A 57,671-nucleotide genomic window follows, 5' to 3' on the forward strand; every position below is an offset into this window, starting at 1 on the left:
GTGCGCGATCGCGCACTCCTCGCGCCGCTACGGGTCAGGACGTCATTCGGCGACGGGGAGGCCGACGTCGAGGAGGCGCGCGACGGCCGTCTCGCGCGCCGTCGAGAGGGCGTCGGCGACGGGCCGGTCGCCCTCCGCGGCGTCAGCGAGGACGGGCTGCATCGCCGTGAACATGGCCTCCATCCCGGGGGCGTACTGGAAGTCCGTGGTCAGGTCGCCGGTCGCCTCGACCAGTACCTTCATGACGTCCTGCCCCCCGAACTGGCGGAGGGACCGCTCGGAGGTCTTCGGCACCTCGTGGGACACGGTGATCAGTCCCTGTGTGGCGAGGTCGTCCACCTGCTGGTTGAGCCACCCGTTGAAGGCCATCGCCTCGGCCGGGTGCTCGCACCCGCTCATGACCGCCACGCCGGAGCCTCCGTCGGGGGCGGTGACCCCGCCGGCGCCGAAGTCAGGGATCGGCGCGATGCGCCAGTCGCCCTCGTGCTCGGAACCGTCGACGGCGTCGAGCATGAAGCCCGCGTTCCAGCCGGCACCGATGTATCCGACCAGGGTGCCTTCGTTCAGCGCGGCGGCGAAGTCGTCGCTCCAGCGGGAGGCCCGCAGGACCAGGTCGTCGTCCAGCAGCTGCTGGTAGAACGCGGCCACCGACCGCGACCCGGGGCCGTCCGTCTCGACGCGCCACTGGTCGTCGTCGGTGTTGAACCACTTGTCGCCCGCGGCAGCCGAGAGTGCGGCGACGATGCTGGCGTTGTCGGCCGAGAACGCGTCCATGAACTTCCCGTCGGCCGCGACGACCCGCGCCGCGTCGACGAACTCCTCCGGCGTGGTCGGCACCTCGATCCCGAGACGTTCGAACTCGGCGGCGTCGTAGAAGAACACCATGGGTCCGGCGTCCTGGGGCACACCGAGCTGGGCGCCACCGACGTTCATCGCGGCCCACGAGCCCGGTGAGAAGTACTGCTCGAACGGCGCCGCCTCTTTGGTCACGTCGCTGACCAGTCCCCGGACGTAGAACTCGGGCAGCTCGGAGTAGCCGACCTGGGCCAGGCACGGGCCGACGCCGGCCTTGATGTCGGCCTCGAGACGAACACCCATCTCGTCGGCACTGCCGAGGAATGCCGAAGCCTCGACCTGGATGTCCGGGTGCTCGGCGTTCCAGCGGTCGGTGATCTCCTTGACCGACACGGCACCGTCGGGCTCCGGCAGGCGGTGCAGGTACGTGATCGTGACCGGGTCGCCGCCGGTGGGTGCCTTCGTCCCGTCCGGCGCACCGCCCGTGTCCTGCGCGGCGCCGCCGCCACACGCCGAGACCAGCAGCACTGCCATGGTCGTGAGCGCGGCGATTGCGATGGTTCTGCGGTTCTGCCTCATCGTCGAGGTCCTTTCGGGTTTGTCTTGCGGATTCGGCTAGTAGCTCGAGGAGCGATCGGTGCGGAGCACGACCGAGGCGACGGCCCAGGCGGGCAGGTAGAGATCGATGTCGAGGACGCCGTCCTCGGACACGGTCAGGACGCGCCGGTCGAGCCGGTCCGCGACATCGCGGAGCTCGGCGGTCTGCTCGCGGGAGAGGTTGAGCGGCTCCCCCATCTGGTGCCACGCCTCAGCGGCGTTCCCGTGCTCCCAGTCGAGGATCTCGACCGTGACCTCGGCGCCCGGGGCAAGTCCCTCGATGGTGTGCTGGACCCGGAGCCGGGGACCCACATTGGCGAGTGCTCGGGTCGCGGCGTAGGTGTTTCGCGCGCGCAGCCCGGTTGCGCCCATGCCGGCGGGATAGTTGTAGAAGATCGCCGAGACGTCACCCGAGCTCGACGAACGGGTGATGGCACCGTGGGGCAGGTCAGCCAGCAGGCGGTCGCCCAGCCGGTTGAGCATCGCCATGGCGTGGAAGGTCGGCTTGTGGATGCCTTGCTCGTTCACGAGGCCGAAGCCCCCGTGGAACGGGCCGATACCGCCCCCGCCCTCCTCGAACACGTCGGTGAACGTCCAGTAGGAGATCGAGTCGGCGAGCGAGGCCCCCGCCAGGAACGCCCGCACGATGTAGGACGCCGCGAAGAGCGAGTCGTGGATCGCGTCGCGGCTGGACGGCGAGGTCGACCACTCCGTGATGTGCAGCTCGGCGTCCGGGTACGGGCTGTTGGCGATGATCTTGCGCATCAGCTGCAGGTCGTGGGCCGTCGCGTCCTTGTGCCGCGTGATGGCACTGACCTCGCCCGTCGCGCCGGCGGCGTAGTCCGTCGGGTAGAGATGCGTGGACAGGAAGTCGACGGGCAGTCCTCGCTGGACGCAGTACTCGATGAACTCGTGGATCCAGACCGGCTGCCAGTCGAGCTCGTCCGGATCGGGCGCCTCCGCGGTCACGAACTCCACCGACGGGTCGTGGTACTCACCCGCGTAGCGCGCGTCCGGGACGAACACGCTCGTCGACGGACCGCCGACCCTGAGCTGCGGGTCGATGGCCTTGATGGCCGCCGCCGTCGCCCCGTACAGCTCGAAGTACTGGGTGCGGGTCCCGGTCCAGAACTGCGGGACGAGGTTCGGCTCGTTCCAGACCTCGAACGGCCACTGCCGTACCTCTGCGATCCCGTAGCGGTCGATCCAGTGCTCCACCGTGGTCGTGACCAGCTCGACCCAGCGACCCATGTCCGTGGGCGGGCTGCAGTGCGCCTTCCACCAGAACAGCGTCTCCGTCTGGGTCGCGAGCTGGCGCGGCATGAACCCCAGCTCGACGAACGGACGTGCGCCGGCATCGAGGATCGCGTCGAACACCTTGTCGACGTATGCGTAGGTGTAGACCGGCTCGGCCAGCTGCTTCGGCGGACCGAATCCACCGCCGACCTCCGTCCGCAGCACGAACATGTCGTCGTGGAACAGGCCGTGAAAGCGCACGTGGCGCGCCCCCAGGACATCGACCGCCTCACGAAGGTGGGCCTGCCAGTCCGCGCGCAGGGCCTCGTTCGCGCGACCCGCGCCGACGGACTCGTTCCAGACGTGTCGCAACGCGACATCAGCCGAGGCCTGCCCATCGATCCGTAGGGTTGACGACGACGCACCTGTACGCACGGGGAACTCCTTTGGTCCGCCAAGATCACCAGTCGGCCACCTTGCCGAAATAGTTTCGTAAACGCATGTTGTGGGTTGAGGTTATAGGGCGGCAGCCGTGAGGAGCAAGGGTCAGTTTTCGACTGACTGCTGCGCGTACGGTGCGATATGGTTCACGAAACTATTTCGAACAATGGAGAAGGCGTATGGAAGAGCTCTCAGCCGGCAGGCGGACGACGCTGGCGGATGTCGCGGCGGCGGCCGGGGTCTCGAAGGCCACGGTCTCCAAGGTGCTCAACGGCCGTCGTGACGTCGGAGGCGCGACCCGGGAACGTGTGCTCGACGCCGTCGCGGCGCTCGACTACCGGCCGACGACCGCGCACATACCGACAGCTCCCCGACGTGCCGTCGCCGTGGTGTTCGACATTCCCGCCTCGCCGTACATCCTCGGTGTCCTTCAAGGGGTGCTCACGGAGGCGTCAGACGTGGGGCTGGAGCTGCTCACCCGGCTCGCCCCTGATCGCGGGGTGCGGACGCAGAGGACGGTGGCCCGCGAGTGGGTCGCCGAGCAACGCAACGCCGATGTCACGGGGATCGTCGGACTCACCCTGGCACGACCCGGTGCCCTGATCGAGGCCGCGGCCGATGCCGGCATCCCGTTCGTCATGGTGGACCCCGTCGACACCAACCATCGGGGGATGATCAGCGTCAGCTCGTCCAACTGGACCGGTGCGCGAACGGCAGCGGACCACCTCATCGCGCTCGGCCACCGACGCATCGGCTGGATCGGCGGACCCGAGCTCTCCGAAGCCGCACGTGACCGCTTCTACGGTTTCACCGCGGCGCTGGACGCCGCAGGACTCGAGGTCGACCCCGAGCTGGTCCGCACCGACGAGTTCGACGTCGCCAACGGTGCCAGGCATGCGCACGACCTGCTGTCGCTGGCCGACCCTCCGACAGCGATCATGGCGGCCGACGACGAGCTCGCCGTCGGCGTGCTGGCGGCCGCACACGCACTCGGGATCCGGGTTCCCGAAGGCCTGAGCGTCACCGGGTTCGACGACACACCCCAGGCGTCCTGGACGACACCACCGCTGACCACGGTTCATCAGGACCTCGACGGCATGGGACGGATGGCGGTCCAGGCCATCACCGCGATGTCCGCCGGCAAGCCGGCCACATCACCGCACGTCGAGCTGGCCACCTCGTTGACCGTCCGCAGCAGCACGAGCACGGCACCAGCCGTGCGGTCCGGATCAGCTTGAGCGTCAACGGTCTTGGTTCAAGGTTGAGCGCCCCGAGATCGTTGCCGCGCTCGACGTGATCGGCGTGGCCGTACAAACCCTGGCCCACCCCTGCTGAAGGTGCAGAACTAAGCCTCGTCGAGGAGCCCGGCGTCCCGGACGGCCATCGCTGCCGACACCCGGTTGTCGACGGCGAGCTTGGCGAACACCCGGGTGAGGTTGGCCTTCACCGTCGCGAGGCTGAGGTGCATGCGCGTCCCGATCTCGGCGTTCGACAGCCCGCGGGCCATCAGCACGGCGGCCTCGCGCTCCCGACCGGTCAGCCCCGCGGCGGCCCGGGCCACCTCGGGGTCGACCCGGCGGCGCCCGGCGGCGGCGGCGATCACCGTCGTCGCGACGGCGGGCGACAGCGCGGGGTCGCCGCGGTGCACCGCCTTGACCGCGGCGATCATCTCGGTCGGATCGGCGTCCTTGAGCAGGAACCCGGCCGCGCCGTCGGCCAGGGCGGCCAGGACGTCGTCGTCGGTGTGGAAGGTCGTGAGCACGACCACACGGGGGCCGGGCGCCCCGCGGTCCCGCAACCGGGCGAGCACCGCCAGCCCGTCGAGCACCGGCATCCGGATGTCGAGCAGCACCACGTCCGGGTCCAGCCGCTGGATCTGCGCCATTCCCTCGGCGCCGTCGCCGGCCTCGCCGACGATCGTCAGGCCGGGGTCGCCACCCAGGACGAGGCGCAGGCCCCTGCGCACCATGGGGTCGTCGTCGACCAGGAGCACCGAGACCGGGCCGGGCGTGTCGGGTGCGGTCATGGGGCTTCCCGGGTAGGCAGGGTCGCGTCCAGGACGAACGTGCCGTCGACGACCTCGTGGCGGACCATACCGGCGACGCCCGCTGCCCGCTCGGCCACGCCGACCAGGCCGTAGCCCGGCCGCACGCCGTCGGTACCGACGCCTACGCCTACGCCCACGCCGAGAACGGGGTTGCTGACCCGGATCCGCACCTCGTGGCCTGCGTGCGCGACCCGCACCGTGACCGGCGCGCCGGGTGCGTGCTTGCGGGCGTTGGTCAGAGCCTCCTGCACTATCCGGTACGCCTGCCGGCTCACGTACTGCGGTACCGACCCGGCATCCGTGACCCGGTGGTCGATCGACTGGCCCGAGTCCTCGGCCTCCGCGATGAGGACGGGCAGCTCGAGCAGGGTGGGCTGCGGCGCCCCGGGCGGATCGCCCGGCGCCTGGCGCAACGTGCCCAGCACCGTCCGGAGGTCAGCCAGGGACTGCCGCGCACCCGACTGGATCAGTGCGGCCGTCTCCCGTGCGGTGTCGGAGTCGAGGTCCGTGCGGTAGGCCAGCGCACCGGCGTTGAGCGCGACGAGCGACAGGCGATGAGCCAGGACGTCGTGCATCTCCCGCGCGATACGCTCCCGCTCGGCCATGCGAGCCTGCTCGAGCCGGGCCTCGTCGGCCTCGCGCCGCGCAAGGACCGCCGCCGACAACTGCCGCCTCTCCGCCGCGCGACTCGTGACCAGCCAGCCGGTCACCGTTGCCAGGGCGGTCCCGGCCACGGCCAGGGTGAGCTCGAAGGTCGAAGCGGCAGCCCACGGCTCGTCGCCGGCCAGGACGAGCAGCCCGGCGAGCTTCGCGGCGACGATGCCGACGCCGGTGACGATCGCCAGGCGCCGGGGTGCTCGGCGCGCGAGCGACGCCTGGCAGTAGGCCACGGCGCCCAGGGCCGCCGGAGAGACCAGCAGCGTCGCGCCGGACACGACCACCGCGACGAGGGGGTGCCGACGGCGGAGCACCACAGCCACCACCCCCACCGTCCCGCTGCCGACGACGAGCGCCACCAACGGCCAGGAGACCTCAGGCAGGCGGACCAGGACCGGGGCCAGGTAGTAGAGCCACAGCCCCACCACCACGAGCCAGCCGACGACGGCGCGGGACGACGCGGCGTGATCCGGAGCAGAGGAGCTCACGGGCACGGCGCGCTGGGGAGAGGTCACCTGGCGAGTCTAGGAATCGCCGCGCGCGAGCCCAAGCGACCTTCGGCTCGACCTCGCCGGCCCATCGGCCGGCCATGCCTGGCCCGCCGGTCGATGTGGGCGGCCGGCAGCCGGTGGTGCAGTAACGCCATGATCAGATTCGACGGCGTGACCAAGACCTACCACGGGAACGTGGTGCTCGACGCGGTGGACCTCCAGGCCCCGGCGGGGGCGGTCACCGGCTTCCTCGGTCCGAACGGCGCCGGCAAGTCCACGGCCCTGCGGATCCTCGTGGGCCTGGCGCAGGCGGACAGCGGGCAGGCCACGATCGGGGGCCGCCCCTACCGATCCCTGGCGCGACCGGCGGCGAGCGTCGGCGTCCTGCTCGACGCGGAGGCCTTCCACCCGGGCCGCACCGGGCGCGAGACCCTGGCGCTCACCTGCCTCACGCTCGGCCTGCCCCTGCGCCGGGCCGACGAGGTGCTGGACCTGGTGGGCCTGAACCGGCGCGAGGGACGACAGCGGCTGCGCGGCTACTCCCTCGGGATGCGCCAACGGCTCGGCCTGGCCCACGCGCTGCTCGGTGAGCCGGACGTGCTCGTCCTCGACGAGCCCGCCAACGGGCTCGACCCGCAGGGTCAGCGCTGGCTCGCCGAGCTGCTCCGGGACCAGGCCGGGCGCGGCCGCACCGTGCTGTTGTCGAGCCACCAGCTCACGGAGGTCGAGCAGGTGGCGGACCACCTCGTGATCATCGGCGCCGGACGGATCATGAGCACCGGTGCGACGGCGGACCTGCGCGCGGCGCACGGCACGGTCGCCGACCACTACTTCGCGCTCACCGGCGGCGCGGACCGAGCCGCTTCCGCCCACGGCGGACGGACGGCAGCATGATCGCCCGGCTCTGCCTCGTGGAGCTGCGCAAGCTCGTCGACACCGTGACGGGTGTCGTGCTGATCGGTGTCGGAGCGCTCCTCGCCGGGGTGTTCGGCGGCGGTGCCCTGATCGTCCGCGAGGGCGTCTCGTTCTCCGAGGTGGCCCAGCTGGCGGGGGTGCCGGGCGGGACCCTCGTCACCGTGATGGCGATCCTCCTGGTCACCTCGGAACGCAGCCACCGTACGACGCTGGTCACGTACGTCGTGACCCCGCGCCGCGAGCGGGTGGCGCTCGCCAAGGCGGTCGCGGCGGCGGCGCTCGCCCTCCTGCTCGTCGTGTTCGCCGTCGTGGCCGCGGCCGTGATCGTGCCGGTCGGCGCCCTGGTGACGGGTGTCGAGGCAAGCTGGACGGTCGACGGGGCCGCACTGGCCAGCTGGGCGGCCGGCACGGTCATCGGCGCACTGTCCGGGTGGGCGCTCGGCCTGGCGATCGGCAACGCGCCGGCGGCGATCGTGCTCGTGCTGGTGTGGCCGATGGCGTCCGGCCTGCTGGCGAACGTCCCCGCGCTGGTGCCGGTCCTGCCGTGGCTCGACAGCGCGGCGGTGTCCGGCTTCGGCGACGGTATCGACCCCGGCGACCTGGGTCGGTTCCTCACCGGGCTGGCGGCCTGGGTGGCTGTCCCCGCCGCCGTCGGCCTGCTCCGAAGCCTTCGTGCGGATGTCCGCTGAGACCGGGACCCGTCGCCGTAACACCAGGTCAGAGAGTCTTTCGGACCTGTAATAACTCCGTCGGTCGCCGGCCGGGCCGCCTAGCGTCGGGGGCGCTCACCCGACTCGAAGACCTGAACTGGAGCGCCCATGTCCACGAACACCCTCGACGCAGCGAGGCTGCGTACGGAGCTGGCCGGCAGCCTCGTCCTGCCCGGCGACCCCGGCTGGGACGAGGCCCGCCAGGCCTGGCAGCTGGCCGTCGACCAGCGGCCCGACGCCGTCGTCGTCGCGACCACCACGGACGACGTGATCGCGACCGTGAACGCCGCCCGCGCCGCCGGCCTGCGGGTCGCGGCGCAGTCGACCGGCCACAACGCTGCGCCCCTCGGATCGCTCGCCGGGACGGTGCTGCTGCGCACCTCCGGCATGACCGGCATCTCCGTCGACCCCACCGCCGCCACAGTCCGGGTCGGCGCCGGCTTGCTCTGGGGCGACGTGACCGCCGCCGTAGCGCCCCATGGGCTGACCGGCCTGGCGGGCACCGCCGCCGACGTCGGCGTCGTCGGCTACACCCTCGGCGGGGGCCTGTCCTGGCTCGGGCGTGCCCACGGGCTGGCCGCCAACCACGTCATCTCGGCCGACGTCGTGACCGCGGACGGCGTGCTGCGCCACGTCAGCGCTGACAGCGAGCCCGAGCTGTTCTGGGCCATCCGGGGTGGCGGGGGCAGCTTCGCCGTCGTGGCGGCGCTGGAGATCAGCCTCGTGCCGGTGCCTGAGCTGCACGGCGGCACCCTGTTCTTCCCCCTGGAGCGCGCGGCCCAGGTGCTGGAGGCCTGGCGGGAGTGGACCGCCCTCGTACCGCGCGAGATCACCTCGGTCGGCCGGTTGCTGCGTTTCCCGCCGGTGCCCGAGATCCCCGAGCCGGTGCGCGGGCAGTCGTTCGCCGTGGTCGAGGTGGTCTCGCTCCTGGGCGGGACCGCGACCGACGAACTGCTCGCGCCCCTGCGTGATCTCGGGCCGGTGCTGGACACCGTGCACCCGACCACCCCAGTCGAGCTGGCCACCATCCATATGGACCCGCCCGGCCCGGCCCCCGCCGTCGGTGACGGGTTCCTCCTGACGGACCTGACGGCCGAGGCGCTCGACACCTTCCTGTCGGTCACCGGCCCGGACGCCGACTTCCCCCTGCTCTCCACGGAGATCCGCCACCTCGGCGGCGCCCTGGCCCCGGACGAGTCCACGGGCGGCGCCGTGAGCGGCTTCGAGGCCCGCTACGCGCTCTTCACCGCCGCACTGACTCCCGACGAGGCGAGCGTCAAGGCGACGCACGTCGTCCTGGACCGCCTGCGCGACGCGCTGCGGGCGTGGACGGCGCCCGTCTCGTACCTGAACTTCGCCGAGCGTCGCGGCGGCGCTCCTTTCGCGGACGAGACGACGCTCCAGCGGCTTCGCCAGGTCAAGGACCGGTACGACCCCGCCGACGTCATCCGCGGGAACCACCACGTCGAGCCGCATTCCCGCTGAGCCGGGTACCGACAGCAGGGGCCGGGTAGCACGCTACCCGGCCCCCACCGCGAGTCACCTGGATGTCATCGCACCCCGGCCGGGGCAGGCACCTCCGGACTCTCGACGTCGCCGGCCGTCGTCTCGATACCGCCCGTCCGCCACGTGATGAGCGCGAAGGCGATGCCGACGGCCAGGAACTGGAGGTTGGTCCGCCGCGGCGGTCGCTGTGGCGACCCTCGCGCGGCGCTCCCCCGGATCGCCCGGTGCGGCGCTACGGTACGGGTGCCTGCCTGGCAGGCGTCGACGAGGAATGGAACGGAGCAGCTGTGGCACGAGGCACCGGCACCCCCCGCCGCACCGGCGCGTTGCTCGCCGTGACGGGGATCGCGGCGGCAGTCCTGGCCGGGTGCGGGGCCTCGCCCGGCACCGGGGTCGCGGCCGACCTGTCCCCGGACGCGGTCTCCGCCGCGCTCCAGGAAGGCGGCGACCTGCTGGTCTGGGCCTGGGAGCCCACGCTGGAGCATGTCGTGGAGGACTTCGAGGCCGAGTACCCGAACGTGAACGTGGAGCTGGCGAACGTCGGCACGGGCAACGACCACTACGTGGTGCTGCAGAACGCGATCCGCGCGGGCTCGGGTGTGCCCGACGTCGCGCAGGTCGAGTACTACGCCCTGCCGCAGTTCTCGATCGCGGGGTCGCTCGCGGACCTCGCGCCGCTGGGCGCGAGCGAGCTCGACGGCGCCTACTCCCCGGGGACGTGGGGGTCCGTGACCGACGGCGACGCCGTGTACGGCCTGCCGATCGACTCCGGCCCGATGGCGCTGTTCTACAACGCGCGGACCTTCGAGGCGGCCGGCGTCGAGGTGCCGGCCACGTGGGCCGAGTTCGTCGACGCCGCACGGAAGATCAACGCGTACGACAGCGAGACCCACCTCATCGCGGACGACGGCAACGCCGGGTTCGCGACGTCGATGATCTGGCAGGCGGGCGGGACGCCGTTCGCCGTCGACGGGACCACGGTGACCGTCGACCTCGCCGACGAGGGCTCGGCCCGGTTCGCGCAGATGTGGCAGCAACTCCTCGACGAGGACCTCGTGGCGAAGGTCCCCGAGTGGTCGGACGAGTGGTTCCAGCGGCTCGGCGACGGGACGATCGCCGCGCTGGTCACGGGCGCCTGGATGCCCGCGAACCTGGAGTCGGGCGCGCCAGGGGCATCGGGCGACTGGCGTGTGGCGCCGATGCCGCAGTGGACGGAGGGTGGGACCGCGACGGCCGAGAACGGCGGCTCCGCGCTGTCGATCACCGAGGCGAGCGACAAGAAGGCCCTGGCCTACGGCTTCCTGCAGTACGCGAACGCCGGCGACGGCGTGCAGGTCCGGCTCGACCACGGGAACTTCCCGGCCACGACGGCGGACCTCACCAGCCCCGAGTTCCTGGCCAAGGAGCCGGAGTACTTCGGCGGTCAGCGGATCAACGAGGTGCTCTCGGCGTCGGCCACCGGCGTGCTCCCCGGCTGGCAGTACCTGCCCTACCAGGTCTACGCGAACAGCAAGTTCCCCGACACCGTCGGCCAGGCCTACACGGGCTCGACCACGCTGTCGGACGGGCTGGGCACCTGGCAGGAGTCGATCGTCAAGTACGGCAACGAGCAGGGGTTCACGGCCTCCGGGTCGTGAGCGGGGCTTCGGGACACGGACGAACGCCCCGCAGTCCTACATCGCGTCCTGGGGCAACCCCCGCCTCTTCACCGCAGCATCCTCATCGCGCCCGGAGGCAGCGGGAGGCCGTTGACGGCCCTGCCGGTCAAGCTAAGACGCAGCAGCGGGGCCCCCGCTGGCCATATTTACAATACAGATCTGCGCTGTATTGTAAGTCGTATGGCAACCGCAGACCGCTCCCCAGGCCGACCGCGCAGCAGCGAGGCCGACGCCGCCATCCTGGCCGCCGCGCTCGAGCTGTTGATCGAGCGCGGCGCGGACGCGACCAGCGTCGAGCAGGTGGCCCGGCGTGCGGGAGTCACCAGGGCCACGGTGTACCGCCGCTTTCCTGACAAGACCCAGCTCCTGCTGGCCGCGTTCGAGTCCGCCAACGGGAATCCGTCGGCGACGCCGGAGATCCGCGACGTGGAGCACCTGCTGACCGGCTGGGCGTCCGTCCTCGCCGACACCCGCCAGCGCCGGCTCCTGCGTCGGCTCTACGGCGCGTTCGAGGACTACCCCGAGATCGCGCGCGCCTACCAGAGCCAGTTCGGGGACCAGCGCAGCGATACCCGCATGAAGGTCTTCGAGCAGGCCAGGGGCCGCGGGGAGCTGCCGGCGGACACCGACCCGCAGGTCCTGCTGGATCTGCTCTCCGGCGCGGGCTGGCAGCACCTGGTCACCTACCCGGACACCTGCACGGCGCAGGACACCGAGCGCTTTTTGCGCGCCGTCCTGCAGCAGGCCGGCTACCGCCCCAAGGAGAGGAAGTAAGACCATGCGAGCTGCCAGCATCGAGGCACAGCTGCGAACCCGAGCGTTCGCCCGCGTCATCGGTCCCTACATCGCCACCTTCACCACCATCTACGCGATCCGCCTGCCCGACGGGATCGAGGGGATCGGTGAGCTGTTCGCCCAGCCCCTCCTGGTCCTGATGCTCGGCGCCATGATGCTGCTGGGCGGCCTGATCATCATCGGCGGGCACCGGAGCTGGCGCGGCCCGCTCGCGATCACCGTGTCGATGTTCGGCTGGTTCGTAGCTCTCCGCGGGTTCGCGCTGATCGTCACGCCCGACGCGATGCAGACCGGTGTCGACGCCACCATGAACTCACCGGCCGCGACGATCGCAGCCCGGTTCTTCTTCGCCGCGCTGGCAGTCATGGGGCTGCTGCTGACCTACGGAGGGTGGTTCACGAAGCCGACCTCTCCGGAGCAGACCACTCCGGAGCGGCAGGCGGCGCAGGCCGCGACAGCCGGAGGCGGTGCCTAGGCATCGCCTCCGGCTGTCAGCGGTGCGCCGCTGGGGCGATCCGTTCGCGCAGCCGGTCGAGCTTGTCGGCGTCAGGAGTTCCAGGCTCGGCCCAGTTGAGCACGATGTGCAGGTCGGCACATTCGATCGTGAGGATGTCGCAGTCAAGTGTGATCGCGCCGAGCTCGGCGTGGACGACCGTCTTGCGCGACCGGCCGGTCGGGACGGTCTCGTAGCGAGCCCAGAGGTCGTCGAAGCGCGGGTTGGCGTCGCGCAGGCCGCTGATCAGCTCGGCGACGGCGCGGTCGTCCGGGTAGCGATCGCGAGCTCGACGCAGGTCGGCCACCATCCTGCGTTCGAACGCGTCAGTCTGGCCGGCATCGCGCTCGACCCGCGAGGTGCCGACCGGACTGACCGCGGCGAAATGACCCCAGGCGAGGTTCTTCGCGCGGGCAGGGTGCCCGGTCGGGCTGCCGAACAGCTCGCCCCACAGCGGGTTCCACTGCACGGCGTCCCACGCGGCGGTGAACACGGCCACCGGGGTGTCGCTCATCCGGTCGATCATTCGCTGCACGCCGCGGGGCACCTCGCTCGGCACCGAGCCCGACGGCGGGGCGACCGAGCCCGCCAGGCGGTAGAGCAGCTCCCGATCGACCGCGTTCAGGCGCAGCACCTGCGCGAAGGCGCCGAGCACCTGGGGCGACGGGTTGGTGGCGCGACCCTGTTCGAGCTGCACCAGGTAGTCGACCGAGATACCGACCATCAACGCCAGCTCCTCGCGTCGCAGACCCGGCACCCTCCGGTCGCCACCGGCCGCAAAACCGATGTCGGAGGGCCGGACGCGGCCCCGCCACGCCCGGAGCGCGGCGCCGAGCTCGGTTTGCGTCGTCATCTGCCCAGTATGAACCGCGGCCTCTTGAACGTAGTGGTACTGGGACTCATAGGGACTGCGTTGACTACTCCGATACGCATGTCTCTCCCATGGGTGTGACGGGTCTCCGGTGCGAGCGCGGTCAGAGCTTGTAGCCGCCGCTCGCCTCGATAACCTGACCGGTCACCCAGCGGCCCTCGTCCGAGGTCAGGAAGGCGACCACCGCGGTGATGTCGGAGACCTCGCCGAAACGGCCCAGTGCCGTGTCGGTCTCGATCGTGGTCACCAGGTCGGCGTCCTGGCGCACGGCCGTGTTCATGTCCGTGCGCACCCATCCGGGTGCCACGGCGTTCACGGTGACTCCGCGTGGCCCGAGCTCCATCGCGAGCGTGTGGGTCAGGTTGTTGATGCTCGCCTTGGCCATCGAGTAGACGGGCACCGACGGCATGGGCCGGGTGGCCGCGGCGGAGGAGACGTTGACGATCCGCCCGCCGTCGGCGAGGCGGGCCAGCGCCGACTGCACCACGAAGAACGGCGCCCGGACGTGGACGGCGAACAGGGTGTCCCAGCTCTCGGGCGTGGTGTCCGCCAGGCCGCCCCAGCCCGAGTTGCCCGCGTTGTTGACGAGCAGGTCGAGCGACGTGCTCCCCGTACGATCCGTGAGCTCGCGGTCGAGCTGTTCGAACAGCCCGGGGATCGACGCGGCGTCGGCAAGGTCGGCGTGCAGCGCGAAGGCGCTCCCTCCGGCGTGCTCGATCGCTGCGACCGCCTCGTCGGCGCCGGCCTTGCTCGCGTTGTACGTGAGCGCGACCGTCGCGCCCTGGATCGCGAGGCGCTCGGCGATCGAGCGGCCGATACCTCTTGAGCCCCCGGTGATGAGAGCGGTCTTCCCGGAAAGTGAGTACGACATGGAACGTCCCTTGATCGGTGGTGACTACGGCTGGGCCTCCGGCCCGCGGTCCGGCCGGCCCGAGATCGATCCTCGGACCGCCGGCGCGCAGGTGACAGGCGTCCGCGCTCCCTGGGAGTCCGGGTACCACCCGGTGCCCTCCGGGCGGCTCGCCCGCCCGAGCCGGCTACGGATGCCGTCCGGAGGGCATACATCTGCGGGTGGCTACTTCTTGACCGTGTTGCCGCTCGCCAGCTCCATGAAGATGGCGACGTGTGCCGGAGGCATGCTCGCGAGCGTCCCGCCGACGGGCGACGGGCGCACCGCGGTGTCGATCATCTTCCGGGCGGACTCGGTCGTGACGGGCGGCACCGGGGCCTCGAGGTAGTGACGCTTCTGCTCGTCCTCGCTGAGCCCGTCCGGCACCGCGGGCGCATAGGGCCAGAAGTAGATCGGCGTCTCGGGTTCGATGCGCCAGCTCTCGGCGAGCGAACCGGCATCGATGACGTCGTAGCCGACCGACTCCAGGAACTGCGTCACGAGCCGCTTGGCGGCGTCGTCGTCCCCGGCGACCGGGATCGTCATCCGGTCGGGGTCACCGACCGGGCGGGCATTGGCGTAGATGTGGTTCCAGTCGAAGTTGTGCAGGCCCTTGATGACGATCGAGTGCTTCAGGTGGCGCTGCACGAGCTCGCTCGAGGTGAGCGCGCCGCTGTCGAGCTCGGCGTTGCGCCAGAACTCGGGGTAGTAGTTCGTCTGGTCCAGGACCACTTTCCCGGCGAGCTTGTCGGCCGGCAGCGCCTCGTAGCCGGCGAGCGGAAGCGGGAGCGCGATGATGTCTCCCGCCTCGATCGCCTCGTCGACGGTGCCGGCACGCGCGAGCGGCCCCAGCTCCTGGACCAGTCCCGAGATCGTCTCCGGACCGCGTGAGTTGCTGAGGACGACGTCGTGGCCGGCGTCGACGGCCAGGCGGGCGATCGCGCCGCCGACCAGGCCGGAGCCGATGATTCCGATGGTCTGTGTCATCACGAGATCTTTCTTGTGCGAGGGCAGCGCCATAGACCGCTGCGGGGGTCTGTCGAGCAGGCGAGCGGAAAGCCCTCCTGCCGACGGACCGATCCTCTGCGCGCCCCCGAGGCGGCACCAGGCGTCGTTCTCGCTATGACTGGCAGTACCACCCAGCTTCGAGACCAGTCGCTCATACTGAGCAGATGCCCACCCGGACCGAGCTAGGCAGCGCACTGCGCGCCTGGCGAGCGAGCGTCGTGCCGGCCGACGTCGGCCTGCAGGAAGGCGTCCGTCGTCGGGTGCCCGGACTGCGGCGTGAGGAGGTGGCGCTGATGGCCGACATCTCCTTCGACTACCTGGTGCAGCTGGAGCAGGGCCGCGCCGCCAACCCCTCCCCCCAGGTGCTGCGGGCGCTGGCGAAGGTACTACGCCTGAACGCCGTGGACCGGGAGGTGCTCTACCGTCTCGCCGGTTCGATGCCGCCGCCCTCGGGCTCGGTTCCGAGAGCGATACCGGCGGGTGTCCAGCGCATGATCGACAGGATGAGCGACACACCGGTGGCGGTGTTCACCGCCGCGTGGGACGCCGTGCAGTGGAACACGCTGTGGGGCGAGCTGTTCGGCAGTCCCGAGGTGCTCGACTCCGGAACAGGCAGTGACGGGCCAGCTCCGAACATGGTCTGGGGACACTTCGCGGTCGAGCCGCCGGAGGGAACGTCCGGTGTGGAGCGGGACACCGCACACACCGACGCGTTCGAGCGCATGATGGTGTCCGACCTGCGGCGCGCCGCCGACCGGTACCCCGACGACCGCGCCGTCACAGCACTGATCGATTCACTGCGCACGTCCGCACGCTTCGACGAGCTCTGGGGCCGCTACGAGACGCTGCCCCTGGAGGGCTCGCACAAGACGGTCGTCCATCCCGAGCTCGGCGCGATCACCCTGGACTGCGACATCCTCACCATCGAACGCGCCGACCTGCACGTCGTCATGAACTGGGCCGTCCCGGGCACACCCGACGCGCAGCGGCTCGACGCCCTGCGGGAACGCGCAGGCTCCGAGACGCCCTGATCGTAGCCAGCGCTCGTCAGCGCCGTGCGGTCAGGGACTTCGGCTTCGGCGTCAGAGAGGGGCCGGTCGACGCCGGGTCCGGCCGCTTCTTGCCGTCCTCGCCGACCATCCGCGGCGACGGCTTGATCGGCCAGCGCTCCACGACCTGGCTCCGCAGCTCGTAACCACGAGCGGCGGCGACGACGTCCCACACGATCGCGCCGACGACAAGGGCGACCGAGACCGCGAGCGTCACCAGAGCCTGGGGCACGAAGCCGCCGAACGTCTCGTCGGCGTCCCCGTACAGCGTCGCGACGTCCGCCATCCCGCCCGTGCCGAGGCTGTACACGCCCCAGCCGAGCGTGGTCCCGAGCGCGGCGAGCAGGGCCAGGGCCTGCACGAAGATCACCGGCTGGTGGTCAGCGTACTTGCGCAGCAGTCCCCTGGGCGGGCGTGGAGCCGTCCGGTCCGCCAGCGCCTGGCGCAGGATCTCCTGCTCGTGCCGCTGCACGGCCGCGTCAGCGAAGAACCCCACCACCAGGAGTCCGACGGCCGCCACGACGAGTGCCGCGAACACCCAGACGCCGACGACGAGCACCACCTCGACGCCGTCCCCGTACTCGGCCCGCGGGCCGGCGTCGGTCGCGGAGCGGAACGGGTGCGTGACGAACAGCCACAGCTGCAGCAGGCTGAACCCGAGCGCGAGGCACACGATGCCCACGTACTCGTACCAGGTGGCCGTGCGCTGCTTGCGCCGGAGGTCGGGCGGAAGCGCGGCCTCGTCGTCGTCCTGGGACCTCGCCGGGGCGGCCCGTCGCCAGGCCGCGTGCTCGTCGGCCGTGGTCCAGTGCGCCGCGATCGCCAGCCGGCGGCGGTGGTGCGCGGGACGGCCGGCCAGCGCCAGCAGCACGAAGGCCCCGGCGACCCCGGTGACCGCGAGCGAGCCCCACAGGATGTACATCTCGCTGCCGTTGACGCTGAAGGCCGCCACCACGGTGAACAGCAGACCGATCCCGGCGAGCAGTGCGGAGACCACGAAGAACGCGACGAACGGCGGCCGGGCCGCCACCAGGTCGACCTGGCTCGGATGTGGCACGGCGGTCCGGGGGGCGCCGTCGTGAGCCGCCCGGGCGATGGCGCGCGACGTGATCACCTCGCGTAGCGCGGACAGGGCGGTGGTCAGGACACCGACACCCAGCGCGAGGACGAGCACCGGGACCATGGAGGCCCGGGCGAGCTGATCGAGCGCGCCGCTCACGGCGGGTTCGTCGAACAGGGCCTCCTCACCGACCATGGCGACGGCCAGGAGGAGCACGAAGGCGGCCCCGATGCCGACGAGGAACGGGGCGAGCGCGTTGATCCCCGCATTCACCAGGTTTCCCGCGAGCCCTAAGGGATATACGCGCCAGTGGGGCTGATCTGTTCGAGGTCGCTCAGTCATGGTGCGGGCAGTTTATGGCCGCTACCGCGCCTTCGAGAGGTGCCACCGTCAGGCCTGCCAGGTACCGGGCGTCCCCGCCCGGCGGCCTAGCTCATCAGCCCGCTGCGTCCCGCCGGATGCCGGTGAGATTGGCTCTCACGCGTCTGGTGTCGTATGCCCACATCGCGATCTCGACGCGGTTTCGGGCGCCGAGCTTGGTCATCAACGATGCGACGTGGGTCTTGACCGTGCTCAGGCCGACGAAGAGCACAGTGGCGATCTCGGCGTTGGTCCGGCCCCGTGCCACCAGCGCGAGCACCTCCGCCTCGCGCTCGGTGAGCGGGTCGATGGGCTGGACCGGCACTACCGGCGCCTGGTCCGCGAAGGTCGCCAGCAGCCGGCGGGTGACGTTGGGGGCGATCAGCGCGTCCCCGTCGGCGGCCGCGTGGATGGCCTGCACGAGGAGTTCTGGCCCGGCGTCCTTGAGCAGGAAGCCGCGGGCGCCGGCGCGGAGGGCGCCGAGGACGTACTCGTCAAGGTCGAAGGTGGTGATCACGACGACCGCCATCGGGTCCGACACGTCCGGCCCGGCCAGGCGCCGCGTCACCTCGACGCCGTCGAGCCCGGGCATCCGGATGTCGACGAGGAGGACATCGGGACGCAGCCGGGTCGCCAGATCGAGCGCTGCGAGCCCGTCGGCAGCCTCCCCCACGACCTCGAGGTCGGGTTGCGCGCCGAGGATCATCACCAGCCCGGTCCGGACCAGGTCCTGGTCGTCGGCCACGACAACACGGATGCTCATGCCGGCGCCTCCACCGGCAGCACGGCCTCGACCACCCAGCCGCCCTGGGGCCCCGGCCCCGCGGAGAGTGATCCGCCGAGGAGCTGGGCGCGTTCGGCCATGCCCAGCAGGCCGAACCCAGGCGCCGGGACCGGCCCCGGCGCGGTCTGTCCGTCGTCGCTGACACGCAGCATGACGGTGTCGCCCTCCCGGCGTACGTCGATCCCGACGCGGGTCGCGCTCCGGGCGTACCGCACGGCGTTGGTCAGCGACTCCTGCGCGAGCCGGTAGAGCGCCGCGTCCACGGGTGGTGCCAGCCGGGTCAACGAACCGCTCAGCGAGACCTCGACGGTGGGCGTCGCGTCAACGCGCGCCAGAGCAGGCAGGTCCGCGACACCCAGCTGCGGCGAGTAGGCGACGGCGTCCTCCTCACGCAGCACCCGCACCATGGACCTCATCTCCACCAGGGTTCGCGAGGCTTCGGACTCGATCGCGGCCAGGACCTCGGCAGCCTTCTCAGGCTGTAGGGCGGCGACCACGCCACCGGCCTGCGCCTGCACCGCGATGGCCGAGACGTGGTGGGCCACGGTGTCGTGCAGCTCGCGCGCCAGCGCCACCCGCTCCTGGTTGCGGATCTCGCGCTGTTGGCGATGCGAGAGGTCCGCGCGGTAGCGGAACACCGCCGCGAGGGCGACGACCAGCAGCAGGAGGACGCTCCCGCCGAAGACGTCGGCCAAGCCCGCGGAGGTGGCGTACATCCCGAGCGCTACGACGACTGTCACGAACGCCGTCCCCAGGACGATCTCCCGTCCCGACCCCCACCGCACCAGGGAGTACAGCAGGATCAGGACGGCGATCATGGAGTAGAGGCCGAGGTCCCCGGCGTGCGTGGTCAGCTGGAGGACCGAGAGCAGCCCGGCGACGCCCCACCCGACCAGGACGGCCACGAGGGGGCGACTCCGCCGCCAGAGCAGGGCGGGCACCAGCGCCAGGGCGAGCACCGTCACGAGGGGGCGCCAGGCCAAGCCTGGCCGGACGATGCCCTCGACCAGGGCGGCGGCCGCGAACACGCTCACCAGCAGCCGGTCGAGCCAACCGATGGGTCGGGTGTCAGCAGGCCGCGGCTCGTGCCAGACGGAGCGCCGGAAGGTGACCACGGCTCCAGCCTAGGGATCGGCACGGCTCGGCGTACCGGCCGAAAGCACGAGAGAGAGACCATTCCATCGGCCGGGTGGAGTCCGGCCTCCGGGCCGGTGCGCACGCCGCCGGGCTCAGCGAGCGTGGACCTGACGAACCCCACCACGACAACGGAGCCCATGATGAGCACGCAGCAGCCCACCACCACACTGGAAGACCAGCGGATCCCGGTGCGAGCAAAGCTCGCCGCAGCGTGGACCAGCTTCATGTTCCTGTACGCCTACGTGGACATTCTCGGCTTCTTCACGCCCGGCATCGTCGAGGACATCCTCGACGGCCGGGTCTTCGAGTTCGACCTCTCCCAGACCTTCTCGACCACGGCTCTCACCCTCATGGCCGTCCCGATCTTCATGGTCGTGCTGTCGATGACGCTGCCCGCCCGCGTGAGCCGCATCGCGAACCTCGTCGTGGCCGCGCTCTACGTCCCCGTCACGGTATTCAACGTGGCCGGCGGGTTCTGGCTGTACTTCTACGGCCTGAGCGTCGTACTGGAGCTGATCGTTCTCGCCCTCATCCTGAGGTACGCGTGGACGTGGCCCCGCACCGCACGGTCGGCGAACCTGGCGACCGGCCCGGACCGTGAAGGCACTCACGCCCGGCAGCAGGTGTGAACCGAGGCACAGTCCTCGTCCTGTTCGGAGCCATCTTCTTCGGTGCCGCGGGGGACACCGCTGGGCCGCCTTCGATGCGGCTCACCTCAACCTGGGCGAGAACACGGTCAAGCGGCGCATCGGCAACCCAGCGGCTCGACTTCGACCGGTTCTCCTCGACTGGGGTATATCTCGACTGGGGTATATGTGGTGCGGAGCGACTGAGCCCGACAGCTCCGCACCCATGGCTGCTCAGCAGCTGACCCGAAGACCCGCGCGGCATCGTGCGAAGTTCCTTTCCGTCCGTCACCCACCTGTCGAGGTAGCCGTGGTCCAGCGCCAGTTCCCCAAGCCCCAGGAGCTCCTGGAGCTCATGCAGTTCAAGCGTCCCGACTTCGATGCGCGCCACCGGCGGCTCTCGGCCGCCCTCACCATCGCTGACCTGCGCCTGATCGCGAAGCGACGTACTCCGAAGGCGGCCTTCGACTACACCGACGGCGCCGCCGAGGGCGAGCTGTCGCTGGCGCGCGCCCGTGGCGCGTTCCGTGACATCGAGTTCCACCCGGAGGTGCTGCGCGACGTGTCGCAGGTCGACACCGGTCGCGAGGTGCTCGGCGGCCCGATGGCGCTCCCCTTCGCGATCGCACCGACCGGTTTCACCCGCCTGATGCAGACCGAGGGCGAGACCGCCGGGGCCGGGGCCGCGGGCGCCGTCGGTATCCCCTTCACCCTCTCGACCCTGGGCACGACCTCCATCGAGGACGTCGCCGCGGCCAACCCGGCCGGCCGCAACTGGTTCCAGCTCTACGTGATGCGGCAGCGCGAGGTCTCCTACGACCTCGTGGACCGAGCCGCGAAGGCCGGGTTCGACACCCTGCACTTCACCGTCGACACGCCCGTAGCGGGTGCGCGTCTCCGGGACAAGCGCAACGGCTTCTCGATCCCCCCGGCCCTGACGCTCGGAACGATCGTCGACGCGATCCCGCGACCGTGGTGGTGGGTCGACTTCCTCACCACACCGAAGCTCGAGTTCGCCTCGCTCTCCTCCACGGGCGGCACCGTCGGAGAGCTGGTCGACTCGGCCATGGACCCGACGATCAACTATGAGGACCTGTCGATCATCCGGGAGATGTGGCCGGGGAAGCTCGTGGTCAAGGGTGTGCAGTCGGTACGTGACGCGAAGGCCCTCGTTGACCACGGCGTCGACGGCATCGTCCTGTCCAACCACGGCGGCCGCCAGCTGGACCGCGCCCCCGTCCCGTTCCACCTTCTGCCCGACGTGGTCCGAGAGGTCGGCGCGCACACCGAGATCGGCCTGGACACCGGCATCATGAACGGTGCAGACATCGTCGCCTCGGTGGCGCTCGGTGCACGGTTCACCATGATCGGCCGCGCCTACCTGTACGGGCTCATGGCCGGTGGACGCGCCGGGGTTGATCGCGCCCTGGAGATCCTCGCGACCGAGGTCGTGCGGACCATGAAGCTGCTCGGAGCGCACAGTCTCGACGAGCTCGAGCCCAAGCACGTCACGCAACTCGCACAACTCACACCTCGGCCGCGATGAAGGTCGGGCCTCGCCGAGGTAGCTACAGTCCGCAGTGGCCTAGGCACGGTCCGCGATCAGAGAAGCGTGTGAGTGGCGGGCGGGCCCAAGTCCGGGCCCGCCCGCTACTCACTTCTCAGTACCGGCAACCCAGTGGTCCAGGACTCCCTGGAACTGGCGGTGGGCCGCCTCGGGCGTCAGCCGCCACTTCTCCAGCAGCGCCGGGTCGATCCGCTGCGCCCGGCCTGCGGCCTCCAGCAGGAGCTGCGTCCGGGCCGCCCGCTCGACCGAGACCAGATAGAACGCAGCCTCGGCCACGGTCGCGCCGAACGTGACCGCGCCGTGGGAGCGCTGGATGACGACGCGCGCGGTCCGCCCGATCGCCTCGGTGATCGGCTGGTCGAAGGACTCGCGCAGCGTCTGCACGGGCTGCAGCCAGGCCGAGTCCGTGGTCAGCGGGTCGAGCAGCCCGCCGGCGCTCGACCATGCGAACGTGTGCTCCGAGTGGACGTGCAGCCCCGCGAGGAGGTCCGGCCGCGCGCGGTGCACCTCGAGCTGGCTCTGGAAGCCGGAGACGCCGTGGTCACCGGCCACGATCTCGCCGGCGGCGTCGACCAGCACGAGGTCCGCCGGGCGCACGGCGGCGAACGGCACACCGGCCGGGTTGACCCAGTAGCGCTCGTCCTCGCCGGGGTCGCGCACGGTGGCGTGGCCCGCCAGGCCGTACTGGTACCCGTGGTGACCGAGGTAGCGGAGGGTGGCCGCCAGGTCGCGGCGGACGGCGTGCCGCCGGGTCTCGACGTCGTCCTGCGTCCGGGCCCCCATCAGTGCTCGATCCAGGTGTCGGCAAAGATGGCCCAGTAGGGGGCGGTGAAGTCGATGTCGTGCACCTGCGCGGAGGCCGCGACGATCGAGGAGAACTCGGTGACCGGGAACGCCAGGCCGCGGTCCAGGATGATCTGGGCCGCCTCGTCGATCTGCGCGTCGCGCTCCTCGCCGTCGAGCTCGGCGGACTGCCGCTCCAGCAGATCGGTGAGGTCCGGGGCGATCTCGGTCTTGTTCCGGGTGGCATAGCCGGGGTCGAAGATAGAGCGCAGCACGTCGCCGTCGGGCCGGGTGAGGTTGCCGGCGCTCAGGCTCCAGTCCCCCGACGCCTCGTTGGCCGTGATCTCGGCGGCGGTGAGCTCCTTGAGCTCCAGCTCGATCCCGTTGGCCTTGAGCTGCTGCTGGATCAGCTCGTTGCGGGCCTTGTCGGCGCTGTCGGAGTACTGCAGGTCGATGCTGAGCCGCTGCCCGTCCTTGGCCCAGATGCCGTCCTCGCCCAGGGCCCAGCCGTCGTCGGTCAGGATCTGCTTCACCAGGTCCGGGTCGTAGGTCAGGGCGTCGGCGTGGTCCTTCCGGTTGGGGAAGGCGGACGAGAGGATGCTGGTGGGCACCTGGTTGTAGTCGTCGTAGAGCACGTCGTGCAGCTCGTCGCGGTTGATCGCGTGCTGGATCGCCTGCCGCACGGGCTCCTGGGACAGGACGGGGTCGGCGTAGTTGGGCAGCAGGTGGGTGACGATGCCGGCCGACGGCCGGGCGAAGATCTGCCCGCCCGTGGCCTCGACCTGGGCGATGTCCTCGCGCGACGGCGTGGAGGCGGCGTCGGCCTGTCCGCCGAGCAGCGCGCCGACGCGCACCGACTGCTCGGGCACCACCTGGAACGTGATCTTGTCCAGCAGGGCGGGGCCGTCGACCTTGCGCACCGGCGACGCCCACGCGTAGTCCTCGCGCTTGGTCAGCACGATCTGCTCGTGCGCGACGAGCTCGTCCAGGACGAACGGTCCCGAACCGATGACGCCCTCGGCGCCGCGCTCGTCCGCGGACTTCTTGGTGGTCTCGGGGGCGACGATGCCGAGCGGCGCCTCGGACAGGGCCTGGAGGAAGCCGGCCTTGACGGAGTCGAAGGTGACGGCGACCGTCAGGTCGTCGCGGACCTCGGTGCTCTCGTAGCCGTCGAGGTAGGCGGCGGCCTGGAAGGACTTGCCCTGCTCGCCCAGCTCCACGATCGCGTCGAGGTTCGCCTTCACGGCGGCCGCGTCGAACGCCTCGCCGTTGGAGAAGGTGACGCCGTCGAGCAGCTCCAGCACGTAGGTCCGGCCGTCGTCCTCCGTCTCCCACGAGGTGGCGAGCCAGGGCAGCACCTCGCCCGTCTCCGGGTCCTGCGCCGTGAGGTTGTCGGTGACCTGGATGTTCGTGAACGTGCAGCCGGAGGTCTGCTGCTTGTCGTACGCGCCGCAGTAGTCGTGGACGGCGACGGTGAGCTCGCCGCCCGGCGTCGGCTCGCCCGCGGACGACGGCGCGGAGCCCGCCCCGGCGGCGGCGGTCGAGCCGCACGCGGCGAGGAGGACGGTGGAGACGGCGGCTGCCGCGAGCGCGGTCAGGCGTGTGCGGGCACGTTTCATGGGGCTCTCTTCTCGCTGAGGGTGGCTGGGTGGGGACAGGCAGGTCAGGTCAGGTCGGCGTAGCGCCGGCCGGGGATCGCGTCGAGCAGCTCGACGGTGTACGGGTGCTGCGGGGACTCGAAGACGTCGGCGACCGGCCCGCGCTCCAGCACCCGGCCGGCGCGCATGACGGCGACGTCGTCGGCGACGGACCGCACGACCGCCAGGTCGTGGGAGACGAAGACGTAGGTGAGGGCGAGCTCGTCCTGGAGGCGGCGCAGGAGGTCGAGCACCTGGCGCTGGACGGAGACGTCGAGGGCCGAGACGGGTTCGTCGAGCACGACGAGCCGGGGCCGCAGGGCGAGCGCCCGGGCGATGGCCACCCGCTGGCGCTGCCCGCCGGACAGGCGTGCCGGGGTGCGGGCGGCGACCTCGGCGGGCAGGGCCACCTGGTCGAGCAGCTCGTGGGCGGTGCGGCGGCGGCTCGCGCGGTCGCCGACGTGGAAGGCCCGCAGGGGCTGCTCGACGAGGTCGAGGACGGTGAACCGCGGGTCGAGCGACGCGTACGGGTTCTGGTGCACGAACTGCACCTCGCGGCGCAGCGCCCGGCGGGTGCGGCCGCGCACGGCGGCCAGGTCGTGCCCGTCGAACGTGACGGTGCCCGACGTCGGCCTGTCGAGCCCGACGACGATCCGGGCCGTGGTGGTCTTGCCCGAGCCGGACTCGCCGACGATCGCGAGCGTGCGCCCGGCGTCCACCGCCAGGTCGATCCCGTCGACCGCGGTGACGGTGTCGCGCGCCCCGTCGGCCGCGCGGACGTGGAAGACCCGGGAGACCTCGTCGAGCCGGAGGAGGGGCGGCGGTGCGCCGTCGGTCCCGGGACCGATGCCGGGACCGGCGGCGTCCTCGACGGTGGCCGACCCGGCCGGCCGCGCGCGGCCGCGGGCCGCGCTCTCCAGCGACGGCGCCGCGGCGATCAGCGCCCGGGTGTAGGGGTGCTCGGGGGTGCGCAGCACCTGCCGGGTCTGCCCGCGCTCGACCACCTCTCCCCTGCTCATCACCACGACGCGCTCGGTGCGGTCGAGGGCCACCCCGAGGTCGTGGGTGATGAGCAGCAGCGCCGTTCCGGTCTCGCGGGTGACGTCCTCCAGCAGGTCGAGGACGGTGCGCTGGACGGTCACGTCGAGGCCTGACGTCGGCTCGTCGGCGACGATCAGCCGGGGCTTCGCGGCGAGCGCCATCGCGATCAGCACGCGCTGCCGCATGCCGCCGGACAGCTCGTGCGGGTACTGCCCGTACCGCACGGCGGGCCGGTCGATGCCGACGCGGTCGAGCAGCTCGACGACCTCGCGGCGCAGCGCGTGGCGCGGTGCGAGCCGGTGGATGGTGAGGATCTCGGCGACCTGGGCGCCGATGGTGAGCACGGGGTCGAGGGAGACGGTCGGGTCCTGGGGCACGAGGCCGACGGTGCGGCCGCGGTGGCGGCGCCACTGCCGGTAGGTGAGACCGACCACGCTCTCGCCGGCGAGCGCGACGTCACCGGTGACGTCGGCGTTCGGGGGCAGCAGCCCGACGGCGGCCAGGGCCGCGGTGGTCTTGCCGGAGCCGGACTCGCCGACGATCGCGACGGACTCGCCGGCGTGCAGCGTGAGGTCGAGCCCGCGCAGGGCGTGGACGGTCTCCTGGGGTGTTTGGTAGGCGACGTCGAGGGCGGTGAGCCGCAGGACCGGGGTGTCGGCGTCGGCCGTGGGGTGGCTCATGCGTTCCTCCTGCTCAGGGCGTGGCTGACGGTGTTGGCGGCGACGACGGTGAGCACCACGACGATCCCGGGCAGCGTGGTGAGCCACCACGCGGTGGCGACGTAGCCGCGGCCGTCGGAGACGAGGCTGCCCCACTCGGGGGTGGGCGGGGCGGCGCCGTAGCCGAGGAAGCTGAGCGCCGAGATCGACAGGATCGCGCCGCCGAACTCCAGGGCGGCCAGGGCGAGCACCGGGCCGGACGCGTGCGGCAGGACGTGCCGCCACAGGACCGACCACCACCGCACGCCCGCGACGGCGGCGGACTCGACGTAGGCGGCGGTGCGCACCTTGAGCACCTCGGACCGGGTGACGCGGGCGAAGGACGCGACGGACCCGACGGCGACCGCGATGGCGATGTTCACCATGCCGAAGCCGAGCACGGTGATGAGCATGAGCGAGATCAGCAGGCCCGGGATGGCGAGCAGCACGTCGACGACGCGCATGAGCACCTCGTCGACCCAGCCGCCGACGAACCCGGCCACGACGCCGATGACGGAGCTCACCGCGAGGGCGATGGCCAGCGCGATGACCGTGGCCTGCAGCGAGAGCCGGGCGCCGTGCACCACCCGGGCGTACTGGTCGCGGCCGATCCGGTCGGTCCCGAACCAGTGGTCGGCCGACGGCGGGCGCAGGGCCTCCGCCCCGACGCCGACGAGCGGGTCCGCGCTCGTGAACCACTGGGGCGCCAGGGCCCAGAGCACGACGAGCAGGAGGAAGAGCCCGGCGGCGACGGTCCCGGGCGAGAGGCGGAGGCGGTGCGTACGACGGCGCCCGCCGGCCCGGGGTGTGCCGGCGTCGGCCCGGGCCGCCTCGGACGTGGTGGGCGGCAGCGTCTCGACGGATGTCATGTCTCGGGCTCCTGTCTACGCGTGGGCCCGGCGGACCCGGGGGTCCACGACGGGTGTGATGAGGTCGACGGCGAGGTTTACCAGGGCGAAGACGACCGCGGAGACGAGGACGAGCGCCTGGACCACGGGGATGTCCTGGGTGTTGACGGCGGTCTGCAGCAGCCGGCCGATGCCGTTGCGGGAGAACACGGTCTCGGTGACGACGGAGCCGGCAAGCAGGCCGCCGACGCTCAGCCCGACGAGCGTGAGCGCCGGGACCACCGCGTTGCGCAGGCCGTGGCCGAGGTGCACGCGGGACCGGGAGGCGCCCTTGACGACCACGACGTCGACGAACGGTTCGCGCAGCGTCCGTTCGAGGCCGCGGGCGAGCACCTGGGCGAAGGTCGCCGAGGCGGGGACGGCGAGGGTGATCGCCGGCAGGACCACCGACTGCGGCCCCTCGTTGCCGATGGCGGGGAACAGCCCGAGCCGGAACGAGAGGACCTGCAGCAGCATGAGGCCGATCCAGAACGTGGGGAACGCCGAGCCCAGCGGTGGGAGCGCGAACAGGACGTTGCGCAGCCACCGGGCCTGGGCCAGGTTGGCGACGACGGCGACGAGCAGGCCGGTGACGATCGCGAGCACGAGCGCGAGGGCCGAGATCTTGAGCGTCTCCGGCAGGGCCTCGGCGATCAGGTCGGCCACGGGCCGGTCGGCCTGCACCGAGACGCCGAGGTCACCGCGGAGGGCGTTCAGGAGGAGCTGGCCGTACTGGACGAGGACCGGCTGGTCCAGGCCGTAGCGCGCCTCCAGCGCGGCCCGCTGCTCGGAGTCCGCCGCCGACGCCGCGTCGCCGCTCGCCGGGCCGAGCAGCATGAGCGAGACGGGGTCCGAGGGCAGCGCGTAGAGCAGCGCGAAGCTGATCGTGAAGGCCGCCCAGACCACGACGACGGCATAGGCGATCCGCCGGGCAACGTACCGGTACACAGTGCTCCTCCTGTCTCTGACCTGCTGCGGGACAGGTCCGAACGGGCCCGGACGTAACCGGCACCGACACCGGGGTGTCAACGGGTCGCCAGCAGCGTCCCAACCAGCGAGACAAGAATTTGAGATGCGAGACGAACGGGCCAGGCCATTGACAGACGGGCCGGACCTGCCCAACATCCGGCCCGTTCCCGCACGGCCGGCCGGCCCGGCCGTGCCCGGTCCGACCAGGGAGGTCCCATGTCCCGCACCCGCTCCGCCCACGGAGCGCTCCGATGAGCGCCCCCCGCCGGCTCTCGCTCGGCCTCGGCCTGTACCCGATCGACGACTGGCGCGCCGAGGGCGCCGGACCGCACGACGGGCTCGACCTGGCTACCTACGTCGAGGTCGCGAAGATCGCCGAGGCCGCCAAGTTCGACGCGCTCTTCCGGGCGGACTCCCCCAACTTCGACCGCAACCGGGCCGTCGACGCCCGTGCCGCCAGCCCGGAGCCCCTGATCCAGCTCGCCGCCGTGGCCTCCGCAACGAGCCGGATCGGCCTCGTGGCGACGCTCTCGTCCACGTTCAACCTGCCCTACAACCTCGCCCGCCAGCTCTCCACGCTCGACCACCTCAGCGGGGGCCGGGCCGGCTGGAACCTGGTGACGTCCGCGTTCGGCGAGCAGAACTTCGGCATCGAGCTACCGCCCCAGGAGCTGCGGTACGAGCGCGCGGCGGAGTTCGTGGACGTGCTCGACGCGCTCTTCGGCTCGTGGGACGCCGACGCCGTCGTGTTCGACCAGGCCGCCGGGCGGTACGCCGACCCGGAGCGGATCCACGACGTGGAGCACGCCGGCCGGTACTTCACGGTGCACGACGCGCTCGGGCTCCCCCGGTCGCCCCAGGGCCGCCCGGTGCAGTTCCAGGCTGGGGCGTCCGAGTCGGGCCGCGCGTTCGCGGCGCGGTACGCCGAGGCCATCTACTCCGCCTCGCCCGACCTGGAGCACGCCGTCGGGTTCGCCCGGGACGTGCGGGCCCGCATCGCTGCCGCCGGCCGCGACCCCGGGCTCGTCAAGATCCTGCCGGGCGCGATGATCACGCTCGGCGCCACGCACGAGGAGGCGGTGCGCAACCACCGCGCCGCGTTCACCGAGGAGGCGGTCGAGCGCGGTCGGCGCACCCTGTCCTCCCAGTTCGGCGGCATCGACCTGGCGGGGCTCGACCTCGACTCCCCCATCCCGCACGACCGCCTGCCTGACCCGTCGACCCTCCTGCGCCGGCAGAGCCGGCCAGCACTCTTCCGCGACCTCGCCCTACGACCCGGCACCACGCTGCGCGACGTGATCGAGCACCACCTCAAGGGCAACGGCCACTGGGTGCTGATCGGCACCCCCGAGGAGGTCGCCGCCGAGCTCGTCGAGTGGCACACCGCCGGGGCGGCCGACGGGTTCAACGTGCACCCACGGGGCCGCGAGTCGCTCCAGCTCTTCATCGACGGCGTGCTGCCGATCCTGCGCGGCAAGGGCCTGTTCCGCGAGGAGTACGAGGGCACCACCCTGCGCAGCCACCTGGGCCTGCCCGTCCCGGACTGACAGGCCCGTCCCCTTCCCCTCTTCCCCACCAGCCCGAGGAGCCTTCGATGACCGCACAGCCCGCCGAGAACATCGACCTGTCCGCCCTGGAGGAGCTCTTGGCCCAGCAGGACGAACCCCAGCTCAGCCCCGACGAGTTCAAGACCGTCTTCCGCAACCACCCCGCCGGAGTCGCCGTCGTCGCCCTCCTGCACGAGGACCGGCCCGTCGGCTTCACCGCCACCTCCGTCATCTCCGTCTCCGCAGCACCCCCGCTGCTCGCCTTCTCCCTCGCCTCCACCTCCTCCTCCTGGCCCGCCATCTCCGAAGCCAGCACCCTCGCCGTCAGCTTCCTCGCCGACCACCAGGACCACATCTCCGCCCGCTTCGCCACCAGCGGCATCGACCGCTTCGCCGACGGCGGCTGGTCACCCCTACCCACCGGAGAACCCGTCATCGACGGCGCCGTCTCCTGGTTCCGGGCCCGGGTGGTCCAGCGCACGCCGATCGGCGACAGCTACCTCGTCTCCCTGCGCGCCCTGGCGTCCCACCTCACCGGTACGGGCGTGGAGGCCGACCAGGAGCCCACCGCGTCCCCGCTGGTCTACAAGAACCGCGGCTACCACCGCATCGGAAACGACACGACCGTCTGACAGCCCGTCCCACCCACCATCGGAGGTCCGCATGACCGCGTACGACTCCCTGCTCGACGCCGTCGGCGGCACGCCGCTGGTCCGGCTGCACCGCATCACCGCCGGACTGGCGGCGACGGTCCACGTCAAGCTGGAGTACCTCAACCCGGGCGGGTCCGTGAAGGACCGCGCCGCCCGCTGGATGGTGCTCGAGGCGATCCGCACGGGGGCGCTGGCTCCCGGCGGCACCATCGTCGAGGGCACCTCGGGCAACACCGGGATCGGCCTGGCGCAGGCCGCCGCCCAGCTCGGCCACCCGATCGTCGTGGTGGTCCCGGACAAGATCGCCGTGGAGAAGATCTCGACCCTGCGCGCGTACGGCGCACGCGTGGTCGTGACCGGCTCGGGCTTTCCCCGCGAACATCCCGAGAGCGTGCGGTCCATCGCGCACCGGATCGTCGCGGAGACGCCGGGCGCCTGGCTCGCCGACCAGTTCGACAACCCCGACAACCCGCGCGCGCACCGCGAGTCCACCGGCCCGGAGATCTGGTCCGACACCGGCGGCCGGGTGACCCACCTGGTCGCCGGGGCCGGCACGGGCGGCACGATCACCGGCACGGGCGAGCACCTCAAGGAGGTGAGCGACGGACGCGTCCGGGTGATCGGCGCCGACCCGCTCGGCTCGACGTACTCGGGCGGCGACGGCAGCCCGTTCTTCGTCGAGGCGACCGGCCACTACCGGCACCCCGAGACCCTCGACGACACCTGGCCCCGGTCGTTCCACCCCGACGTCGTCGACCGCTTCGAACGAGTGAGCGACCGGGAGGCCGTGCACACCCTGCTGCGCCTGGCCCGGCTGGAGGGCATCCTCGTGGGCGGCTCGGCCGGTCTGATCCTCGCCGCGGCGCTGCGCACCGCACGGGACCTGGGGCCCGACGACGTCGTCGTCGCGCTGCTGCCGGACTCCGGGCGCGCCTACCTGTCCAAGTACCTCGACGAGGGGTGGCTGCGCCGGTTCGGGTTCGTCGACGAGCCGATCCCGGACCTGCCCGGGCTGGACGCCGACGGGCCGGTGGTGCTCGACGCGCTCCGCGCCGCGGGAGTCGTCGTGCCCGACGCCGCCGCGCCCGACACGACCGTGACAGCCGACGCCGGCACACCCGCGGGCGAGGCCGCCCGCCACCTCGCGGACGCGGTCGACGGCGGACGTCTCGACCCGGACGTCCCGGTCCCGGTGCTGCTCGACCGCCCGCGCCGCGACCTGCCGCCCGCCGTGAGCGAGGTGCTCGGCGCGACGGACCTCGCCGCCCTGCACGCGGTTGACCCGAGCGCCCGGGTCGGCGACGTCGCCGGGCCACCCCTGCCCGTGGTCGGCACGGGCGAGCGGGTCACCGACGCGCTGGGCCGCTGGCCCGCCGACGCGGGCCACGCCGTGGTGCTGCGGGACGGACGCGCGGTCGCCGTCGTAGCGCGCGGTCTCCTGACTCACGCGGGCGGTGCCGCGCCCGGCGCGTGAGCCGTCTCGAATCCTGAGACGTTCCTGGTCCCCGGAGGCGCCTGAGCGACGTTGCGGGGGCGTACGACCGGCGACGTCCTCTATATCGACTCACCAAGGACCCGGAGATCGTGGGCGGCTCCCTCAAGGTGCTGAACCACGCCACAAACAAAGAACGCCGAGACCTCTACGAGGCACTCGGCGTTCATCTGCTCGGTAAACCCGCTGGTCACAGCGGGGATAAGAGTGTCCGGAGGGGGACTTGGCAGGTATCGTCACGCCCTCACTCGCTCGCCAAGGCAGCTTGACCTGCGAAGTTGCGTGGGCTGGGGAACGTCCCACAGGCCTTCGGCGCAATCCTATGGGCCCATGCATGCGTCCGGAACCGGGTCCAGACGCAGGTCTTGCCTGCTCGGACAGTCTCGCTTCGGGCAGGCTCGAAAGGAGTTGTGAACAAGACGGAGTGTCGTGACGATCCACCCATCACTACGCCTACGTCGGCAATGGCGCCTCTGGCACGCGTTAGATTCCGGCCGCTACGACCTCCTCCCGGATCTCAAGCGCCGCGTCGAGCATCTGAGCGGTGCTCTGCCACCAGTCCTGCAGATTCAGGTCGATTATCAGTTCGTCCGCGCCGGCGCCCGCCATCGCGGCGACGTCGTCCAGCACCTGGGCACGGGTGCCCGCGAAGGCGCTCCGACCGGGTCCAGCCGAGTGGTCGGAGAACGCGACATTGCCCACAACGACCATCTCCATCTGGGACGGGTCGCGCCCTGCCTCCGCCGCGACCTGCCGGATCGCGTCCCACTCGGTGCGCAGCCTCTCGGCCCCGACTGGTCCGGGGGCCGACGGGATCGGGAGCCAGCCGTCGGCACGTCGGGCGATCCGCTCCAGCACCCGTGCCTTGGGCCCACCACCGGCGGTCAGGTCGACGGCGCCACCCAGGAGCACCGGGACCGGTGAGGCGGGCTTGGGCAGCACGTAGGCGTCGTCGATGCGTGTGTGGCGCCCGCGGTAGCGCACCGGGTCAGGCCCCCAGGCCACCTCGAGGACGTCGAGGGTCTCGTCGAGAAGCCGGCCGCGCTCGGACACGTCCGCGCCGACCGCGTCGAACTCGTCGACCGCCCAGCCCGTGCCCAGACCCGCTACGAACCGCCCACCGCTGATCTGGTCGAGACTCGCCATGCTCTTCGCGAGCTGGAGCGGACGATGCAGGCCGGCGATCATGACGCTGGTGCCCAGCCGCACCCGCTCGGTCACCACGGCCGCAGCCGTCAGGACCGCCAGCGGGTCCGCCGCCTGCCGGTACGCGGACGGCCAGGGCTCGCCCGGCGTCAGCGAGTTGCGGGGCCCAACCGGGAACAGCAGCCGCTCCCACGCCCAGACGCTGTCGAATCCGGCCTGTTCGGCTGTACGGGCAACCTTGGTGATGTCGTGGCGCAGGTCGGTGCCCGCCCTCTGGGGGAGGCGAAGTCCGAGTCTCATGCCGCCCTCAGCTCTCCCACGCCGAGCCGAGCACCCGCTCGACAGTCGTCGTGCGACGCAGCCCGGGAACGAAGTGCTCCAGGATGTCGGCGTTCACCGTGCCGTTCGCCGTCTCGGGCCGGTGTCGCAGGCCCTCCACGGTCTGGCGCAGGAACTCGTTCTTGAAGTCGCCCCGCGGGTGCGCCGCGACGATCTCCTCGACCTCGCCGGGGTCCAGCTCGTCGAGGCCGAGTCCCACCACGTCGGTGAGGACACCAAGCTGCGTCGCCGCGATCTCGGGGCCCATGCGGACGGGGATGCCCGGCGTGGTGTGCAACGCGACGGCGGTCCAGACCGCCTCCGCGGCGCTCTCCGGGAAGCCCCTCTCCACGAGGAACGTCCGCGCGTGGTCGGCGCCGTCTACCTCGAAGCGCTGCTCGGCGCCCGAGAACGGGTGCTCCAGGCCGACGTCGTGGAACATCGCCGACACGTACAGCAGCTCGGGGTCCGGCCGGAGGCCGAGGCGACGGGCGTGCAGCAGGCCGAACAGGTAGACCCGCCGGGAGTGGTCATAGATGACGGGACTGGTCAAGGCCCGGGCGCGCTCAGTCGCCTCGGCCGCGGTCGCCGTCGCGGGAAACTCGGTGAACTCTGACATCTCCCCATGCTGTGTCCCGCGCCCCCGATGCCGCCGCCCGCGACCAGCCAAGAACCCCCGATATCCGGACAGGGACGCCGCGCCGCCGTGTGCTACCAATGAACGGTGCCCACGCCCGTCGCAACACCGCACCACGTCGCGATCCTCGTCTACGACGGAGTGACGCTGCTGGACCTCGCCGGCCCGGCGCAGGCGTTCACCGAGGCGAACCGGCTCGGGGCCGACTACCGGCTACGGCTTGTCTCCCCCGACGGCGCGGACGTCACGTCGAACATCGGGGTAGGGATCCCCGTCGACGGGCGGGCGTCCGCCGACGAGGCCACCCACACCTTCCTGGTCCCCGGAGCCGACATCTATCCGCGCGCTCGTGTCCCCCGCGAGCTGGCGGAGGCCGCACGGCTCTCCGCCGCGTCCGCCGGCAGGGTCGCGTCGGTCTGTACCGGGGCATTCGTCCTGGCGGCCGCCGGGCTGCTCGACGGCAAGCGTGCCACCACGCACTGGAAGGTCGCCCACGAGCTTGCCGCCCGGTGCCCGACGTGCAGCGTCGACCCCGACGCCATCTATGTCCGCGACGGCACCACCTGGACCTCCGCCGGCGTGACGGCCGGGATCGACCTCGCGCTCGCCCTCGTCGAGGAGGACCACGGCGCCGACGTCGCACGCGATGTCGCCCGTGCCCTCGTGGTCTACATGCAGCGTGCGGGAGGTCAGTCCCAGTTCTCGGCGCCACTCCAGGCCCAGCCGCCCCGCTCCCCCGCGCTTCGCACCATCACCGACCTGGTCGTCGCGAACCCCGGCGGGCCGTACTCCCTCGCGGACCTCGCCCGGCACCTCAGCGTGAGCACCCGGCACCTCTCCCGGCTCTTCCGCGACGAGCTGTCCACGACACCGGCCCGCTACGTCGAGGACATCCGGTTCGACCTGGCCCGGGCCCTGCTCGACCAGGGGCACACCGCGACGCGGGCCGCGGAGCTCGCCGGGTTCCCGAGCTACGAGAGCCTCCGCCGCGTCTTCGCCAGAAACCTGTCCACGAGCCCCGCCGCTTACCAACGCCGGTTCTCGACCGCACGGCTGTCTTCGCCCGGGCGTGATTCGGCGAAGTCGTCCGAACGGAGTTTCGTGGCCTCTACCCAAGTGGGCGCCGACCTCGCCCAAAGTGGTGAGTGAGGCAACACCATCCACGACGTGGCCCGCGGAGCCGGCAGAGGCAAAGCCCGAAGGTCATGGACCTGGTCGCGGGCGTGGCCCGACGCTCGCCGCACGAGACCTCCACGAGGTGCTCGGCGTTCGTCTGGACTTCGATCCTGGTGCATCGTAAGTCGCCTTCTCCGCAAACCCGCGGGTCACAGCGGGGATAAGAGTGACTGGAGTGGAATTCGAGCGACGACCGGCGGCGATGTCGGTCACGGGTGCTAGGTTCCGGCGCATGACGGTACCGAAGCTGATCGAGACCACTCCTGGGAGGTTCTCGTTGCTGCTGCACGCCGGGACGACGCCGGTCGACGCACTGGTCGAGGAACTCGGGCACGAGCCGAACGGATACTTCTGGGAGGGCATCGCGCGCAGGCTGGTCGCCACCGAGGATCCATCACTGGAGAGCCGGTTCAACTACGACCCGGAGGGCGACATGTTCTGCGCCTACGGCGAGGACCGAGCCGCCCTCGAAGCGCTGGGCGAGCTGCTGGACGGCGTCGCCATGGACACCGGCAGGATGCGGAGCCTGGTCGCTGCGGCCGGCGCGGACGGGTTCGATCTCGACGACTGAGCGGCGAGAAGATCCACGCCGGGTCGCCGCTCACACCGAGCAGTTGCCCTCCCTCGCAATCTGGGTGCCAGTAGCTGGCCGCGGCTAGGCTCCGTCCCGACCAGGCCGTTCACAGCCCGAGCGCCGGGCAAGTGGGAGACTGGGACTGGCCCCGGTCGCGCCACGGGCCTGGTCGCATCGACCCGCAGTGACCTTCGCGATCGCGATGAGAGCCCCTGCCTTGACGGCCGGGTCTGGGATGTCCCGAGCGATACGTTCCGCGTGCTCGGGGTCAGTGGTGGCCAGTCCGGTCGCGATGCGCTCGAGGGCCCATGCTCGCCTCTCGTCGTCGACGACCTCCTGCGCGACTCGTCGGGCGCGTTCGGGTGCCCTGGGACGCTGACGCCATGCGGGCACGGTTCTGGCATCTCGCGCCTCAGCACCCAACGGAAACCACACCCTGCTGTATCGCCACCAACCCTAGTTTCGCGCACGCGGAACCACGGCCCGGAGCCTGCCAAGCCGGCCCGCCCTGGACAGAAGCACGCGATCCACCGACGACATTCAGGTCTACGCATCCGAGTCACCTGTTCGTCCATCAGTCTCCTCCGAGGCGAGGGCTTGCCGTAAGCACCTGGCAGGATTCGCGGCATGACACCGCGTCTTCAGAGAGCGCTGGATGACGTCGACCGCGTGTTCGGCGCCTTCATCTGCGCTGCGGACAACCCATGTACGCACTGCTACGGCGACGACGGCGTGCCGGAGCTGAAAGTGTCCGGTGCGCAGATCGACCGGGCCACGCTCCGTTTGCTGGCGTACGAGGCACCAAGCATCCTCGCGGACCACGAGGCGTTGGTCCGTCGAATCCTGCCCCAGGTCGCGCGTGGCATGGCAGACGGGACGGTCCACACGTATTGGGCGGATCAACACTGCCTGACACGCTGTGACTGGCGCGGTTGGCCTGCGCCGCAACCGGAGGTGATCACAGAGTTTGTTGCCGCCTGGTGGGCGGACCTGATCACCACACCAGATCCGCATCACAGCATCACTGACGCCTTCGCAACGTTCGCCGCTCTGTCCGGCGACGTCGGCGCGGCCTTGGCCGCCTGGCCCGATCACTCGGTCGCGAACCACCATCTCGTGACGGCGAGCAGCGTCTGGCTGCATGACCTCGTGCACGACGACGACCCGCTCTACCTCCTGCTACCGGATGGGCCGGCACCTGTCGTGCAGGCCATGTCCGACTGGTACATCGACGTCGGGGCCGACCGGCTTCGACGCACCGACGACGAGCTGGCGGGCACAGTTGCTCTGCTCACCCTGCCCGTCGCGGAGCGCATGAGCCGGCTCTACGGCGCGGCCGCGCCCGGGACGCCGACCTGACCATCTGCCGAACACCCAGGATCATCTGCTGATGTCGGACCTGCGGTCGTTGCGCCGACGCCGCGCTGCATCGCTACGGGTGGATGAGTCCCGGCTGGCGCTGCTCACCCTGTCGGTACGCTCCGGGCCGTGAGAATCACCGACTTTCGACCGCGGCAAAGCAAGGAAGCCGCTCGCCTCGTTGCTGACGTGCTTGCCGACGATCCACTCAGCATCTACATGGTCCCGGACGCGAAGCGACGCGCCTTGCCCACCCTGATCCATTTCCGCGAAGCACTGCGACTGATCACCCCCGCGCAGGCCGCCCGTGTGGCAGTGCAGGACGGGAGGATCATCGGAGTGGCCCTCTGGGAGAACGTCATCGCGCACGAGACCTACAACCCGATCGACCCGCGCCTGGCCCGCGTCACCGGAAAACTCCATCGCCGCATGGGAGACGCCTGGCCCCACCTCGTCGCCGTGCACACTGCGCTACGCCCCGTGCTCGAAGGTGAAACCGGTTGGCTCCTGAGCACCCTCACAGCCCATCCCGACCACCAGAACATCGGCATCGAGGATGCCCTCATGCGCGACGGCCTTTCCGAAGCAGACCTGGACGGCGCGACCGTGTCAGCCCTCGCCTCCACCCCGGATGAAGTGCAGTCCTTGCGGCAGCACGGCTTCGAGATCACCAAGACGATTGACGAGCTCCTGCCCGGAGCCCCAACGCTGTGGAAGCTGAAACGGCCCGCGCTCAGCGCTGCGCCGCACCCACCCGCGCCGGCTGACGCACCGTTGTAACGCCAGGTCGCGGGAGGAGTCCGCAGTGCTTCCCACGTGAACCTGGTTGGGCACCGCCATAGCATCGACGACGCTCGGCCCGGCGCGTCATCAACCTGCTCGGAGAAACTCCATGGGGCGGCCTCACCTCAGTGGCGATCACCACTGCGCTCGTCACGAAGGAGGCGGAGCTCAAGGCCCTCCAGGACCACTTCGACGAGCCGAGTCGATCGACGTCGAGCAACTGACCGACGACCTGGCGATCGGCGGTGGAGCGCTCCAGGTGCTGAGCCGCGTGACAGACGAAAAACGCCGAGACCTCTACGAGGTGCTCGGCGTCCGTCCGGAGTTCGACATCACTGCGCCGAAGTCCACATCTCCATGAATCCGCTGGTCACAGCGGGGATAAGAGTGTCCGGAGGGGGACTTGGCAGGTATCGTCACGCCCATACCTGCTCGCGAGGGCGGTATGAGCTGCGAAGACACGACCCAGCCCTGACCGCCAGTGCGTTCACCCTGATCTCGCCGTGCTGGAAATCAGGGCTCTGCCCGCTCCCCGGCCAGCAGGGCCATCTTCTGTTCCTCGACTCAGCGTTCTCGCTGCCACATGAACTGCCGCGCAAGCAAGGTTCCGTCGAACCCCGGGCCGCCCGGGTTGACCAGGATCGACCCGTCCGAGTCGGTACCGCGTGCGGGTACCCGGAGCTCCGTGATCTCGGCGACCCGCCCGTGGGGACAACCTCCCTCGTCCGGATCAGCCGACAGCCCGTGTACGCACACACCGTGCGTACTCGGAGTGAACCGTTCACCACCGGCACCGAACCGAGTACAGCGCGTGCCCCCGGGCAGGGGCATTCCCTCACGCGGAGCACAGGAAGATGCGGACCGTCGCCAGCTCGTCGCCCCCGTACCTCCGGCCGTCACCGCTGAGCGACGACCCGCGAGCTGGCCGCTTCGGGGTCCGCGGCGTCGGGAGCCAGCATCGATCGTGGAGACGAAGCTGGCGCGATGCGGACCTGGGGCTAAGGATCAGCGAGACCAGTATGCCCACAGCCGCGATGTCGCCCGATGCAGAGCCTGTGATCGGTGAGCGGCGGGGCCGGCGGGCCAGACCACGTATGGCTTCAGCGAATCGCGCACTGCTTCGCGCTCTTCGTCGGTCAAACGCAAGCGATTTACGCACTTCCTGATGCCATCCTTCACCTCATCGAGGAGCGCGACATGGAATTCCTCGACGCCGCAACCCAGGAGGACCTGCGCGATGTCGAATCGTGCGACCGAGATCGGCACAGAAACGACAGTGCGTGCAATGCGGCGCAATCTTGTCGCCTCCGTAACATCGAGGCGCAACTCCGCTGCTAGGAAAGTAACCTGTCGCGTGGCCACCCTTTCTGGCCGAGTGAGGCCCACCGCGATCATGCGTTCTTTGTACGGAGCGAAACTGTCCATCGCAGTCAGGTCGCCGAGAGGAAGCGGGGCCAGCTCTGAGCGAAACATCTCGGTGTTCACAAAGCTGGTGAGTGTGGGGTCCTCGTACATCGCATCGCGCATGTTCGGATCATCTATGTTCCTGCGGAGTAGTTGCAGGATGTGGTCTTCTCTTGCCCTCCTTGTCTCCGTCTCTTGAATCGTCCGCTCCACGCCAACACTTGTCGTGGGAGCCTGGACTCGCGTCGTGCCGGCTCCGACGTCGCTCTGGTTCTCTTTATTCAGCAGGTCGGCCAGGTAGCAGGCGAAGTTGTACTCCCCCAATGGGGTCCTGGGGTTTGTACACTCGTTCGGCGGGTCACTCGTGCGAACCTGCCCGGTAACCGCCTTGGCCCAGTAGCGCTTGAGTTCTTGACTTCGCTTATCGTTCGACGCGCCTTTCGCCAAGCAGTCCTGGGCGCGCAAGTACTGCCCGATGGACGCCTCGACGAGCCCGTTAACCAGAGCAATATTCTGGTGGTCCTTCGCGAGCCAGGCTAGCCCCTTCCACAAGTCGATGATCGCGTCGCATGCAATGTCCTCGGTCGAACGAGAGGCATTTTCCGTCATTTGGGCTTGGTTGTGACCAGGAGCGGGCCTCTTCGGCCATTGCCGCACGACAGCCGTCTTATGCGACAGATTGACCGCCACGACAGCTCGGGTGTGCAGGGCGCGCACACGCAGTGGCAAGAAGCCCTTGACTCCATCCGAGCGATTGATCACGAAGTCGTCGAGCCACTTGAAGTATTCCTCAAGGGAGTTGGTGTCGTCCTTACCCCGCCAGCGCGCGTAAGCAAGGGCAACTTGGGCGAGCCAGTTCCCCGGATCTGCCTCGACCGCGCTGCGAAGCAAACCGAGACTGTCCGACAAGGGCCGGCGGTCGCTCGTAGCGACGTAGTAGCGGGCAAGTGCCATCGGGTCGGTGGCACCGCACAAGCCATCGAATCCCTGGTGGTGGGCAGCGAGCGTGGTCATGATCGTTGCTGCAGCAGCCCGGTACAGGTCGAGTGGGCGGCCGGGCATCGCTTTGGCCAACAAGGATTGCCGCTCCACCAGGGCACTCCCCGCAGAACGGCCATTACGCGTGATGACGACGGCAAGACGCTCGTCGCCGTGGTCCTCAACAACGACGCGCCACGGCCTCGTACCCAGGAGGCCCTGCAGCAGGCGCACTACAACCTGGGCGAGTGCCTGCTGCGGCAGATCGCCGAGCGCCTCGCCCCGAAGCGCCTGCACGTCGGACCCGGTAGGAATCTCAATACCCCGGGGGCGTTTCGCGCCTAGTTCGCCAAGCATGGCGATGAGATGCGCCGCGCCGTGCCCCGTGTCTTCTGATTTCGAACTCTGTTCGGATGCGCCCTTCACCTCGACTGCCCCTTTCACCTCGACGGAGAGCCGCAAGCGCGTAGCGAGCCACGTCGCTACGCCATAGACCCCCAGTGCAGCGCCTGCCGCACCCGGCAGCGCGGCCGACCTGAAGCTCGTCGACTGCAGGCTCAGGGACGCTGCGAGGATGGCGGTGATCGAGAGAACCCATGTCGGCACGAGCCACCCAAAGGCGAGTTTGCGACGGTCATAGCCGCGACGAGTACTCGCCGAGCCACGCCGCAGCGACGCAGTTGCGGTCCCCAATGTCAGAGAGGCCATGAGCACGATCGCCCAACGCCAGAAATCGAGAAAGCCCACGTCGAACCATCCATCAGGCAACCCCCGTGGGTCAGTTGTCGAGACCGGGCCCCAGATCAACAACAGGCCTCCCGCAAAAATGCTTAGCAACCCGGCCCAGCTGACGATCCCCCGCTCCCAGCGCCTCAGGATCGGCCAGTTGAGCTGGATCGGAGTCAGCGTGCGCGAAAGCAGTCCGAGTCCCGCGATCCCGATCGCCAGAGCGAGTAGCAGCGGGCCCAATGGGCGCACGGTTGCGACAAAGACATCCCAGGAGCGTGCCGCCCGATGCGCGGGCATGTTCGCATGAGCTTCTTCGACCACAGCCAGAGCGGCACCATTTCGCTCGTCGACGGCGAGAGCTTCCTCAGCCCGCTCAAGCGCGGCCGCCCACGATTCGACAACACCATCGCCAGCGTCACCCTCCGGCTGCGGCCGGAGGGCCGAGGCATCGTCTGCGAGAGCAATTGCCGCGGCGATGGCAGATTGAGCGGCGACAAACTCCTCCGGGCATGCGGGAATTGCCTGCGTTGTCTCACCTGGAGGTTGGTTCGCATCCTGGACGCTGCGACGCTCTTCGATGAGCGCCTTAGCTTCCTGGGGGCGTCGGTCGTCCGTCAGTATCTGCGCGGTAGCGCAGATACTGACGGTCGTTTCGGCCGACTCGGCGGCAAGTGCCGCCAGAGGCAGGCCGAGGGCAACCATTGCGAACCCGGCACCAAGAACCAGGGACTCGCGAAGACGCCTACGCATCAGATCTCCCCTCGCCCAGGGCACGGAGCGCGCTGATCTGTCGTCACAACGTAGGGAACTGTCCAAGGACTCGGTGTGACCCTCGATGAGGGTGATCCTGGGCGTTGCCAGGGTGAACCTGGCGAGGTGGCACTGGGCTCTCATCGGCGGCGATGTCGAATCTGTATGCGCGACTCGTTGCCGGCCGATGTGGGAGCGGCCGCCAGTCCGAAGCATCGCCCGCGTCCCGATCAACGCTGGTCGCAACGACCGGTTTCACCGAGCCAACCTGCTCGTCGTCACCGCGGTCCCGGCCGCCACACTATGCGCGCATTCGTTCGTATCCCAGTGGGCGACGAAAGCACCGGCTTCGTAGGGCTGGGCACTCGGGCGCGGTGCGTCTCGGGCCGGGTTAAACAAAACCTGCTGGGGCGACGATAGCGCTCGGCTCTCTGCATCCAACCATGAAGCGCTCGACGGTTCCTCGATCGACGCACCCTGGAGCGCAAGGACCGGGTCATCGGCGACACCTCCTGCACCGGCCTGCACCACGGGGCAGTCGTGTCCTGTTCCTACGTCGCCACCGGAGCCAATGCCCGTTGGACCCACAACACCCAAACTCCGGCAACCACGTCGCCCAGCGCCGGCGGAGCAGGCCGAGACTGCCCCGGGGCCGAAATCTGTGCCCGCGTTCATCTTCGAGCAATCCAAGGCTTCAAGCACAGAAGGCCCGCACCTGTATACGGGATTCCCATCCGATGGCAATTATGGCGGCCAGCGCGGACTCCCTGGCTGGCCCCGTGGCGCCGACGGCTGGTCCTGAGAGGATGCTCAGCATGTCGACGCCGTTGAACGGTCGCCAGAGGGCCGTGGACTCCCTGGTTGCCATCGCGATCGCTGCGCTGGACCAGGCTCTGCCTCTTTCCGGAACTGTTAGCGCTGCAGTGCTTCGGAGTGCATTTTCCGCACCACCGGCGCAGATGGGGATAGACGAGAAGGTCGTGGACCAGGTTCGTAGGTGGGCGACCCGCGAGGGCCTTCAAGAGGATCTGGAAGCGGGCCTGGCACTGGCGAAGCAGACCCTGGGCGATCTCAACGCGACGCCAACCACCTTGGCCGATGCCAACTACGACTCCGAAGTAGCTTCGGATCGCGTGATTCAAGCAGCCCATAATGACCCCGCGTGGGGCGGACAGATCAAGCGCTGGGGACCAGATAATCGGTACGCAATCGCTGAGCGAGCGATCCGCGTGGTCTACGACACCCTCATCGCGGAATTGCAGACGGCAGAGCCAGCGGTACCAGGTCTCGCGTCCCTCGGGGTCAGAGTTGACGAGCTCATCACCCAGGTCGGCAGGCTGCAGCAGGTCGGTGCCCCGACCAAGAACCAGGTGATCAACTACCTGACCACGCGACTAGCAGACTGGGACCGACCGGTCTGGGGGTTTCAGACTCAGATCACCATGCCACGTCGTGTGCATCTGCGACCGCCCGCCACCAGTGGCGCCAGCGGACAGGGTAGAACCCTCTCCGACGAAGATGCGCTGCAGAGGCACGAGATGCTTGTCGTGCTCGGTGGGCCTGGATCAGGCAAGACCTGGCTTAGCCGTTCATACGCCCGGGAGGCCGCGGACCGTGCCCTCGACAGCCTGGCCAGCGGAGCAGTGCTCAGTGACATCGAAGTCCCGGTCTTTGTGACCTGGGACCAGTGGAGCGGCTCCGGTGGAGGGGTTCGCGAGTCGCTCGTAGATGCGTCGTTCGCCGCTGGCTCTGGCCATAGCGTCACAGCCGGCGACGCGGCGGTCAAGCAGTTCCTCCTGGATCCGGCTACCCGAGTACTGCTGATCGTCGATTCGCTCGACGAAGCCGCGAATCACCAAGGGCAGGCGAACCGACTACACGAGCTGACGTCGCTTCTTCCTGCCTGGCGAGTCGTTGTGACTAGCCGACCTGCGGCGTGGGAACGGACCGCCTCGACGCTCCCCAGCAGCCGTGGACTTGGGATCGCAGATCTTCAAGACCTGTCCTACCCGAGCGAAGTCAACGCATTCGTGCGTTCCTGGTTCGAGTTCGACCAGGACCTTGCGACCACGCTCCTCACGCAGATCCACGCTCGTCCCGAGCTGGCAGGCCCGGCAGGCTCCCCGCTGATGCTCACGATCTATTGCCTGCTCACCGAGCATGACCCGGAAAGAGGGTTGCCAACCAGGCGCCACCGCCTCTACGACGCCCTTGCCAGCCAACTCCTCAAGCGCTACGACAAAAACCTCGGCATGAACGAGCCGCTACGCCACGAAGAGCGCGTACGAATCCTCGGCCAGTGGGCATGGCACGCGGTCGGCTCCTCCGACGACACCTATACCGGGCTGGGTAACTGGGCTGACACCTTCACCACACCGAATGAGCCTGCTCCCGTTGACGCCGTCGCACTGGAGGAAATCGCACCAAGGACCAACTCGGGTGGGCCAGTTGGACGCACAGTCCGCCGATTCGTCCACCGGACACTGCTTGAGCACTTCGTTGCCCTGCACGTCTCAGCGCTCGATGCCGATCACGCGTTTCGGACACTGCTTCCCCACCTATGGTTCGACCCTGACTGGCAGACAGCGGCACCAGCTGCTGTGGCTGCCCACAATCGTGCACACCGTGGAGAGCTCTTTGAACGAATCCTCACCGCTGTTCGCACACCGCTGTCAGCAACCGACGGCACAGTGGCACGTGCCGGACATGAGCTGGACGGCTTCCTCCTCGCTGTGGCAGAGGAATCCGACCCGGCCGAATGGCGCCAAGACCATCAGGCGATCCTTCAGGCGTGCCGCATCCGAAACGCGGTTGTATGGCCGGACAGAATGGCACGTACAGCGCATTGGCACGCCTCAAACACCGAGGTAATCAGGCAAGTCGTGGACCGGATGGCAGCTCGCACACGCGAAAAGCGCTTCCGTGAAAGCGACTGGGAAAAGTATGTGCACTTCGACGGCCAGGACCTCCCCGGGCTAGCACACACCGACGCCGACCGGTTGACGTTGCGAAGTGCCCTCATGGACAGGCTGGAAACTGCCGCCGACGGTGGCAGGTTTGAGCTCCTGGTCGGGAGCGTGGGCATGGGGCACATCAACGAGGTTGACCGACCAGCGCTCCTGGACATTCTTGTCGGCCTGCCCAACGGAAACGACGCCCTCCACGGCAACGACCTGGCAATGTTCATTCACCTAGCACCCGAGGGTTTGACACTCCTCGCCCAGAGCGAAGTTGAACGTGCCCGCGTCGCCGATCGACTGCGAGAAGATCTCGGGGGCGTGGACTATGGGCTCTACATCGTCCGAGGCATGCAGCTCCTCGAGCGGCCAGAGGGCGAGCTCGAACACGTGCGCAACGCTTTCATCTCCGCAGTTCAGTACTGGGGCGGCATGGAACGGGACCTCGCCGAAGCGTTCCATCAAATCGACCCCTCACGAGCGCAACGTGACGTAGTCGCAGAGGTCCTTCTGTCGAAGATGGACCAGACGAACGAACATGTCACGGAACACTCCGCGTGGCAGGCCCGATCGCTCGCTCGCATCAACCCCACGGGTCAGCAGAAGGAACGAGCGCGCTCCATCCTGATTCGCCAGCTCGCGGAGAACACCCGAGCGTGGAAGGTGCGGGAAGTAGTCAAAGCCCTCGTTTCCCTGGACGCGACCGTTTCCGACAGGCGAAGCGCTATCGAGATCATGCTGATCGCTATTGGCAATCAGTATGACGTTGACGATGAGATGTTCGATGCCTTCACTCTGCTAGGACCCAGCACTACGGACACCGCACGAGCTCGTCGGCAGGTATTGCATATCTTGGAAACTGGAGACCATGCGTACACCGACGACGTTGCAGAATGGCTCGCAAGCCTCGATCCGACTGAGGATGAGCGTACGCATACGCGGGAAGTCCTGCTCGAACGTCTCGATGAGAACCTGACGTCCAACACCAGAGCGCTCTTGTCGCTCCGCCCGACTCATGCCGAATTGACCCGAGCGCGAGAAATAGTTCTGCGTTCGATTCAGGATTCCGACGCAAGCACAATTGTCGAGGCAGCAACCGTGTTGCCGCGGCTGAAGCCGACGCGTCGAGACCGTGAAGTTGCTCGAGAACGACTGCGGTCCGCAGAAGCCAACTATGCCGCGCCCGGACAGCACTGGTTCGATCCGCAGCTGAGGGAGTACATCAACGCGCTCCTGCCGCTCGGCCCAACCCCTGACGAGCAGGCTCGCGCACGTGAAGTGATCCTGGATAGCCTGAGCAATCCCAATGACAACATCCGCCTGCCGCTACTTCGGCAAACATCGACACCGCAGGCGTGGCTCCGGTGGATCGACGAAGCCTGAGCCATCCGTCACCGGGCTGGTTGTCGCCCAACTCCTCGAGCTTTAGATGGGCCAGCTGATCACTTCCGTGACCTCAATTTGCCCCAGGAGTTCCCTCGCCGCTGGGTCCAGCGTGACGCCAAGGGACGACCGATCTCTGGGGGCGTGTGAGACGTCGTCGTTGCTAATGCCGTGGACTCTGCGCGCCCGCCAGGTGATCGGTTCCGGCGGCCGAACCAACCACGTCCGCGCCAGTCGATGCTGCCATGACGGACCAGGGCGAGCACGGGCTCGATCAGGTGGGGCGGTTGTGCCCTGTTGCCCTCGACATTAACGACAGCGTAGTCAGCCGCACTCCAGCCCTCGTCAGGTGTCACGATCGGTCCTCCACGGAATGCAGACTCGCCGCGCAGCCGCGGTCGAGTGCTCAAGCACAAGGACAGGTTCATGTGTTGAACTGTGCAAACCAGTCCTGACCTGGTGGTTTATCCCCTGGCGCTGGGTGTTCGGTGCGATCGCGGTGGCCTCGGCGTTCCTGTGGGTCGTGTCGCTCCTCGTGGTGCGGGACGACGACCGCGCCCCGGCCGCCCTCGATCTCATCGGGCTCCTGCTGCTCTCGGCCGCGACCACGGCACTGCTCGCCGGGTTCTCGCGCGCAGCCGCGCCGGCGGGCGTCGACCCGTTCGCGATCGCCCTCACAGTGGTCGGCGCCCTCGCCCTGCTCGCGTTCGTGCGGTGGGCCCGGCACCGGGGCACGACGGCAGTCGTCGACCTCGGCACGTTCTCCGCACGGGGCTACGGTGCCGCAGTGGGTGTGATGGCCCTGCTCGGTGCGGCCGTGTATCCGGCGTTCTTCGGACTGCCCCAGCTCTTTCAGTCGGTCGGCGGCCTCTCGCCTGCGGTTGCCGGCCTGCTGGTGGCACCGTATGGCCTCGGCACCCTGATCGCCATGCCGGTCACGGGCCGGCTCTCGGACTCGGTCAGCACCGGTCTGCTCGTACGAGTCGGGGCCGGCGTGGCCGCCGCCAGCTTCGCTGGCTACCTCTTGGCCGGGCTGCTCGACGGCGCCGCCCGGATCGCCCTGTACGCCGTGCTCGGCTTGGTCGTGGGGCTGGGGATCGGCTCGGTCGGCAGCCCGACCGTCTCGTCCATCTACCGCGCCCTGCCGCCCGAACGCATCGCGCCCGGCACCACGATCCTGTTCGTCACCAACCAGCTCGGCGGCGCACTCGGCGTGACGGTCCTGGCCGGGATCGTCGGCATCCTGGGCGGCGGACGCTGGGACGCCGACGTCGCGGGCTGGCCCCTGACCGTCCCCGTCGTGGCATGCCTCGCGGTCGCGGGGCTCTCCGCCCGGCTGGCCAGCGCCGACAGCACTACAGCCCGAGCATGACAGGAGCGCGCCTCCGCGCCGACCAGGCAGTCGCCGTGCGAGTGCGCAAGCGCGTCCTCGTCGCGCCAGCAGCTCACTGGTCAGAGGCGCGACAGTTTCCGAACATGACTGACGACGTCCGGCCGACCACGAAACTCCTGATCCGCCCTTATGAAGTCGGTGACGCCGGCGATACCGGGCGTGTCTTCCATGCTGCTGTCCACGGCACGGCGAGTCGCGACTACACCGTCGAACAACGACGCGCACACAGACCCGCAGGCCAGAGCATGTCGCGGCCACAAGTACGCCGCCATCGCATCGTCGCTCGACGTCGAGCGGCCGACCGAGGACCTGGCGATCGTCGGTGTAGCGCTCCAGGTGCTGAGCCCCCGTGACAGACAAAAAACGCCGAGACCTCTACGAGGCACTCGGCGTTCATCTGCTCGGTAAACCCGCTGGTCACAGCGGGGATAAGAGTGTCCGGAGGGGGACTTGAACCCCCACGCCCGATAAAGGGCACTAGCACCTCAAGCTAGCGCGTCTGCCATTCCGCCACCCGGACAGGTGACCCGTTCTCGGCGTTTCCGCCTTCCCGGTGCGTGGAAAAACATAGCACGCAGAACGGGTCGGGTCCGAATCGAAAAGCGTGTGACCTGGGCCGCTCTCGGGACCGACCGCCGGGACGGCGCCCGGAGCCCGCCGACGGCGGCCCTGGTCAGGCCCGCCGACCGGCCAGACCAGGCGCTTCGCGTCAGCCCAGGAGCTGCTCCGTGACCGCCCAGAGGCGCGCCTCACGCTCCCGGTCGTGCGCGAACGGTTCCACCTCGCGCTCCGCGGTCTTGACCACGAACGCGCCGTCGCGCAGGTACGCCCAGCGGTCCTCCAGCGCCATGGCCGCGAGCAGCGGGCCCGACCGCTCCGGTGTCGAGACGCCGGGGATCCGGCCTACCGCGCGGCCGATGCGCTGCATCGCGGGACCGTGCTCCCGGGACAGGCCGCTGCCCGGCATGAAGCCCGGCTCGAAGACCGACACGGCGACGCCGTCGGGCAGCCTGCGCTGCAGCTCGTGCGCGTAGTAGAGGACCGCGAGCTTCGAGTTCGAGTAGGCGGTCCCGGCGTCGCGGGTGCCGGACGGCGACCCGGCCGGCGTCGGCCGGGCGAGGTCCAGCGGGTCACGCCAGACGGCCTCAGGCACGCCGAGCAGGCGGCGCGGGGTGTTCAGGTAGTAGGTGTTGGAGCCGAGCAGCACGATCCGGGCCGGCGCCGCGAGCGCCCCGGCCAGGTCGCGCACGAGCTGGGCGTGCGCGAGGTGGTTGATCGCGAAGGTGAGCTCGTGCCCGTCGGCGGAGGTCGCGTGGGTGTCGGCCACGGACACCCCGGCGTTGCCGATGATCGCGCGCAGGGGCCGGACGGCGCCGTCGTCCAGCAGGCGGCGGGCCTCTTTCGCGGCCGCGCGGACGTCGGTGAGGCTGCCCAGGTCGGCGCCGACGGCGTGGGCGGTGGCGCCCGCCGCCCTGGCCTCGGCGGTGATCGCGTCCAGGCGGGCTCCGGGGCGTCCGACCAGGAGCAGGTCGGGCCGTTGTTCGGGGCTGCGGCGCGCCATGGCCAGGACGGCGGAGCGGCCGAGGCCGCCGGTCGGTCCGGTGATGAGCACGGTTCCGGTGTCTGAGGTCGTCATGCGGCCATCGTGGGACGCCCTGGCGGCCGGAGGCAGTCGTCGCCCTGTCGTAGGACTGGCAGGGCCACCACAGGCCCCGCGGGCGGGGCGCAGACTGGGGTCATGGAGCTCGGACCGGCGATACGACACTGGCGCGACCGGGTCTCCCCCGCCTCGGTGGGGGTACCCGTCGGCGCCCGGCGCCGCGCCACGGGGCTGCGGCGCGAGGAGCTGGCCCAGCTCGCCGGCATCTCCGTCGACTACCTCACGCGCCTGGAGCAGGGGCGGGCCACGGCGCCGTCGGACCAGGTGGTGGAGGCGATCGCGCGGGGGCTGCGGCTGAGCGATCCCGAGCGGGAGCTGCTGTTCCGCCTCGCGGGGCTGACGGCGCCGGGGCGCGGCATGGTCTCCGGCCGCATCCCGGCGAGCGTGCAGCGGCTGCTCGACCGGTTCGACGGGCACCCCGCGGTGGTCTACGACGCGATGTGGAACCTCGTGACGGCGAACGCCGCCTACGACGCCCTGATGGGCCGGACCACGGCGTGGCGCGGGCTGGAGCGCAACGCCGTCTGGCGGCACCTGCTCGGGCCCTCCTCCCGGGTGGTGCACACCGACCAGGAGGAGGCCGAGCTGGTGGCGGGCCTGGTCGCCGACCTGCGGCTGACGGCGAGCCGCTACCCGGCGGACCCGCACGTCAGGCGGCTCGTGGCGGACCTGCGGGAGGGGAGCGCCGAGTTCACGCGGCTGTGGGAGGCGATCGACCTGAGCCCGCAGGAGTCACCGGCGCGGCTGAAGGTGGTGGACCACCCCGAGGTGGGGCGGATCCGGACCGACTGCGACACCCTCGTGGTGGCCGGTGACGACCTGCGGATCATGGTCTACACCTGCGAGCCCGGGTCGCAGGACGCCGAACGGCTGGCGCTGGCGATCGTGCTGGGCGACCAGGCGATGGACGAGGTCACTCCCCCGCCACGACCTCGATGATCGTCTTGCCCGGCGCGCGGAGCCGCCGGGCGAACGCGTCGGCCGTCTCCGCCAGCGGCCGCACGGCCCCGACGACGGGGCGCAGCCGGCCGGACCGCACCCGTTCGGCCAGGTCGGCGAGCCGGGCCCGGTCGGGTTCGACGACGAAGAAGATCGCGCGCCCGTCCGCCGGGTGCACGCGGGGCGGCTCGGCGATGGTGACGACGGTGCCGCCCGGCCGCACGAGCTCGGTCGACCGGTCGAGCACGTCGCCGCCGATGACGTCGAACACGACGTCGACGCCGCCGGACACCTCGCCGGCCCCCGCGCCGCCGCCCCCCAGGTCGCCGGCGTCCAGGTCGAGGAAGGCGTGGGCACCCAGGTCGAGCGCGACGTCGCGGTCCGCGGCGCGGCCGGTGCCGATCACGCGGGCGCCCGCCGCGCGGGCGAGCTGGACCGCGATCGAACCGACGCCGCCCGCCGCCCCGTGCACCAGGACCGTCTGCCCCGTCGTCAGGCGGCCGTGGTCGAACAGCCCCTGCCAGGCCGTCAGGCCGGAGATGGGCAGGGCGGCGGCCACGGTGTGGTCCAGGTCGGCCGCCAGCGGCGCGAGGTTGCGCGCCTCGACCGCGGTGAACTCGGCCAGCGACCCGTCACGGCTCCAGTCCGTCAGCCCGAACACGCGCTGCCCCACGGTCAGGCCCGTGGTCCCGTAGCCCAGCTCGGCCACCACGCCGGACAGCTCGTGCCCGGGGATGGTCGGTCTCCGGTCGTGCCCGGCCTTGTCGACCCAGGTGCCGGGCCAGTCGAGCTCCCCCGGCGTGAACCCGGCGGCGTGCACACGCACGATGACGTCGTTCTCCGCGGCGCGCGGGTAGGGCATGTCGGTCAGGGCAAGGCCGCCGATGCCCGCCTCCTGGTCCTGGACGGTGATGGCTCGCATGGTGGTTCCTCTCGTGTCGTCCCACCAGCATCGCCCTCTCGGCGGCCGGAGTCAGCGTGGCGGGACCCGACCCGCCGGGTCTCCGTCGACGTAGACCTCCAGGTCCGCGTTCTTCTCCGGCCAGAAGCAGACCATCCCGGCGATCCGCAGCCCCTCCCGCAGCGGGGTGTCGTAGCCCCAGACGACGTCGCGCAGCACCTTGCCGCCGGCGTCGACGCTCCAGTACGCGGCAGTGCCCTTGTAGGCGCAGTAGCTCACGGTCTCGGTGGGCCGCAGCAGGTCCATCCGCACGTCGACCCGCGGCAGGTAGTACCTGGGCGGCTGCCCGGTCTGGACCAGGACGACGGGCCGGCGCGACTCCGCGACCACCTCGCCGGCCACCACGACGCGCACGTGCCGGGCGGACGGCATCGCGTCGACCCGCACGTAGGGGTCGCGCGCGTGCGTGTGGACCACCTCCTCCTCGGCGAGCCAGGTGTCCAGGGCCGCCCAGTCGAGCGTCACCGCGTCGCGCAGCTCCTCGACCGGCGCCTCCGGGTAGCGCCGGGCGGCGCCCGCCAGCACCGTGTCGCCCACGACGACGTCGAACAGCTCGCTGACGCCGAGGCTCCGCGACCTCGGCCCCGGACCCGCCGGGCGCAGGCCGGCCCACAGCTCGTCGGGCGCGAAGAAGTACTGCGGGTAGAAGCGGTGCTCCCAGACCAGCAGCGGCGGGTCGGCGTCGGCCACGAGCACGCCCGCGCTGTAGGCGCGCACCCGCACCGACCCGGGCTCCACCGTCCCCGGCTGGATCTCGACCGCTCGCGGCAGGGTCTCGGTCGTCATGTCTCGCCCTCTCGTCGTCCACACCTGTCGCTCCTTCGACCGGCCAGGGCGGCGATCCGTGACGGCGAGTGTCAGTGGTCGGGTGTTCCCTTGACCCATGGACGGACCGACGGACGGACCCACGAACAGCCCGGGCACGGCGCGAAAGACGCGGACGACGCCGACCCGGTTCGCGATCGACGCGGTCACCGCGCTGCGGCTGGTGCGCGAGGACCCCGGCGCCGGGGCGCACGTGCCGCTGGTCGCGCCGGTGGTGCTGCGCAGCCACGCCATGTCGATGCTCTACCACGACGCGGCCGCCGGCCTCCTGGACGACCTGGCGGCGCGGCGGCTGCTCGACCGGCTCGCCACGCTCAAGATCCGGCTGCTCGGCGACCGGGTCTCACGCGCGACCGCGTGGAAGGTCGCGCGGCAGCTCGGCTGGGACGACACCGCCCAGGCCGAGTACCTCGCGGTGGCCACCCTGCAGGCCGACGTCCTGGTGGCCGGGGACCCCCACATCGCGGAGGCCGCGGCCGGGGTGGTCCCCCTGGCCACGTACGACGACCTGCGCCGCGCCTGACCCGACGACCGGGTACGCCACACTTCTCGCGTGACGACCCGCAGCTTCGAGCTCACCACCTCCGTCCCGGTCGCCCCGCGCGCGGCGATCGACTTCCTGACCGACCTCACGCGGCACCGCGGCCTGCACCCCTACCTGGTGTCCGCCGAGATCGTCGCGAGCGGCACGGGCCCCGACGGCCCCTGGCAGGACTGGCAGGTCGTCGAGCGGCCCCGGCTCGGCCCGCTGCGGTACACCCTGCGCTTCCCGGCCCGCGTGGAGCGGTCGGCGGACGACGTCATGACGTCGGCGGTGCGCGCCGCACCGGGCTGCACGCTGCGTACGGTGACCCGGGCGACGTCCGCCCCCGACGGCGCCGTGCTCACCGAGACCACCGAGGTCACCGCGCCCTGGCCCGTGGCCGGGTACATGACCCGGCAGGCCCGCACGGCCCACGAGCGCACGTTCGCGCTGCTGCCGGCCGAGCTGGGGCGCTGACCACCCCGCCGCGCGATGTCGCGCCCCGCGGTTCGGGGGCATCATGAGGAGCACAGGGGGCCGCCGGATTCTCGCGGGAGGAGCACGGCATGTCCCTGTCCCGGAGGGCTCGCGCGGCGCAGGAGGCGATCGAGCCCGTCACCTCGTTCTTCCTGTCGCTGCGGGCGCTGGACGGGCAGCCCGGTGTGGTCGACCTGACGTTCGGCGACCCGCACGAGATGCCGCTGCCCGGGCTGGTCGACGCCCTGCGGGCCAACGTGGAGCCGCGGACCGAGGACTGGTTCGCCTACAAGACGAGCCTCGCGCCGGCACGGGAGACGGTCGCGGCGGGCCTGGCGGCCGAGCTGGGCCTGCCGTTCGGGCCGGAGGACATCGCGATGACGCAGGGCGCGTTCGGCGCCATCGCTGTCGCGTTCCGGCTGGTGGCCGACGCCGGGGACGAGGTCGTGATCCCGGAGCCCGGCTGGTTCTACGCCCCGATGCTCCGGGCCGCCGACGTGGTGCCGGTCCGGGCGCCGCTGGCGGCGGGCAGCTTCGACCTGGACGTCGAGGCGGTCGCGCGGGCGATCACGCCGCGCACGCGCGTCGTCGTCGTGAACTCGCCCGCCAACCCGACCGGCCGGGTGTACGGCCGGGACCGGCTGGACGAGCTCGCCACGGTGCTGGAGGCGGCGTCGGCGCGTACGGGCCGACGCATCTGGCTGCTGTCGGACGAGCCCTACCGCCGGATCCGGTTCGACGGGATCGGCTTCACGAGCCCCGCCGCGTGCTACCCGTGGACCCTGGTGGACTACAGCTACGGCAAGATCCTCCTCGCGCCGGGCCAGCGGCTGGGCTACCTCGCGCTGTCGCCGCGGATCCCCGTGGCCGAGCGCGCCGAGCTGCGCGCCGCCCTGGTGCCGCTGCAGATGGGCCTGGGCTGGGGCTTCCCCGACGCGGTGATGCAGTACTCGGTGCCGGCGCTGGAGAAGGTGTCGATCGACGTGCCCGAGCTCGCCCGCCGGCGGGACCTGATGGTGGGCGCGCTGGGCGCGGCCGGGTACGACCTGACCGTCCCCGAGGGCACGTTCTACCTGTGGAGCGTGGCACCCGGCGGCGACGCCGTGGCGTTCGCGGGCGCGCTCGCCGAGCGCGGCGTGTACGTGCTGCCGGGCACGGTGTTCGACCGCCCGGGGCACTTCCGGATCAGCCTGACCGCCACCGGGGACATGCTGGAGCGGGCGCTGCCCGCGCTGCGGGAGCTCGCCGGCTAGCGGCCGCGGGCGCCCGGGTGGCGCGGGCGTCGCGGGTGTCGGTGTCGGCTGGCACACTGGCCGCCATGACTCACCCGGACACCGCCTCACCCGAGCTCGACGGGAGCGCCTCCGCGCTCGACCTGGCGCCGACGCCGCTCGACGTGCTGCGCGACGTGTTCGGCTACGACTCGTTCCGCGGTGACCAGCAGGACATCATCGAGACGGTGGCCGGGGGCGCCGACGCCCTGGTGCTGATGCCGACGGGCGGCGGCAAGTCGCTGTGCTACCAGATCCCCGCGCTGGTGCGGCGGGGTACGGGCGTGGTCATCTCGCCGCTGATCGCCCTCATGCAGGACCAGGTGGACGCCCTGGAGGCCCTCGGGGTGCGCGCCGGGTTCCTCAACTCCACGCAGGACGCCGACCAGCGCCGCCAGGTGGAGCAGGCCTACCGCTCGGGCGAGCTGGACCTGCTGTACCTGGCCCCGGAACGGCTCGGCGTCGAGTCCACCGCGCGGCTGCTCGACCAGGGCACGATCGCCCTGTTCGCCATCGACGAGGCGCACTGCGTGTCCCAGTGGGGGCACGACTTCCGGCCCGACTACCTGCGCCTCGGCGCGCTGGCGGAACGCTGGCCCGGGGTGCCGCGCATCGCGCTGACCGCTACCGCCACCCAGCACACCCGGGAGGAGATCGCGGAGCGCCTCGGCCTGGTCCAGGCGCGGCACTTCGTGGCGAGCTTCGACCGGCCCAACATCACCTACCGGGTGGCCCCCAAGGACAGCCCGTTCAAGCAGCTGCTGAACCTGCTGCGCACGGAGCACGAGGGCGACGCCGGGATCGTGTACTGCCTGTCGCGCGCGTCGGTCGAGAAGACCGCGCAGCAGCTGAGCGAGCAGGGCATCCGCGCCCTGCCGTACCACGCCGGCCTGCCCGCCCAGGTGCGCGCGGCCAACCAGGCCACCTTCCTGCGGGAGGACGGCGTGGTCATGGTCGCGACCATCGCGTTCGGCATGGGCATCGACAAGCCCGACGTGCGGTTCGTGGCGCACCTCGACCTGCCCAAGTCCGTCGAGGGCTACTACCAGGAGACGGGCCGCGCGGGGCGCGACGGCCAGCCGTCGACGGCGTGGCTCGCCTACGGGCTGGCCGACGTCGTGCAGCAGCGCAAGATGATCGCCGAGTCCGAGGGCGACCTGGCGCACCGGCGCCGGCTCTCGTCCCACCTCGACGCGATGCTGGCCCTGTGTGAGACCGTGGAGTGCCGCCGTGCGCAGCTGCTGCGCTACTTCGGCCAGGAGCACCCGGGCACCTGCGGCGCGTGCGACACCTGCCAGAACCCGCCGGAGGGCTGGGACGGCACGGTCGCCGCCCAGAAGCTCCTGTCCGCGGTGTTCCGGCTGGACCGCGAGCGCAACCAGCGGTTCGGCGTCGGGCACGTGGTGGACATCCTGCGGGGCAAGGCCACGCCCAAGATCACGCAGTGGGGGCACGACCAGCTCACCGTGTTCGGCGTGGGCGAGGACCTGTCGGACGGCGAGTGGCGGTCCGTGGCGCGCCAGCTCCTGGCGCAGGGCCTGCTGGAGGTGGACTCGAACCACGGCACGCTGCTGCTCACCGAGGACAGCGGGGACGTGCTGGGCCGGCGCCGCGAGGTGCGGATGCGGCGCGACCCGGCGCCGGCGGCGGGCGCCCGGCGGGCGGCCCGGTCCGGGGGCGCCAAGGCGGAGGCCGTGGCGCTGTCCGACGCCGACCAGGAGGTCTTCGAGCGGCTGCGCGCCTGGCGGGCGGCCGCCGCGAAGGAGCAGGGTGTGCCCGCCTACGTGGTGTTCCACGACGCGACGCTGCGCACGGTGGCGACCGAGCGGCCGGGCGACCTGGACGCGCTGAGCGGGATCAGCGGCGTCGGGCAGGCCAAGCTGGAGCGCTACGGCGAGGGCATCCTGGGGGCGCTGCACTCCCCCGAGTGACCCGCGCGGGGCGCGCCGGGCTCACAGGTCGTGCTCGGCTAGCTCGCGGAACTCGTCGGGCACGGCGCCGCCGCGGCGCAGCACAACGGGCAGGTAGCCGACGGCGTCCCCGCCGAACCGGGTGCGGATCGCGTCCATCGACTCGTCGACGGCACCCCGCGCCACGCCCGGCGCGGAACCGGGGCGCCACGGGTCCGGCGGCTGGAGGTCGAGCTCGAGCTGGACCGCCGACTGGTCCGCGATGTTCGAGACGGAGACGCCGAGCAGCGTGATCTCGCACGGCGCGGCGTCGTCGATCGCGGACCAGGCCAGCCGCACCGCGACCTCGGTGAGGGTGAGCGTTGCGGCGACCGGCACCTGGAGCGTGAGGGACCGGGTGGCCCGCCGCATGCCCGCGAACCGCACCGCGACCGTCACGGTGCGCCCCGCGCGTCCCTTGGCCCGCAGCCGGCGCGAGACCCGGTCGGACAGGTGCGCCAGGACCTCGCGGACGTCGTCAGGCTCGGGCTGGCGCCTGCTGAGCGCCGACTGTGCCCCCACGGAGCGGGCGCGCCGGCTGGTGACGACCCTGCGCGGGACCTCGTCCTGCGCCATCGCGCTGAGCTTGTGCCCGACGGCGTGCCCCAGGATGTGCTCGACCGCGGACGACGGGGTGCGCGCCAGCTCGCCGATCGTCCGGATGCCGAGGTCGGCCAGGCGCTGCTCGTTGACGGGGCCCACGCCCCAGATCAGGCTGACGGGCAGCGGGTCGAGGAAGGTCCGCTCGGCCCCGGGGTCGACGACGACCAGGCCGTCCGGCTTGGCCACCTGGGACGCGATCTTCGCGAGGTGCTTGGTCCGCGCGGCGCCGACCGAGATGGGCAGCCCCACCTCGGCCCGGACGCGCTCGCGGATCCGCGCCCCGATCGCCGCGGGCGGGCCGAACAGGTGCGTCGCGCCCGACACGTCGAGGAACGCCTCGTCGATCGAGATCCGTTCGACGGTCGGCGTGATGTCGCCCAGGACGGCCATCACGGCGTCGGCCAGCCGCTGGTACTCCCCGAAGTGGCCCCGGACGAACACGAGGTCGGGGCAGAGCCGGGCCGCGCGCCAGCCCGGCATGCCGCCCTGCACCCCGTGCGCCTTGGCCTCGTACGAGGCCGCGAGCACCACTCCCCCGCGCGGCCCGCCGCCGACGGCGATCGGCCGGCCGCGCAGGGCAGGGTCCAGCAGCTGCTCGACCGACGCGTAGAACGCGTCGAGGTCGGCGTGCAGAATCGTGGCGCCGGACATACCTCCATTCTACTCGAACACCTGTTCGATCTATTGCCTGGTCAGGGGTTCGCGTACATCTGCACGACGACCCGGTCGAAGCGCCGCGCGCCGAGGTCCTGGCGGGTGATGGTCCAGTACAGGATCCCCATCGGCACCCCGACCCACTGCGCGAGCACGACCCAGTCCTCCGGGCGCGACCACCCCTCGCCGGGCCCCTGGTGCGCCGAGCCGGCAGCCGGGTCCCCGTAGCCGTCGAAGTCGTAGGCGTGGCCGCCGAGCTGCCACTCGCCGCCCCCGTCGGACTGCGCGGACCAGACCTCCTGCAGCGTCTCCGCGTGCGGGTGCTCCGCCTCGGCCTCGGCGTCGAGCGGGCAGGAGGGCAGCGACACACCCGGGACCAGGCGGAGGTCGGGGGTCCGCCGCAAGGCCTCGTCCAGGTCCTCGGGCGAGTCGTACTCGTAGGGCTCGTAGGCGGGCGAGGCCTCGCGCTCCTCGACCGGCGTGCCCGCCGGGACGTACACCGCGCCACCCGCCAGGAGCTCGTCCTCCAGCTCGACGTTCGCGAACAGGAGCAGGTGTCCGTCGGGCGGCAGGGCCAGATCGGTCGCACCCACGGCCATCGCCGCCAGGTCGAGCGTGACGATGAGCTGGTACTCCGCAGACCAGTCCGGGTCGAACACCGTGGCGGGCGTGGGCACGTCCGGCGGGAGCAGCAGGGGGCTGCCGAGCCGGCCGACGACCGGGCCGCCGCGGTCGGACGCCGTCCGCAGCACCGGGCGCGCGAGCCCCAGCCACCGGTCGACGTCGCCCGCAGGGACGCCCCGGTCGAGCGCCTGCTCCCGGA

At 70.8% G+C, this 57,671-nt stretch carries 47 protein-coding genes and 1 tRNA gene (1 of these 48 running past the window's edge); 24 read left to right on the top strand and 24 right to left on the bottom strand.

The genetic code is table 11. The features are described 5' to 3' along the window. Positions 1-42: 42 nt before the first annotated feature. Both ACFU5G_RS04210 and ACFU5G_RS04215 read right to left on the bottom strand, forming a co-directional pair. Entirely contained in the window at positions 43-1,374 is a 1,332-nt protein-coding gene (locus ACFU5G_RS04210; RefSeq protein ID WP_377241098.1) for an ABC transporter substrate-binding protein, read from the bottom strand. A 36-nt stretch (positions 1,375-1,410) separates the two neighbouring features. After that, on the bottom strand, positions 1,411-3,063 hold the full coding sequence (locus ACFU5G_RS04215; protein WP_377241100.1) for a beta-xylosidase: 1,653 nt from the start codon (positions 3,061-3,063) through the stop codon (positions 1,411-1,413). Positions 3,064-3,248: 185 nt separating this feature from the next. Between ACFU5G_RS04215 and ACFU5G_RS04220 the strand changes: the two genes are divergently transcribed. Further along, entirely contained in the window at positions 3,249-4,307 is a 1,059-nt protein-coding gene (locus tag ACFU5G_RS04220) for a LacI family DNA-binding transcriptional regulator (protein ID WP_377241102.1), read from the top strand. Between the two features lie 107 nt (positions 4,308-4,414). Here ACFU5G_RS04220 and ACFU5G_RS04225 read toward each other — a convergent pair whose 3' ends face one another. After that, complete coding sequence (locus ACFU5G_RS04225; RefSeq protein ID WP_377241103.1) at positions 4,415-5,095, bottom strand: response regulator; 681 nt, start codon at positions 5,093-5,095, stop codon at positions 4,415-4,417. Then, positions 5,092-6,288 carry a sensor histidine kinase gene (locus ACFU5G_RS04230; protein WP_377241105.1) on the bottom strand — a complete coding sequence of 399 codons (1,197 nt, stop codon included), beginning with the start codon at positions 6,286-6,288 and terminating at the stop codon, positions 5,092-5,094. Before ACFU5G_RS04230 ends, ACFU5G_RS04225 begins: the two co-directional genes overlap by 4 nt. A gap of 129 nt (positions 6,289-6,417) precedes the next feature. Here ACFU5G_RS04230 and ACFU5G_RS04235 point away from each other — a divergent pair, with 129 nt between their 5' ends. The 6 genes from ACFU5G_RS04235 (at position 6,418) to ACFU5G_RS04260 (ending at position 12,323) form a co-directional block, all read left to right on the top strand. Beyond that, positions 6,418-7,158 carry an ABC transporter ATP-binding protein gene (locus ACFU5G_RS04235; protein ID WP_377241107.1) on the top strand — a complete coding sequence of 247 codons (741 nt, stop codon included), beginning with the start codon at positions 6,418-6,420 and terminating at the stop codon, positions 7,156-7,158. Continuing rightward, entirely contained in the window at positions 7,155-7,868 is a 714-nt protein-coding gene (locus tag ACFU5G_RS04240) for a hypothetical protein (RefSeq protein WP_377241109.1), read from the top strand. Before ACFU5G_RS04235 ends, ACFU5G_RS04240 begins: the two co-directional genes overlap by 4 nt. 129 nt (positions 7,869-7,997) lie before the next feature. Further along, positions 7,998-9,374, top strand: a complete 1,377-nt coding sequence (locus ACFU5G_RS04245) for an FAD-binding oxidoreductase (protein WP_377241111.1) — start codon at positions 7,998-8,000, stop codon at positions 9,372-9,374. 308 nt (positions 9,375-9,682) lie between these two features. After that, positions 9,683-11,032 (top strand): ABC transporter substrate-binding protein, encoded by a 1,350-nt coding sequence (locus ACFU5G_RS04250; protein ID WP_377241113.1) that lies wholly within the window; start codon positions 9,683-9,685, stop codon positions 11,030-11,032. Positions 11,033-11,233: 201 nt separating this feature from the next. Beyond that, positions 11,234-11,827 (top strand): TetR/AcrR family transcriptional regulator, encoded by a 594-nt coding sequence (locus tag ACFU5G_RS04255; RefSeq protein WP_377241115.1) that lies wholly within the window; start codon positions 11,234-11,236, stop codon positions 11,825-11,827. Between the two features lie 4 nt (positions 11,828-11,831). Next, complete coding sequence (locus ACFU5G_RS04260) at positions 11,832-12,323, top strand: hypothetical protein (protein ID WP_377241117.1); 492 nt, start codon at positions 11,832-11,834, stop codon at positions 12,321-12,323. A gap of 16 nt (positions 12,324-12,339) precedes the next feature. On the opposite strand, the gene ACFU5G_RS04265 is transcribed toward ACFU5G_RS04260, so the two are convergent. The 3 genes from ACFU5G_RS04265 to ACFU5G_RS04275 all read right to left on the bottom strand — a co-directional run bounded on the left by ACFU5G_RS04265 (position 12,340) and on the right by ACFU5G_RS04275 (position 15,088). Continuing rightward, entirely contained in the window at positions 12,340-13,194 is an 855-nt protein-coding gene (locus ACFU5G_RS04265) for a helix-turn-helix domain-containing protein (RefSeq protein ID WP_377241119.1), read from the bottom strand. Positions 13,195-13,315: 121 nt separating this feature from the next. Beyond that, on the bottom strand, positions 13,316-14,083 hold the full coding sequence (locus ACFU5G_RS04270; RefSeq protein WP_377241121.1) for an SDR family NAD(P)-dependent oxidoreductase: 768 nt from the start codon (positions 14,081-14,083) through the stop codon (positions 13,316-13,318). Positions 14,084-14,287: 204 nt separating this feature from the next. Beyond that, complete coding sequence (locus ACFU5G_RS04275) at positions 14,288-15,088, bottom strand: NADPH-dependent F420 reductase (protein ID WP_377241123.1); 801 nt, start codon at positions 15,086-15,088, stop codon at positions 14,288-14,290. Between the two features lie 185 nt (positions 15,089-15,273). Between ACFU5G_RS04275 and ACFU5G_RS04280 the strand changes: the two genes are divergently transcribed. Further along, positions 15,274-16,140 carry a helix-turn-helix domain-containing protein gene (locus tag ACFU5G_RS04280; RefSeq protein WP_377241125.1) on the top strand — a complete coding sequence of 289 codons (867 nt, stop codon included), beginning with the start codon at positions 15,274-15,276 and terminating at the stop codon, positions 16,138-16,140. A 16-nt stretch (positions 16,141-16,156) separates the two neighbouring features. On the opposite strand, the gene ACFU5G_RS04285 is transcribed toward ACFU5G_RS04280, so the two are convergent. From ACFU5G_RS04285 to ACFU5G_RS04295, 3 genes are all read right to left on the bottom strand, one after another. Further along, positions 16,157-17,491: a hypothetical protein gene (locus tag ACFU5G_RS04285; protein WP_377241127.1), complete on the bottom strand. Its 1,335-nt coding sequence runs from the start codon at positions 17,489-17,491 to the stop codon at positions 16,157-16,159. 163 nt (positions 17,492-17,654) lie between these two features. Then, positions 17,655-18,341, bottom strand: coding sequence for a response regulator (locus tag ACFU5G_RS04290; protein WP_377241129.1), 687 nt, complete (start codon positions 18,339-18,341; stop codon positions 17,655-17,657). Beyond that, positions 18,338-19,477, bottom strand: a complete 1,140-nt coding sequence (locus ACFU5G_RS04295) for a sensor histidine kinase (protein ID WP_377241131.1) — start codon at positions 19,475-19,477, stop codon at positions 18,338-18,340. Before ACFU5G_RS04295 ends, ACFU5G_RS04290 begins: the two co-directional genes overlap by 4 nt. Positions 19,478-19,639: 162 nt before the next feature. On the opposite strand from ACFU5G_RS04295, the gene ACFU5G_RS04300 reads away from it, so the two are divergent. Both ACFU5G_RS04300 and ACFU5G_RS04305 read left to right on the top strand, forming a co-directional pair. Continuing rightward, complete coding sequence (locus tag ACFU5G_RS04300) at positions 19,640-20,128, top strand: DUF6326 family protein (protein ID WP_377241133.1); 489 nt, start codon at positions 19,640-19,642, stop codon at positions 20,126-20,128. A gap of 307 nt (positions 20,129-20,435) precedes the next feature. After that, positions 20,436-21,671, top strand: coding sequence for an alpha-hydroxy-acid oxidizing protein (locus ACFU5G_RS04305; protein ID WP_377241135.1), 1,236 nt, complete (start codon positions 20,436-20,438; stop codon positions 21,669-21,671). A gap of 108 nt (positions 21,672-21,779) precedes the next feature. Here the strand turns inward: ACFU5G_RS04305 and ACFU5G_RS04310 are convergent, their stop codons facing one another. Genes ACFU5G_RS04310 through ACFU5G_RS04330 form a run of 5 tightly spaced genes read right to left on the bottom strand, consistent with a single transcriptional unit; the run spans position 21,780 to position 27,686 of the window. Next, on the bottom strand, positions 21,780-22,475 hold the full coding sequence (locus tag ACFU5G_RS04310) for a class II aldolase/adducin family protein (RefSeq protein ID WP_377241137.1): 696 nt from the start codon (positions 22,473-22,475) through the stop codon (positions 21,780-21,782). Then, a complete protein-coding gene (locus ACFU5G_RS04315) occupies positions 22,475-24,094 on the bottom strand; it encodes an ABC transporter substrate-binding protein (protein ID WP_377241139.1) in 1,620 nt (539 codons plus the stop codon). Before ACFU5G_RS04315 ends, ACFU5G_RS04310 begins: the two co-directional genes overlap by 1 nt. A 44-nt stretch (positions 24,095-24,138) precedes the next feature. Further along, on the bottom strand, positions 24,139-25,833 hold the full coding sequence (locus ACFU5G_RS04320) for a dipeptide ABC transporter ATP-binding protein (RefSeq protein ID WP_377241141.1): 1,695 nt from the start codon (positions 25,831-25,833) through the stop codon (positions 24,139-24,141). Beyond that, positions 25,830-26,720, bottom strand: coding sequence for an ABC transporter permease (locus tag ACFU5G_RS04325; RefSeq protein WP_377241143.1), 891 nt, complete (start codon positions 26,718-26,720; stop codon positions 25,830-25,832). The genes ACFU5G_RS04320 and ACFU5G_RS04325 overlap by 4 nt, the downstream gene beginning before the upstream one ends. A gap of 15 nt (positions 26,721-26,735) precedes the next feature. Then, entirely contained in the window at positions 26,736-27,686 is a 951-nt protein-coding gene (locus tag ACFU5G_RS04330; RefSeq protein WP_377241145.1) for an ABC transporter permease, read from the bottom strand. A gap of 272 nt (positions 27,687-27,958) precedes the next feature. Here ACFU5G_RS04330 and ACFU5G_RS04335 point away from each other — a divergent pair, with 272 nt between their 5' ends. From ACFU5G_RS04335 to ACFU5G_RS04345, 3 genes are read left to right on the top strand one after another with little or no spacing between them, the layout of a single operon-like run. Then, the gene (locus tag ACFU5G_RS04335; RefSeq protein ID WP_377241147.1) at positions 27,959-29,254 is read left to right on the top strand and encodes an NtaA/DmoA family FMN-dependent monooxygenase; all 1,296 of its coding nucleotides are present in this window, start codon (positions 27,959-27,961) and stop codon (positions 29,252-29,254) included. A 47-nt stretch (positions 29,255-29,301) separates the two neighbouring features. After that, positions 29,302-29,886 (top strand): flavin reductase family protein, encoded by a 585-nt coding sequence (locus tag ACFU5G_RS04340; RefSeq protein ID WP_377241149.1) that lies wholly within the window; start codon positions 29,302-29,304, stop codon positions 29,884-29,886. A 31-nt stretch (positions 29,887-29,917) separates the two neighbouring features. After that, the gene (locus ACFU5G_RS04345) at positions 29,918-31,381 is read left to right on the top strand and encodes a PLP-dependent cysteine synthase family protein (RefSeq protein WP_377241151.1); all 1,464 of its coding nucleotides are present in this window, start codon (positions 29,918-29,920) and stop codon (positions 31,379-31,381) included. Positions 31,382-31,882: 501 nt separating this feature from the next. Here ACFU5G_RS04345 and ACFU5G_RS04350 read toward each other — a convergent pair. After that, a complete protein-coding gene (locus ACFU5G_RS04350; protein ID WP_377241153.1) occupies positions 31,883-32,845 on the bottom strand; it encodes an LLM class F420-dependent oxidoreductase in 963 nt (320 codons plus the stop codon). A gap of 7 nt (positions 32,846-32,852) precedes the next feature. Next, the gene (locus ACFU5G_RS04355; protein WP_377241155.1) at positions 32,853-33,482 is read right to left on the bottom strand and encodes an HD domain-containing protein; all 630 of its coding nucleotides are present in this window, start codon (positions 33,480-33,482) and stop codon (positions 32,853-32,855) included. Between the two features lie 105 nt (positions 33,483-33,587). On the opposite strand from ACFU5G_RS04355, the gene ACFU5G_RS04360 reads away from it, so the two are divergent. The 4 genes from ACFU5G_RS04360 (at position 33,588) to ACFU5G_RS04375 (ending at position 37,389) form a co-directional block, all read left to right on the top strand. Further along, positions 33,588-34,649 carry a GlxA family transcriptional regulator gene (locus ACFU5G_RS04360; RefSeq protein ID WP_377241157.1) on the top strand — a complete coding sequence of 354 codons (1,062 nt, stop codon included), beginning with the start codon at positions 33,588-33,590 and terminating at the stop codon, positions 34,647-34,649. A 259-nt stretch (positions 34,650-34,908) separates the two neighbouring features. After that, the gene (locus ACFU5G_RS04365; protein WP_377241159.1) at positions 34,909-35,247 is read left to right on the top strand and encodes an Imm51 family immunity protein; all 339 of its coding nucleotides are present in this window, start codon (positions 34,909-34,911) and stop codon (positions 35,245-35,247) included. A gap of 630 nt (positions 35,248-35,877) precedes the next feature. Continuing rightward, positions 35,878-36,609 carry a hypothetical protein gene (locus tag ACFU5G_RS04370; protein WP_377241161.1) on the top strand — a complete coding sequence of 244 codons (732 nt, stop codon included), beginning with the start codon at positions 35,878-35,880 and terminating at the stop codon, positions 36,607-36,609. 129 nt (positions 36,610-36,738) lie between these two features. Further along, complete coding sequence (locus ACFU5G_RS04375; RefSeq protein WP_377241163.1) at positions 36,739-37,389, top strand: hypothetical protein; 651 nt, start codon at positions 36,739-36,741, stop codon at positions 37,387-37,389. A 1,008-nt stretch (positions 37,390-38,397) separates the two neighbouring features. Here the strand turns inward: ACFU5G_RS04375 and ACFU5G_RS04380 are convergent. Further along, positions 38,398-41,205 carry a hypothetical protein gene (locus ACFU5G_RS04380; RefSeq protein WP_377241165.1) on the bottom strand — a complete coding sequence of 936 codons (2,808 nt, stop codon included), beginning with the start codon at positions 41,203-41,205 and terminating at the stop codon, positions 38,398-38,400. Between the two features lie 863 nt (positions 41,206-42,068). Here ACFU5G_RS04380 and ACFU5G_RS04385 point away from each other — a divergent pair. Further along, a complete protein-coding gene (locus tag ACFU5G_RS04385) occupies positions 42,069-45,593 on the top strand; it encodes an NACHT domain-containing protein (protein WP_377241167.1) in 3,525 nt (1,174 codons plus the stop codon). Positions 45,594-45,966: 373 nt separating this feature from the next. Then, positions 45,967-46,965 (top strand): MFS transporter, encoded by a 999-nt coding sequence (locus ACFU5G_RS04390; protein ID WP_377241169.1) that lies wholly within the window; start codon positions 45,967-45,969, stop codon positions 46,963-46,965. 456 nt (positions 46,966-47,421) lie between these two features. Here the strand turns inward: ACFU5G_RS04390 and ACFU5G_RS04395 are convergent. Beyond that, a tRNA-Leu gene (locus ACFU5G_RS04395) sits at positions 47,422-47,506 on the bottom strand. Between the two features lie 189 nt (positions 47,507-47,695). After that, positions 47,696-48,622, bottom strand: coding sequence for an SDR family NAD(P)-dependent oxidoreductase (locus ACFU5G_RS04400; RefSeq protein WP_377241171.1), 927 nt, complete (start codon positions 48,620-48,622; stop codon positions 47,696-47,698). Positions 48,623-48,724: 102 nt separating this feature from the next. Here ACFU5G_RS04400 and ACFU5G_RS04405 point away from each other — a divergent pair, with 102 nt between their 5' ends. Further along, on the top strand, positions 48,725-49,585 hold the full coding sequence (locus ACFU5G_RS04405; RefSeq protein ID WP_377241173.1) for a helix-turn-helix transcriptional regulator: 861 nt from the start codon (positions 48,725-48,727) through the stop codon (positions 49,583-49,585). Here the strand turns inward: ACFU5G_RS04405 and ACFU5G_RS04410 are convergent. Then, on the bottom strand, positions 49,560-50,507 hold the full coding sequence (locus ACFU5G_RS04410) for an NADP-dependent oxidoreductase (protein ID WP_377241175.1): 948 nt from the start codon (positions 50,505-50,507) through the stop codon (positions 49,560-49,562). The genes ACFU5G_RS04405 and ACFU5G_RS04410 overlap by 26 nt on opposite strands. Positions 50,508-50,558: 51 nt before the next feature. Beyond that, on the bottom strand, positions 50,559-51,332 hold the full coding sequence (locus ACFU5G_RS04415; RefSeq protein WP_377241177.1) for a DUF427 domain-containing protein: 774 nt from the start codon (positions 51,330-51,332) through the stop codon (positions 50,559-50,561). A 97-nt stretch (positions 51,333-51,429) separates the two neighbouring features. On the opposite strand from ACFU5G_RS04415, the gene ACFU5G_RS04420 reads away from it, so the two are divergent. The 4 genes from ACFU5G_RS04420 (at position 51,430) to recQ (ending at position 55,573) form a co-directional block, all read left to right on the top strand. Then, positions 51,430-51,894 carry a hypothetical protein gene (locus ACFU5G_RS04420; RefSeq protein WP_377241179.1) on the top strand — a complete coding sequence of 155 codons (465 nt, stop codon included), beginning with the start codon at positions 51,430-51,432 and terminating at the stop codon, positions 51,892-51,894. Positions 51,895-51,924: 30 nt separating this feature from the next. Then, positions 51,925-52,371: a hypothetical protein gene (locus tag ACFU5G_RS04425; protein WP_377241181.1), complete on the top strand. Its 447-nt coding sequence runs from the start codon at positions 51,925-51,927 to the stop codon at positions 52,369-52,371. A gap of 89 nt (positions 52,372-52,460) precedes the next feature. Beyond that, a complete protein-coding gene (locus ACFU5G_RS04430; RefSeq protein ID WP_377241183.1) occupies positions 52,461-53,624 on the top strand; it encodes an aminotransferase class I/II-fold pyridoxal phosphate-dependent enzyme in 1,164 nt (387 codons plus the stop codon). Positions 53,625-53,689: 65 nt separating this feature from the next. After that, entirely contained in the window at positions 53,690-55,573 is a 1,884-nt protein-coding gene (gene recQ / locus ACFU5G_RS04435; protein ID WP_377241185.1) for a DNA helicase RecQ, read from the top strand. 21 nt (positions 55,574-55,594) lie between these two features. Here the strand turns inward: recQ and dinB are convergent, their stop codons facing one another. Both dinB and ACFU5G_RS04445 read right to left on the bottom strand, forming a co-directional pair. Next, complete coding sequence (gene dinB, locus ACFU5G_RS04440) at positions 55,595-56,845, bottom strand: DNA polymerase IV (protein WP_377241187.1); 1,251 nt, start codon at positions 56,843-56,845, stop codon at positions 55,595-55,597. 41 nt (positions 56,846-56,886) lie between these two features. After that, positions 56,887-57,671, bottom strand: partial view of a hypothetical protein gene (locus ACFU5G_RS04445; RefSeq protein ID WP_377241189.1) — the end only. The gene runs 1,747 nt beyond the window's last position; the window shows 785 of its 2,532 coding nt (coding positions 1,748-2,532); its start codon lies beyond the right edge, outside the window — the gene reads right to left on this strand; it ends in the stop codon at positions 56,887-56,889.

Origin of the sequence: Promicromonospora sp. NPDC057488 (assembly GCF_042802395.1) — a bacterium.
Classification (GTDB): Bacteria; Actinomycetota; Actinomycetes; order Actinomycetales; family Cellulomonadaceae; genus Promicromonospora.

Bases quoted from the DNA above. Each gene is read 5' to 3' on its own strand.
- ACFU5G_RS04210 (WP_377241098.1), bottom strand. From the start codon at position 1,374: ATGAGGCAGAACCGCAGAACCATCGCAATCGCCGCGCTCACGACCATG.
- ACFU5G_RS04220 (WP_377241102.1), top strand. From the start codon at position 3,249: ATGGAAGAGCTCTCAGCCGGCAGGCGGACGACGCTGGCGGATGTCGCG.
- ACFU5G_RS04225 (WP_377241103.1), bottom strand. From the start codon at position 5,095: ATGACCGCACCCGACACGCCCGGCCCGGTCTCGGTGCTCCTGGTCGAC.
- ACFU5G_RS04235 (WP_377241107.1), top strand. From the start codon at position 6,418: ATGATCAGATTCGACGGCGTGACCAAGACCTACCACGGGAACGTGGTG.
- ACFU5G_RS04240 (WP_377241109.1), top strand. From the start codon at position 7,155: ATGATCGCCCGGCTCTGCCTCGTGGAGCTGCGCAAGCTCGTCGACACC.
- ACFU5G_RS04245 (WP_377241111.1), top strand. From the start codon at position 7,998: ATGTCCACGAACACCCTCGACGCAGCGAGGCTGCGTACGGAGCTGGCC.
- ACFU5G_RS04255 (WP_377241115.1), top strand. From the start codon at position 11,234: ATGGCAACCGCAGACCGCTCCCCAGGCCGACCGCGCAGCAGCGAGGCC.
- ACFU5G_RS04260 (WP_377241117.1), top strand. From the start codon at position 11,832: ATGCGAGCTGCCAGCATCGAGGCACAGCTGCGAACCCGAGCGTTCGCC.
- ACFU5G_RS04265 (WP_377241119.1), bottom strand. From the start codon at position 13,194: ATGACGACGCAAACCGAGCTCGGCGCCGCGCTCCGGGCGTGGCGGGGC.
- ACFU5G_RS04270 (WP_377241121.1), bottom strand. From the start codon at position 14,083: ATGTCGTACTCACTTTCCGGGAAGACCGCTCTCATCACCGGGGGCTCA.
- ACFU5G_RS04275 (WP_377241123.1), bottom strand. From the start codon at position 15,088: ATGACACAGACCATCGGAATCATCGGCTCCGGCCTGGTCGGCGGCGCG.
- ACFU5G_RS04280 (WP_377241125.1), top strand. From the start codon at position 15,274: ATGCCCACCCGGACCGAGCTAGGCAGCGCACTGCGCGCCTGGCGAGCG.
- ACFU5G_RS04290 (WP_377241129.1), bottom strand. From the start codon at position 18,341: ATGAGCATCCGTGTTGTCGTGGCCGACGACCAGGACCTGGTCCGGACC.
- ACFU5G_RS04300 (WP_377241133.1), top strand. From the start codon at position 19,640: ATGAGCACGCAGCAGCCCACCACCACACTGGAAGACCAGCGGATCCCG.
- ACFU5G_RS04310 (WP_377241137.1), bottom strand. From the start codon at position 22,475: ATGGGGGCCCGGACGCAGGACGACGTCGAGACCCGGCGGCACGCCGTC.
- ACFU5G_RS04315 (WP_377241139.1), bottom strand. From the start codon at position 24,094: ATGAAACGTGCCCGCACACGCCTGACCGCGCTCGCGGCAGCCGCCGTC.
- ACFU5G_RS04320 (WP_377241141.1), bottom strand. From the start codon at position 25,833: ATGAGCCACCCCACGGCCGACGCCGACACCCCGGTCCTGCGGCTCACC.
- ACFU5G_RS04325 (WP_377241143.1), bottom strand. From the start codon at position 26,720: ATGACATCCGTCGAGACGCTGCCGCCCACCACGTCCGAGGCGGCCCGG.
- ACFU5G_RS04335 (WP_377241147.1), top strand. From the start codon at position 27,959: ATGAGCGCCCCCCGCCGGCTCTCGCTCGGCCTCGGCCTGTACCCGATC.
- ACFU5G_RS04340 (WP_377241149.1), top strand. From the start codon at position 29,302: ATGACCGCACAGCCCGCCGAGAACATCGACCTGTCCGCCCTGGAGGAG.
- ACFU5G_RS04345 (WP_377241151.1), top strand. From the start codon at position 29,918: ATGACCGCGTACGACTCCCTGCTCGACGCCGTCGGCGGCACGCCGCTG.
- ACFU5G_RS04350 (WP_377241153.1), bottom strand. From the start codon at position 32,845: ATGAGACTCGGACTTCGCCTCCCCCAGAGGGCGGGCACCGACCTGCGC.
- ACFU5G_RS04355 (WP_377241155.1), bottom strand. From the start codon at position 33,482: ATGTCAGAGTTCACCGAGTTTCCCGCGACGGCGACCGCGGCCGAGGCG.
- ACFU5G_RS04365 (WP_377241159.1), top strand. From the start codon at position 34,909: ATGACGGTACCGAAGCTGATCGAGACCACTCCTGGGAGGTTCTCGTTG.
- ACFU5G_RS04370 (WP_377241161.1), top strand. From the start codon at position 35,878: ATGACACCGCGTCTTCAGAGAGCGCTGGATGACGTCGACCGCGTGTTC.
- ACFU5G_RS04380 (WP_377241165.1), bottom strand. From the start codon at position 41,205: ATGGTTGCCCTCGGCCTGCCTCTGGCGGCACTTGCCGCCGAGTCGGCC.
- ACFU5G_RS04385 (WP_377241167.1), top strand. From the start codon at position 42,069: ATGTCGACGCCGTTGAACGGTCGCCAGAGGGCCGTGGACTCCCTGGTT.
- ACFU5G_RS04390 (WP_377241169.1), top strand. From the start codon at position 45,967: ATGCAGACTCGCCGCGCAGCCGCGGTCGAGTGCTCAAGCACAAGGACA.
- ACFU5G_RS04400 (WP_377241171.1), bottom strand. From the start codon at position 48,622: ATGACGACCTCAGACACCGGAACCGTGCTCATCACCGGACCGACCGGC.
- ACFU5G_RS04405 (WP_377241173.1), top strand. From the start codon at position 48,725: ATGGAGCTCGGACCGGCGATACGACACTGGCGCGACCGGGTCTCCCCC.
- ACFU5G_RS04410 (WP_377241175.1), bottom strand. From the start codon at position 50,507: ATGCGAGCCATCACCGTCCAGGACCAGGAGGCGGGCATCGGCGGCCTT.
- ACFU5G_RS04415 (WP_377241177.1), bottom strand. From the start codon at position 51,332: ATGACGACCGAGACCCTGCCGCGAGCGGTCGAGATCCAGCCGGGGACG.
- ACFU5G_RS04420 (WP_377241179.1), top strand. From the start codon at position 51,430: ATGGACGGACCGACGGACGGACCCACGAACAGCCCGGGCACGGCGCGA.
- ACFU5G_RS04430 (WP_377241183.1), top strand. From the start codon at position 52,461: ATGTCCCTGTCCCGGAGGGCTCGCGCGGCGCAGGAGGCGATCGAGCCC.
- recQ (WP_377241185.1), top strand. From the start codon at position 53,690: ATGACTCACCCGGACACCGCCTCACCCGAGCTCGACGGGAGCGCCTCC.
- dinB (WP_377241187.1), bottom strand. From the start codon at position 56,845: ATGTCCGGCGCCACGATTCTGCACGCCGACCTCGACGCGTTCTACGCG.